Origin of the sequence: Bartonella sp. TS25HLJMH (genome assembly GCF_042193505.1) — a bacterium.
GTDB lineage: Bacteria > Pseudomonadota > Alphaproteobacteria > Rhizobiales > Rhizobiaceae > Bartonella > Bartonella grahamii.
This window is the reverse complement of sequence record NZ_JBHILV010000011.1, coordinates 1-57,489: the sequence shown is the minus strand read 5'-3', so window position 1 is coordinate 57,489 and position 57,489 is coordinate 1. Positions and strand designations below refer to the sequence as shown.

General features: G+C 37.9%; 31 protein-coding genes, 2 pseudogenes and 1 riboswitch. Of the genes and pseudogenes, 17 read left to right on the top strand and 16 right to left on the bottom strand.

Translation table 11 applies throughout. The features are described 5' to 3' along the window. The 6 genes and pseudogenes from ACFINF_RS06315 to ACFINF_RS06290 form a co-directional block, all read left to right on the top strand. Positions 1-6,139: autotransporter outer membrane beta-barrel domain-containing protein (locus ACFINF_RS06315; RefSeq protein WP_375620133.1), on the top strand; the 6,139-nt coding region annotated here is incomplete at its 5' end. A gap of 677 nt (positions 6,140-6,816) precedes the next feature. Then, positions 6,817-9,945: an autotransporter outer membrane beta-barrel domain-containing protein gene (locus ACFINF_RS06310; protein WP_375620132.1), complete on the top strand. Its 3,129-nt coding sequence runs from the start codon at positions 6,817-6,819 to the stop codon at positions 9,943-9,945. Positions 9,946-11,047: 1,102 nt separating this feature from the next. Next, positions 11,048-13,873 carry an autotransporter outer membrane beta-barrel domain-containing protein gene (locus ACFINF_RS06305; RefSeq protein ID WP_375620131.1) on the top strand — a complete coding sequence of 942 codons (2,826 nt, stop codon included), beginning with the start codon at positions 11,048-11,050 and terminating at the stop codon, positions 13,871-13,873. 445 nt (positions 13,874-14,318) lie between these two features. Continuing rightward, a pseudogene (locus ACFINF_RS06300) lies at positions 14,319-16,976 on the top strand (autotransporter outer membrane beta-barrel domain-containing protein); the annotation flags it as partial. A 215-nt stretch (positions 16,977-17,191) separates the two neighbouring features. Further along, on the top strand, positions 17,192-17,338 hold the full coding sequence (locus tag ACFINF_RS06295; protein WP_375620130.1) for a hypothetical protein: 147 nt from the start codon (positions 17,192-17,194) through the stop codon (positions 17,336-17,338). 330 nt (positions 17,339-17,668) lie between these two features. After that, a complete protein-coding gene (locus tag ACFINF_RS06290) occupies positions 17,669-20,821 on the top strand; it encodes an autotransporter outer membrane beta-barrel domain-containing protein (RefSeq protein WP_375620129.1) in 3,153 nt (1,050 codons plus the stop codon). A gap of 263 nt (positions 20,822-21,084) precedes the next feature. On the opposite strand, the gene ACFINF_RS06285 is transcribed toward ACFINF_RS06290, so the two are convergent. The 3 genes from ACFINF_RS06285 to ACFINF_RS06275 are packed head-to-tail and all read right to left on the bottom strand — an operon-like array spanning position 21,085 to position 23,854. Beyond that, entirely contained in the window at positions 21,085-22,056 is a 972-nt protein-coding gene (locus ACFINF_RS06285) for a WD40 repeat domain-containing protein (protein ID WP_375620128.1), read from the bottom strand. A 10-nt stretch (positions 22,057-22,066) separates the two neighbouring features. Further along, positions 22,067-23,089, bottom strand: coding sequence for a CobW family GTP-binding protein (locus ACFINF_RS06280; RefSeq protein WP_375620127.1), 1,023 nt, complete (start codon positions 23,087-23,089; stop codon positions 22,067-22,069). 21 nt (positions 23,090-23,110) lie between these two features. Next, a complete protein-coding gene (locus ACFINF_RS06275; protein ID WP_375620126.1) occupies positions 23,111-23,854 on the bottom strand; it encodes a creatininase family protein in 744 nt (247 codons plus the stop codon). Positions 23,855-25,468: 1,614 nt separating this feature from the next. On the opposite strand from ACFINF_RS06275, the gene ACFINF_RS06270 reads away from it, so the two are divergent. Beyond that, positions 25,469-25,825, top strand: coding sequence for a hypothetical protein (locus ACFINF_RS06270; protein WP_375620125.1), 357 nt, complete (start codon positions 25,469-25,471; stop codon positions 25,823-25,825). A gap of 710 nt (positions 25,826-26,535) precedes the next feature. Here the strand turns inward: ACFINF_RS06270 and ACFINF_RS06265 are convergent. After that, positions 26,536-27,870, bottom strand: a complete 1,335-nt coding sequence (locus ACFINF_RS06265) for an NAD(P)H-dependent oxidoreductase (protein WP_375620124.1) — start codon at positions 27,868-27,870, stop codon at positions 26,536-26,538. 163 nt (positions 27,871-28,033) lie between these two features. Between ACFINF_RS06265 and ACFINF_RS06260 the strand changes: the two genes are divergently transcribed. Then, positions 28,034-28,513, top strand: coding sequence for a MaoC family dehydratase (locus ACFINF_RS06260; RefSeq protein WP_375620123.1), 480 nt, complete (start codon positions 28,034-28,036; stop codon positions 28,511-28,513). 899 nt (positions 28,514-29,412) lie between these two features. On the opposite strand, the gene ACFINF_RS06255 is transcribed toward ACFINF_RS06260, so the two are convergent. From ACFINF_RS06255 to ACFINF_RS06245, 3 genes are read right to left on the bottom strand one after another with little or no spacing between them, the layout of a single operon-like run. Continuing rightward, complete coding sequence (locus tag ACFINF_RS06255; protein ID WP_375620122.1) at positions 29,413-30,072, bottom strand: methionine ABC transporter permease; 660 nt, start codon at positions 30,070-30,072, stop codon at positions 29,413-29,415. Then, a complete protein-coding gene (locus ACFINF_RS06250; protein WP_375620121.1) occupies positions 30,065-31,099 on the bottom strand; it encodes a methionine ABC transporter ATP-binding protein in 1,035 nt (344 codons plus the stop codon). Before ACFINF_RS06250 ends, ACFINF_RS06255 begins: the two co-directional genes overlap by 8 nt. 27 nt (positions 31,100-31,126) lie before the next feature. Then, entirely contained in the window at positions 31,127-31,945 is an 819-nt protein-coding gene (locus ACFINF_RS06245) for a MetQ/NlpA family ABC transporter substrate-binding protein (protein WP_375620120.1), read from the bottom strand. Between the two features lie 503 nt (positions 31,946-32,448). Between ACFINF_RS06245 and ACFINF_RS06240 the strand changes: the two genes are divergently transcribed. Beyond that, on the top strand, positions 32,449-33,096 hold the full coding sequence (locus ACFINF_RS06240; protein ID WP_375620119.1) for an SH3 domain-containing protein: 648 nt from the start codon (positions 32,449-32,451) through the stop codon (positions 33,094-33,096). Between the two features lie 283 nt (positions 33,097-33,379). Here the strand turns inward: ACFINF_RS06240 and ACFINF_RS06235 are convergent, their stop codons facing one another. From ACFINF_RS06235 to ACFINF_RS06220, 4 genes are all read right to left on the bottom strand, one after another. Next, positions 33,380-34,411, bottom strand: a complete 1,032-nt coding sequence (locus ACFINF_RS06235; protein WP_375620118.1) for an aspartate-semialdehyde dehydrogenase — start codon at positions 34,409-34,411, stop codon at positions 33,380-33,382. A gap of 1,262 nt (positions 34,412-35,673) precedes the next feature. Further along, complete coding sequence (locus ACFINF_RS06230; protein ID WP_375620117.1) at positions 35,674-36,054, bottom strand: helix-turn-helix domain-containing protein; 381 nt, start codon at positions 36,052-36,054, stop codon at positions 35,674-35,676. A 609-nt stretch (positions 36,055-36,663) separates the two neighbouring features. Further along, entirely contained in the window at positions 36,664-36,870 is a 207-nt protein-coding gene (locus ACFINF_RS06225; RefSeq protein ID WP_375620116.1) for a Trm112 family protein, read from the bottom strand. 13 nt (positions 36,871-36,883) lie between these two features. Next, the gene (locus ACFINF_RS06220) at positions 36,884-37,546 is read right to left on the bottom strand and encodes an LON peptidase substrate-binding domain-containing protein (protein WP_375620115.1); all 663 of its coding nucleotides are present in this window, start codon (positions 37,544-37,546) and stop codon (positions 36,884-36,886) included. Positions 37,547-37,992: 446 nt separating this feature from the next. After that, a riboswitch (glycine riboswitch) is annotated at positions 37,993-38,090 on the top strand. A gap of 136 nt (positions 38,091-38,226) precedes the next feature. Here ACFINF_RS06220 and gcvT point away from each other — a divergent pair. Genes gcvT through gcvP form a run of 3 tightly spaced genes read left to right on the top strand, consistent with a single transcriptional unit; the run spans position 38,227 to position 42,515 of the window. After that, entirely contained in the window at positions 38,227-39,339 is a 1,113-nt protein-coding gene (gene gcvT, locus ACFINF_RS06215; RefSeq protein WP_375620114.1) for a glycine cleavage system aminomethyltransferase GcvT, read from the top strand. 6 nt (positions 39,340-39,345) lie between these two features. Further along, positions 39,346-39,714 (top strand): glycine cleavage system protein GcvH, encoded by a 369-nt coding sequence (gene gcvH, locus ACFINF_RS06210; RefSeq protein ID WP_015856760.1) that lies wholly within the window; start codon positions 39,346-39,348, stop codon positions 39,712-39,714. 5 nt (positions 39,715-39,719) lie between these two features. Next, the gene (gene gcvP / locus ACFINF_RS06205) at positions 39,720-42,515 is read left to right on the top strand and encodes an aminomethyl-transferring glycine dehydrogenase (protein ID WP_375620139.1); all 2,796 of its coding nucleotides are present in this window, start codon (positions 39,720-39,722) and stop codon (positions 42,513-42,515) included. Positions 42,516-44,144: 1,629 nt separating this feature from the next. Here the strand turns inward: gcvP and alr are convergent. Beyond that, a complete protein-coding gene (gene alr / locus ACFINF_RS06200) occupies positions 44,145-45,260 on the bottom strand; it encodes an alanine racemase (RefSeq protein ID WP_375620113.1) in 1,116 nt (371 codons plus the stop codon). Positions 45,261-46,360: 1,100 nt separating this feature from the next. Between alr and ACFINF_RS06195 the strand changes: the two genes are divergently transcribed. Together ACFINF_RS06195 and ACFINF_RS06190 are read left to right on the top strand one after the other, a co-directional pair. Continuing rightward, positions 46,361-47,188 carry a ferredoxin--NADP reductase gene (locus tag ACFINF_RS06195; protein WP_375620112.1) on the top strand — a complete coding sequence of 276 codons (828 nt, stop codon included), beginning with the start codon at positions 46,361-46,363 and terminating at the stop codon, positions 47,186-47,188. Between the two features lie 18 nt (positions 47,189-47,206). After that, positions 47,207-47,655: pseudogene (locus ACFINF_RS06190) on the top strand (ferredoxin--NADP reductase); the annotation flags it as partial. Here ACFINF_RS06190 and eda read toward each other — a convergent pair. Further along, positions 47,634-48,299: a bifunctional 4-hydroxy-2-oxoglutarate aldolase/2-dehydro-3-deoxy-phosphogluconate aldolase gene (gene eda / locus ACFINF_RS06185; RefSeq protein ID WP_375620111.1), complete on the bottom strand. Its 666-nt coding sequence runs from the start codon at positions 48,297-48,299 to the stop codon at positions 47,634-47,636. The pseudogene ACFINF_RS06190 and the gene eda sit on opposite strands and share 22 nt — an antisense overlap. Before the next feature lie 115 nt (positions 48,300-48,414). Here eda and ACFINF_RS06180 point away from each other — a divergent pair, with 115 nt between their 5' ends. The 3 genes from ACFINF_RS06180 (at position 48,415) to ACFINF_RS06170 (ending at position 52,827) form a co-directional block, all read left to right on the top strand. After that, a complete protein-coding gene (locus ACFINF_RS06180) occupies positions 48,415-49,332 on the top strand; it encodes a rhodanese-related sulfurtransferase (RefSeq protein ID WP_375620110.1) in 918 nt (305 codons plus the stop codon). A 1,701-nt stretch (positions 49,333-51,033) separates the two neighbouring features. Further along, complete coding sequence (locus ACFINF_RS06175; protein WP_375620109.1) at positions 51,034-52,167, top strand: type III PLP-dependent enzyme; 1,134 nt, start codon at positions 51,034-51,036, stop codon at positions 52,165-52,167. A 75-nt stretch (positions 52,168-52,242) separates the two neighbouring features. After that, positions 52,243-52,827, top strand: coding sequence for a GNAT family N-acetyltransferase (locus ACFINF_RS06170; protein WP_375620108.1), 585 nt, complete (start codon positions 52,243-52,245; stop codon positions 52,825-52,827). A 1,163-nt stretch (positions 52,828-53,990) separates the two neighbouring features. On the opposite strand, the gene ACFINF_RS06165 is transcribed toward ACFINF_RS06170, so the two are convergent. From ACFINF_RS06165 to ACFINF_RS06155, 3 genes are all read right to left on the bottom strand, one after another. Continuing rightward, positions 53,991-55,562, bottom strand: coding sequence for a DHA2 family efflux MFS transporter permease subunit (locus ACFINF_RS06165; RefSeq protein WP_375620107.1), 1,572 nt, complete (start codon positions 55,560-55,562; stop codon positions 53,991-53,993). A gap of 22 nt (positions 55,563-55,584) precedes the next feature. Continuing rightward, positions 55,585-56,679, bottom strand: coding sequence for an HlyD family secretion protein (locus tag ACFINF_RS06160; RefSeq protein ID WP_375620106.1), 1,095 nt, complete (start codon positions 56,677-56,679; stop codon positions 55,585-55,587). Positions 56,680-56,834: 155 nt separating this feature from the next. Further along, on the bottom strand, positions 56,835-57,227 hold the full coding sequence (locus ACFINF_RS06155; protein WP_375620105.1) for a Fur family transcriptional regulator: 393 nt from the start codon (positions 57,225-57,227) through the stop codon (positions 56,835-56,837). Positions 57,228-57,489: the final 262 nt, after the last annotated feature.

Genomic DNA, 57,489 nt, shown 5'->3' with positions numbered 1-57,489 from the left:
AGGTGTTGGTGTTCCAGGTGTTGGTGTTCCAGGTGTTGGTGTTCCAGGTGTTGGTGTTCCAGGTGTTGGTGTTCCAGGTGTTGGTGTTCCAGCAGGTACGTCAGCTGCTGTCCCAGGTGGTATTGTCAATGCTACTTTAAGAAATGTTCCAGCTTCCTCTGCAGTCGGTGCTATTCCAGGTGGGCTAAGGCCTCAAAATAGTGTGCGCAGTAGAGTAACAAGAGCTGCAGATGTAGGAACTAGAGAACGTAATTCTGTAGGTTTTACTGATTCTGTGTTATATAAAGCTATCTCCTGCAATAAGTCTGGAGAATATGGAATAACAGGGGGGGGTATTGTGGTGACAGAGGATGGTCCTGCTGTATATGTGAATAATAATGCAAAGAAAGAGACAGACAAAACTGTTCTTAATTTGGATCGTGTATCTATTATGAATGTACGGGGGAAGAATCGTTCTCCCAGCCTTTTAGGAATAGGAGATATTAGTACATTAGTTCGCACTCCAAATAATTCTCTCAATATTAGTGGATATCGTCCTGTTGCGAGAGCGGGTCAAGAGGCTTCTCTTAATAAAATCAATGGAGTCATTAATAGAATCAATTGGGGGGTTGCTGTGTTGGTAAACAACACATATGAGACAGTTAATTTAATAAACTCAAAAATTAACAGTTTTTTTGTTGGACTTCAAGCTCAAGGTTACGGAACTATCTCTATGCTAGGTGGATCTATCAAAGGTGCTTATGTAGATGCTTTAGCTGTAGGTGGTGGACGAATTTCTTTAAATCGAGTAAATATTGATGCTCTTGGAGTTGGTTTGTGGAGTTTTGGAAAATCTGTTATACAGATGCAGTCTGGACAAATTATTATAGAAAATGGTGGGGTAGGGGTTATTGCGGAAGCAGGGGGACTTGTAGTATTAGATGGAACTACTATCAGAGTTTCTGAGGTAAACCCCAAGGCTTTCTTTAGCGAATATAGTGCTGGTTTTTTATCGTATGGAGGTAACATTTCTTTTAAAAATGGACAACTTGAAGGTTCCAATACCGTTGCGTTGTTGATAAATGATGCGTTTCCAAGCAATCTGTTTGATTATGCTAGTCTACAGACTGCTAATCCAGATAATGCAGCTGGTCAAGGTGCTCAAGCTGCTCCAGAAGAAGTGGTGCTGATGGGAGGAAAGGCGATAGTAGGTACGTCCAATACTAAAGCTGCTCTCATTGAAGAGACTTCTTCTGTTATAGAGCATTTTTTAGGGCCGGATTTATTTTCTGCAAAATCTGGTGGACCCTCTACAATTACCAAGTTCATGATTTCTGAGATTCAACAGTCAACTATTACAATGAGGGGTAAATCTTACGGTATATATTTTGATGGGGAAGAAGATTTTATAGAGGATAATAAGAAGAAATTGGAGAGGGAAAAAGATAAGAGAAATAGGTTACATGCAGTTCTTTTGAAAGGTACTCGTCTCGAAGTTCCAAATGGTGTGGCCATTTATGGTGATAATTTGGCGGGGAACGTTGTTATAAAAGACACATCAAATGTTTCAGGTGGTTTATTATTGAACGCTGAAAGTAAGTCCGATCTGTCTGTTTTTGTTCAAAACTCTTCAATTATAGGAGGTGCTCGTATTGAGAAGGGTTCTCATGCTAAGCTTTTCTTATCCAATGGATCGCAATGGCATGTAAAAAAGAATCTATATAGTAGTGTGAACAGTTCAGATCATACTTGTGTGGATTCATGCATTTCATCTATAAAACTTTCAGATAGTGATATTAAATTTCTTACTTCTTTCAGAAATGGAAATGCTGGGGATATTGAATATAGAACCCTTCGCATTGGAAGTGCAGATGCAAGTCGAAACGGTGTGGTTTACACAGCTTCGGGGACCTCAAAAATTCATTTCAATGTAAATTTAGCTTCGTCTGGTGCAAAAAATACTCAGGTATCTGATAGGCTTATAGTTAATGGTGACGTTGAAGGGAAAACTATAGTACATGTGAATGATACTTCAGGTGGAGAAGGACAAGCGGATTCAGCTAGACACAGTGTTTCGCTTATTCAGGTTTATGGGCAAGCACAACAAGATTCTTTCAGGCTGGATGGTTCTTATGTTACTCTGGGTACTCCTTATCAATATACTCTTCATGCTGTGCAAAAAATAGACGACTCTTTCAATCCTACATTGTTAGGATTGGGAAATAAATTTTGGGATTTCTCTTTAGAAATTGAGCGTGTTGTTTCTGTTGGAGAAGGTACAGAGGGTTCTCCATTATCGGAGCGGGTAGTAGTTCAGTCTCCACCTAGTTTATCGACGGGATCTGGTACAAATGAGTCTAGTACGGATTTAGGTCTTACATCTACTATGGTTTCTCAAGATACTTCTAATGATTTGGATTCTGAAGACCATATTTCATCTACTCCGTATTCGGAAACAGGGGATACATTATTGCTAACAACAGATGAAAATGGTGAAGCTATAAGTATTTCTCTTCTTGATAATTCAAGGGCGGAATATGGTGATGCTGGGTATAGTATAGTAGAAGAAGATGATGTGGAGTCAGCTGATGCATCTGTTGGGGATCTGATTCCAACTTTTGAAGCTTCAGGAAATACTCCATCTACTTCAGGAAGTGTTTTGACAACTGGGGAAACTATTGATGAAAGTGTAGATACTTCTCATACTGCTTCTCCTAATAGAACGGGTAGTCAGAATGAAGTAGGATATCCTACAGTACTCCGTAGTGATAATGATACAGTTGATGTGAATGATGTAGATGAAAGTGGACCTACTCCATCACCGAGAACAGAAGATAGATTAACAGGTGGAAATAGTGACACTTTAGGTATTTCTCTTCTTGATAGTTCAAGTGCGGAATCTGATGCTGTAGGGTATACTATAGTAGACGGAGAAGGTCATATTACAGAGGATAATAATACAACGGTTGAATTAGTTCCATCTCAGGCTGTTATGTCTTCTGCTACTCCTCAATCTTCTACGCTGGAGAGTTCTGTACTTGGAAGGTCTGACACAGGCGATTCTGATATGGAATTAGGTTCTTTGACTGGAACTTCTCCAGTTTCTGAAACTGAAGAACGGACTTCATCTTCTGCTGTTCAATCTTCTTCGTTGGGAACTGTCAAGACTGAAGTGCCTGCTGCTTCTGGAAAAACTAAAAAGCCTCAGTTTTCTTCTACCCTAGTTAATTCTACTAAATCTAAGAAAAGGAAGCCTACCTCTAAGAAGATGGATAGTAAACCTGTAGCGCGTGTTCTACTTTATAATAAAGGATCCGACACACTTAGATCTGAATCGCACAAGCCTATGGTGGCGACTGTATCAGCCAATGCTATAACGCAGGAAGGTGTTTCTTCTCAGTGTAGTAATACGGGGGAAAATGGTACGGAAAGATTGCAAGGTGCTTATTCGTGTAGTGATGGTAAGACATATACAATGAAAAATCTTACACTGAAGGCAAGTGAGGCAACTCAACATTCTATGCATGCAAAAAGTCAGAATACAATTATTAAACTAGAAGGGGCCACAATTAGTGGGGCAGATTCTTCTGATAGTAAAAATAATGTTAATTCTACTGTATCAAAGCTCGTAAGTGCTGTTCTTGCAGAAGACAAGGCAGAAGTTATTTTGGATAAGAAATCAAAAATCCAATCTTCTGTGATTGGGCTTGAAGCGCAAAGTGGCGGGAAGGTTACGATGAAGGATGGGACAGTCAATGCGCTTTATGTGGGCGCTTTGGCGGGTTCTGGATCCTCTGTTAATTTAAAGGATACGAAAATTAACGTAACAGGGGATTTGGCTGTGGCTGGTCTGGCGAGTAAGGCTGGTGAGGTGACGATGGACTCTGGAGCTATTACTTTGGCAAAGGGAGTGGCTGTGAGGTCAGAAGCTGGGGGAAGCGTTAAGTTAGACAAAGTGGACATTACTGTGAAAAAAACAGCAGAAAAATTAGATTCTGCAGATAATTTTGCACGTGCAGCTTTTCTGGTGAGTGATAATGCTTCTGTTGATTTTAAGAATGGAAATGTTGTTACTGATGCTCATGCTTTGTGGGTTAGAGCGGCTGATGGAGACATTAAGAAGGGTTCTTCTAGGCAAAGAAGATCTTCTGACGTTCGTCTCTCGATGAATCGCGCTAATATCGAATCTTCTATTGTTAGAGTGGAAGGAGATGGATCCTATGGTATATATTTTGATGGCACGGCTCAAAGACCAGCAGATGGACAGAATCAGGTCGCAAATGGGAATTCTGTTAGAAAAACAAGGAGTGTTGAGCGAAGCGCTGTATCCAAACAGGAGAAAACACCTATAGGCATAACAGGAGCAATTTCATTGAAGAAAACTGATTTTGAAGTTGCAAATGGTATAGCCATCTATGGTAATAATTCTGGTGGTTATGTTTCATTAGAAAATAAAACAACTCTTGCTGGTGACTTGTTGTTGAAGGCTGAGAATGATTCTAATATATCAGTTTCGGTTGATAACTCTGTTATTACAGGCGGTGTTCGCGTTGATAAAAGCTCTTATGCAAAATTAGACTTGGCTAATAGTTCACAGTGGGTTCTAAAAAGAAGTGCACAGAGGAATTTGGGGACTTCAGATTTAGGATGCGTGGATTCATGCATTTCTTCTGTGAGTCTTGTAAACAGTGCTATTGATTTTGCACCTTCGGAATCTGAAGGAAAATATCAGACTCTCCATATTGGAAATGGGAAAGGGACAGTTTATGCGGCACAGGGTAATGCTGTAATTTATCTCAATGCACGTTTAAATCCTCGTGATCCGAGTGATCAGCAAGTCACTGATAGGCTTGTCATTCATGGTGATATTTCTGGAAAAACAAAAATACATGTACGAGGTGATGCGGGCAATGTAGGAGATGGTCAAGCGAATGCCAAGATTGCTCATAGTGTTTCAGTTATTCAGGTCTATGGTCAAGCGAAGAAAGACTCTTTCCAACTCGATGGCAATTATGTTGCACTGAGCAACTCACCTTACAAATACACTCTTCGTGCTTATGCTCCAGAAGCGACTTCGAAACAGGAGCATGTTCAGCAGAAGTTTGTTAAGGATGGTGGAGAGTTTTGGAACTTCCGTCTAGAAAATCAGTATGTTAAGTCTATGAGATCTGCTGCCCTTCCTGAACAATTTGTAAGGTCTGTTGTTCCACAGGTTCCAACTTATCTCAGCTTGCCTAATAGCGTGTTCCATGCTGGTTTGATGGATATCAGTAATCAAAACAAGCAGTTAGAGACGTTGCGGATGACTTCTACAGGAATGGTAGAGGTTCGTGAGAATCCTGCTTTATATTTACGCGGCTATGGTGGAAGTTATCGTTATTCTTCAGATCTGTCCGCACTTGAATATGGTTATGACGGCGATCTTAGTTATAATGGTGTAGAGGCGGGTGTTCTGCTGCAAACTATTGAAAATACCGACAGTGCTATATCCTTTGGTGTTATGGGAACTTATGGAAAACTTTCTCTGCAGCCTTTGAATGTTGAGCACAGTCAGAAGAGTGCATTTGATAAATGGACTGCTACGGTATATGGTAGCATGCAGCATAATGTTGGCTTCTATGTCGATGGTCTTTTATCCTATGGTCTGTTCAAAGGTGATGTTCTCACTCTTGCACGAGGTAAGACGGCAACATTGAAAGGTAATCCTTTGAGTGTTTCCTTATCTGGTGGTCAGACAATTGCTACAGGATATAAGGGGTTTGTCTTTGATCCGCAGGTTCAGGTTGTGTATCAACATCTCCAGTTTAATAAAGCCCGTGATATCGACGATTTTGATATTGAAATGGGTAACCTTGATCAGTGGGTGGTACGTGTTGGTGGACGCTTAACCAAGACTCCTACAGGCTCTGAAGGCGTGAATGCTGTTGCTTTCTATGGTAAGCTTTATCTTGCTCATGGTTTTGAAGAAAAACAGTCTGTGCATTTCAAGGATGCTTTCAAGTTAGGGGCTTTCGGTTCTTCATTAGAGGCTGGATTAGGCTTTAATGCCAAATTGTTGCCACAGTTCTCTTTACATGCTGACGCTCTCTATCAACATAAGCTTAATAAAGCTGGTTTTTCTGGAATAAGTTTTTCTGGAGGAGTACGTTATCAGTTTTAATATAAGATACAGTATGTACTTTTTTAGAAAAGGCAGCACATTGTGCTGCCTTTTCTCTTTATAACAACTTATGTTGTTCTTAAAAGCTTCCCATCTTCTTGATTGAATAACAAAAGATATAGTGTGTTTTATACGTGAGGGCACTTTTCTACGCTAAAGCGAATTTTCTTAAAATTTATGCTGCTACTGATACGATAGAGTGCCTCGCTTTTATCGGCTTTTTAAGCGTTCAGCAGTCCAGTATGCGTTACATTATCCTTTTTTGTACTGTATTGATATTATCTAATATAATATTTGATGTTTTCTAAAGCTCGTTTTTGAGAGTTTGTTTTCTGCTGATTTAAATCATTGTTTCATTCATTTCCTTGTGGATTAATTTTTAAAGTTCACAAGGTTCGGTTGTGTTTTTAATTAATTACACGCACTGATTTTATTTTTTCTTTACACGAAATACAGAATGCATTATACACTTATAAAGTGTAATTTTTAATTATTCTCTTGTAGGTGGTTTTGGCGTAGAGCTTCTGCCAAATTTATTGAGATAATTAATTGCACAGTTCAGATGAGCATGAGGCATGTTCTTTTTGTTACACTTTTCGTATTTTGAGGTGTGCAATGGGATGTTTTGCAGGTGCTTTTATTTTTAATGAGAGGGGAAGAAAAGTTTCGAGGGAACTATGATTAAAGTTTTTAGAAATCATGTATGTTTATGTGCTTATACAACAGCTATCCTCTCTTTGTTCCAAAATGGAATAGAAGTTTATGCGGCTGCAGAGGAGGTTGGTAAACCTTATGTTATAAAGGTTATCCCAATTGTCTCTACTAATTCTTCTCCTCATCTTAGCGGGAGTAATAAGTATAAGCCTCCTCTTAGTGGAGAGAGTGGGCGGAATAATCATTATACTTCTCATCAGATCCAAGTTGGCGACAACGATGAGGGTATTCGTGGGGGGAGCGATTATCGTAAGCTGAGTGGAGTGGATGGAGCGAACAGACATCAGGAAAATGTAGATAACTCTGTTAAAGATGCAGACTCTGATGGAAGAGGTGTGAATCCTAGGTTTTATTACTACAGTGGGTTGTATTATATATGTGATAATTGTGGGGAGCCTAAAATTGATAATAAATCTTATAGGATTACAAATGAGAATGCTTCCAACTATCCTGATGATCCTACTGCTATAACGGTGAAAGGAATAGGCACAAAGGTTAGTGGGAAGAATGTAGAGGTTAGTAGTCAAGTTGCTGATAAAACTTTTCTAATGGGGGTGCATGTATTAGAGAATGGTAAGATTGTTTTGGAAGATCCGATTATCAAAAATACAGTTATAGCCCTTCGTGCGAGTAATGGAGTGATTGAGGTAAAAAATGGAAAGATTGAGGAAAGTCATGAGGGTGTTGATGCAGCAGAGAACTCGTTTGTTCTTTTAGAAGATACAGAAATTAAGACCTCTAATGGGAATGCAAGTCTTTTAAGTTATGATCATTCAGAAATTTGGATGTCAGGTGGATCAGTTGATTTTATGAACAGCCATGGGGTTTCTTCCACGTTAGGTGGGAAGATAAATCTCGAGAATGTTGAAATTACTGGGAAGGCGGACAAAGGCAAGGATCATGCGGTTGTGCATACGGATTTAGGGAGGACTGTTAATTTAGAGGGGGCCACTATTCGTGCTATGGATGTCCATGGCATATTATTAGAAAATACAGTTAATTCTATTCCTCTGCAGGAAGTTAAAGATTTATCAAATGAAGATTCTGATTCAGAGATTCCTGTGACTGAAGTTAATATGAAATCCTCTTCTGTTACTGTAAAGGGTAAGGGATCTTATGGTATCTATTTGCGGGGAGAGAAGCCATGGGGTGAAGGTGGGGATAAAAAAGAAGAAATTTCATCAGGGGAAGAAAAAGCGTTACCACGATTAGAAGTGGTTAATTTGGATAAAACAGAGTTTTCTGTTTCAGACGATGCGGCTCTTTATGGTAGAAACATTATTTCTGGTGCAGTGGGGTTGGTGCACAGCACTCTTCGTTCAGGGAATTTTTTATTAAAAGCTGAGGAAGGTGCTTCTATAACAGTTTTGGCTGATGCTTCTACTCTTGAAGGTCGCACACACGTTGATAAAAATTCTAATGCCGAACTTTATTTGGGAGGCCGTTCTAAATGGATTTTACAACAATCGTTGCAAAAAAATCAACATGAGGATGCACATGCTTCTTCTATTTCACTCGTTAGTCTTATGGGTGAGAGTTCTATTAATTTTAAAAGAGATGAATCTTCTTCTGTTGATGATTATCAAACCCTTCGTATTGGAAAGGGAAAGGGTGAAGTTTATAGAGCTCGGGACGGTGCCTTTATTTCCCTTAATAGCTATCTGAATAGTGGTGGTGCTCTTGATCATCAAAAGACAGATCGTGTTTTAATTCATGGTGATGTTTCGGGAAAAACAAAGCTCCAGGTGCGTGGAGTTTCAGGAAGTCCAGGAGGATACACGGGAAGGGGAGGAAATAATGAAGGTATTTCAATCATTCAGGTTTCTGGGAAAGCAGAGCAGGATTCTTTTCAGTTGGAAGGTGGTTATGTAGCACTAGATAAATTACCTTATCAGTATAAGCTTTATAGTTATGGTCCAGGGGCTCATTTAGGAAAAGCAAACATGGATCAAAGATTAGTTGAAGGGAACGGAGAATTTTGGGATTTTCGCCTTGAAAGCAGATCTATAGATCCTGATGTTAAACCTAAACCAGATCCTGCTCCGAAGCCTTTTCCTGACCCAATTCCAGGACCAGAACCTTCTCCGGCACCAGCTCCGGGGCCTCATCCTAAGCCGGGAGTTAGGGCTGTTGTTCCGCAGGTTCCGACTTATCTCCTTTTGCCTAATGCCTTACGTCATATTGGTTTGATGAATGTGAGCAATCAAAATAAGCGATTCGAAGCTTTACGAATTCCTTCTGGGGGCTTATTAGAAAGTCGTGAAAATCCTATCTTTTTTGTAAGCGGTTATGGCGGCAATCATCGTTATACTTCAAATCTTTCCGCGCTTGAATATGGTTATGGCGGCGAGCTTGATTATAATGCCATAGAGGCAGGTGTTTTGCTGAAAGCAATCGAAAATATGTATGGTTCCACTTCTTTTGGAATTATCGGGGCCTACGAGAGATTTTCTTTGCAACCTTTGAATGTTGAGAAGAGTCAAAAAAGTACATTTGACAAATGGTCAGTTACGGCATTCGGTGGTATGCAGTATGATGCGGGTTTTTACGTTGATGGTCTTGTGTCTTACGGTTTGTTTAAAGGTGATGTTCTAACAACTGCACGTGGCAAGACGGCAACATTAAAGGGAAATCCTTTAAGTGCTTCATTGACGGCTGGTAAAACATTTATGGTGGGGGAGGAGGATGGCATTGTTTTTGATCCGCAAGTTCAAGTTGTTTATCAATATCTTCAATTTAATAAAGTGCGTGATGTGGATGGCTTTGATATTGAGCTGGGAAAGCTTCATCAGTGGATAGGGCGTGTTGGAGGGCGTTTAACAAAGAGGCTGGTCGCAACTGATAAGGCTCAAGTTGTTTCTTTCTATGGCAAGCTTCATCTTGCTCACGGTTTTGAAGGAAAACAATTTGTGCATTTTAAAGATGCTTTTCAGCTAGGCTCTTTTGGTTCTTCGTTAGAAACTGGATTAGGTTTTAATGCCCAATTGTCTCAAAAATTTGCACTTTACGGCGATTTGGTTTATCAGCACAAGCTAACGAAAGCTGGTTTTTCTGGAACTAGTTTCTCTGGTGGTTTGCGTTATCATTTCTAGTTTTGTTGCTGTTTCTGATTAATCTTTGAAAAAGCCACAAGTTATGCTTGTGGCTTTTTCTCATTTTCTATTCATTTTGTGTTATAGCGTTTTTACGAGAGTATGACTTTGCATATCTTTAATGTGCTTTTGGGTTGGACTTCTTTCATTTTTTTGAAAAGTTTGTACGTTATCGTTTCAAAAACGCGTATTTCAGAGTGATTATTATATTATTTATAATATGCCGACTGATAAAGATATTTTTTAATTCAGGATGCGGAAATATTTTCAAGGCTTTTATGATGAATCCATAAAAAGCATTCCTTTGCACATTATATGTCAGCTTGGAAAGTGAAATAATCGTCTAAGAAAAGAGTCAATATAATTTTTGGGAATTATGTTAAGAGAAGAGGATTTACAATATTAGAAATGGCAAAGAAAAGAAGATACTCAAGCGCAATGAGGGCTATATCCGATGAACTTTATATTATATCTGCTGTCGTTGTGAAATGGGGAGGGAAAAATGAGAGATATCTGAGAAAACTGATGAATGAGAAACATAATGACGTATTGTTTTTCGAAAATGTGTTTTCTTAAAAGGAATGCGATAAATAACAGGATGAAGTCATATATAATATTTATTTTTTAAAGATCCGGCTCTGAATGCTTTTGAATGTTGTCAAGTTGAATTAAAAGGAGATAGTAAAAATAGGAACTAATTTTTACACGTTCCTACTCTTTATTAGGCTGTCTTGCCATGAAGATTGCCTAAAAAGGTATATGTAAACTCTTGTGTTTCAATTTTTGCATATGTTTTGTCTTCTTCAAAGTACATAATAATATCTATCGTAAGGATGTTGATTATACCCGTTCTGGGGGATTAGACAGCAGTTAAAGTAGGTGTTTTAATACGTGTCAACCGATTAAAGCTATTTTTGAATAACAACTTTAAAGGTGATTTTTCTGTCGTTATTTAGTTATATTTTTTTATTTCATATTTACATAAAACACAAAAAATATTAATAAAGTTCCTGTCTTTAAACCAAAGCGTATTAAATTTTCTGGTTAAACATTTTGATACGTTATGTATTGCTCTATAATGGGGCATAATCATGGTGTAGTTATGGTAAATCTATTTAAAAATCGTTTCTCCTTATGTACTTTTACAACAGCATTTCTTTTTTTTGCACATAATGCTGATGTTTTTGCTCACAATGCTGAATCTCAAGGTTTCTCTGGAAAAAAGCAGTCTTCATGTGATCAGAATGCAGCATTTTATCAGTGTGATGATGGAGAACAGAATGAAATTAATAATAAAGTTTATTCACTAACGGATAAAAATATTAATGGTGTTTATGGAGCCATAGAGGCGTCTAAGAAAGATACAATTATTCGTGGCAAGAATATAACTGTTAAGGGGATTTTGGATGAAAAGAATAATTCGGAAAAGAATTTTTGGAAATATGGAGTAAAGGCATCAGAAAAGGCGGGCGTCTTTCTGAATGATTCTAATTTGAGTGGCGTTTTAGTGGGGGTAGAAGCTCAAGGTGGTTTCATCGTAATGTCTGGTGGATCAATTGATGCAATCAAAGTGGGGGCTGTTGCAGAAGGAAAATCTCAAAGTAGAGTTGATTTAACGAATACGCAAATTAGCCTAGGGAGTGTTGGGGTTAAAGCAGGAGAAAAAGGGTATTTTATTTTAGAGGGTGTTTCTATTACCGGCAAGGGGAGTACTGGCAAGGATGATCAAGGGCTGGATGTAGGTCGTCAAGCAGCTTTTCACATATCTGAAGATGGTTATGTTCAGTTTATGAAAGGGTCTGTTGATGTTATTGATGTTCATGGGCTTTTATTGCAGGGAGATAAAGCTCCTCAGATTGATATTGGAGATTCCAATATTACAGTGAAAGGTAATGCATTTTATGGTATGCATTTTGAAGGTAAGGCAGAATCAGAAGGCTCGTTAGAGAAAAAATCATCGCGCGTTAATTTGGAAAAGACGCGTTTTGTAGTCCCAGATAGCATAGCTCTTTACAGCAGTAAATCTGGAAAGTCTTCTATATCTTTAAAGGAAACAAAGCTTTTTGGAGATTTGTTGCTGAAGGTTGATAGTAACTCTTCTATAAAGGTTGTTGCTGATGCTTCTGTACTTGTTGGTCAAACTCAGGTTGATAGTAGTTCTACAGTTGACCTTGAATTGAAAAATAATTCACAGTGGGCTTTATTGCAACCAAGACATAAAAAATTACAAGATCCTAATTATGGAGGTGTTTCATTTATTTCGTCGGTAAGTCTTTCTAATAGTTCCATTACTTTTAAAAAACCAAATTCCGGTACTGATAATGCATATCAAACGCTTTATATTGGGAAAGGAACAGGTCCTGTTTATCAGGGTTTTAGTGGTGCTTGGATTCATTTGAATGCATGTTTAAATCCTAGTGATACAAGTGATCATCAAGTAACGGATCGGCTTCTCATTCATGGTGACGTTAAGGGAAAAACTATAGTCCATATACAAGGGGTTGCGGGAGGTTTAGAAGAAAAAAATAAAAAAGCGCATAGTGTTTCAATTATTCAAGTTTATGGAGATGCATCGTATGACTCTTTTCAACTGAATGGACAGTATGTTGCCTTAGAGGGGGCCCCTTATAAATATGTACTTCGTTCTTATGGTCCAAGTACTACTGGAGAGGAGGAGCATGTTAAACAGCGATTTGCTTTGAATGGAGGCGCATTTTGGAATTTTCGTTTAGAAAATGAATATGTTCAAACATCTGATGTTTCTAAAAGTACTCCTATGGTTTCTAAACGTACACCTCCTGCACATGCTTCTTTTGAGGATGTTGTTCCAGAATCTTCTGTGGATGTTGTTCCAGAATCTTCTGTGGATGTTGTTCCAGCGTCTTCTGGTGATGTTGTTTCAGTGTCTTCTGCGGATAGTCTTTCTAAAATTGAAAATGTTTCTCCGTCTCGACGAGGTGTAAGATCTGTTGTTCCTCAGGTACCAACTTATCTGCTTTTGCCAAATAGTTTGTTCCATGCAGGTTTGGTAGATATTAGCAATCAAAACAAACAGTTGGAGATAGTACGGACTAATCTTAGTGGAATGTTGGAAATTCGTGAAAATCCTGCTTCATTTTTGCGTGGCTATGGTGGGAGTTATCGTTATGTTTCAGATTTATCTGCGCTTGAATATGGTTATGGAGGGGATCTAGGGTACTATGCGCTAGAGACAGGTGTTTTGCTACAAACTGTTGAAAATGTTGACAGTATTATATCCTTTGGGGTTATGGGATCTTATGGAAAGCTTTCTCTACAGCCTCGAGATGTTGCACAAAGCCAAAAAAGTACATTTGATAAATGGACTGCTACAGTTTATGGTAGTATGCAGCATGATGTAGGATTCTATGTTGATGGTCTTTTATCCTATGGTCTGTTTAAGGGAGATGTTCTGACAACTGCACGGGGTAAGACTGCAATATTGAAGGGTAACCCTTTAAGTGTTTCCTTAATGGGTGGTCAGAAAATTGCCACAGGATATGAAGGTGTTGTTTTTGATCCACAGGTTCAGGTTGTTTATCAACATCTTCAATTTAATGCGGCTCGTGATATTGATAATTTTAATATTGAGATGGGTAAACTGGATCAATTGATGGTGCGTATGGGGGGGCGTTTGATGAAGACCCTGACTGCGTCTGAAAAAGATCGTGATGTTTCTTTCTATGGAAAGATTCATTTTGCCCATGATTTTGGCAAAGAAAGAACTGTGCGCTTTAAAGATTCTTTCCAGTTAGGGGCTTTTGGTTCTTCTCTAGAGGCTGGATTAGGTCTTAATGCTCACTTGTCTCAAAAATTTGCGCTTCATGCTGATTTGGTTTATCAGCATAAGTTGAGCAAAGGTGGTTTTTCTGGGATCAGTTTTTCTGGTGGGTTGCGCTATCGTTTTTAGAATGATCATCTTGGGGTAAGTTGTTTAAAAAGCCACAAGCATAGCTTGTGGTTTTTTATTATTTGTTTGCAATTTTTAAAATAAGCTTTTTTAAAAAATGTTTTTTGCATGAGCAAGTTTGTTTCTTTTTAGAAACGAGATAAGGCTTTCTGGTTTGCAGTTCTTGCTTCTTATGCTGTTTTTCTTCCTTTAGTGTATTTTTATTAAATTCTCTTGAAATTACCGCTTTGGGGTGGATTTTTTATTTTTATCTATATTTTACGCGTTTTTTTATAAATCATACAATTTTAAATTGTGATATTTTGGGATTCTGGCTTTACATAAAACATTTAGTGGATACATAAAATACAAAACATATTTTAAATTATCACGCGTAACCAAAGTTATTAAACAGAATACGTGTTTTTTTGTTTTTAGAGAAGGGGAAGAAAGTTTGTAGAAAATTATGCTTAAAAAGCATCTCTCTTTATGTCGTTTTACAACGGTTATTTTTTTCTTTGTATACAATGTTGATGCAGGTGAGATTCCTGCTGAGAAGAAGCCATATTCATCTAACGAAAGTGCCTCATTTTATCGTTGTAATAATGGTAAAATGCATGAAATTTCCCAGAAAACTTATCAACTTACGGGTGCAAGTTCTGATGCTGCCATAGAGGCATCAGGGGAAGATACAGTTATTGAGGGAGAGGCTATAATCATTAACGGTGTTTCGAATGCAAATGGCCATTCAGAAACAAATGCTTGGACAACAGCTGTAAAGTCCTCAAATGGGGGAGGCGTTGCTCTATTTTATTCTATGTTAAATGATGTGTCGATAGGGGCTGATGTTAATGATGAGGGAGCTTTTGAGATGCAGGATGGGGTGATTAAAGCAACCAGAATAGGGATCAGTGTTGCTGGTAAAGGGTCGTTTGTTGCTTTGACCAAGACAGAGATTAAGACATCTTCTGATGCGATAGGTCTTTTGAGTTATAATGGTGCAAAAATTTATATGAAAGGAGGGAAAATTAACTTTGCTGATGGTATTGGTGTTCAAACAGGAGGAGAAGGAGAAATTAATTTAGATGGTGTTTCTATTACCGGGAGGGGGAAACAGGGGATAAATACAGATAATCATCGTGAAGCTTCTGCTTTTAGTATGCTTCAGGGGAAAGGCTCTCTTAATTTCCAGAAGGGAAACGTTGATGTTAACAATGCTCATGGCATTGTATTGCAGGGGAATGATAATAATGATGCTCATATCAAATATTTCAATATTTTTGTGGAAGGGAATGCATTTAATGGCATGCGCTTTTTTTGGGAAGCTGTCTTAAATGATAAAAAAACAATTATACCTGGAAAAGGGTCTGTCCATTTGACAAAGACAACCGTTATGGCTCCAGAAAGTACGGCTATTTATAGCCGCCAATTCGAAACTTCTGTTAAACTCTCACAATATTCAAAAATTTCTGGAGATTCACTCCTTAAAGCTGTTGAGCATTCCAATGTAAAGATTGAGGCTGATGCTTCTACTCTTGTAGGAGTTGCACATGTTGATGAAAGTTCTACAGCTAAGATAGAGTTTAAAAATGGTTCAAAGTGGATTTTATCGCGACCAAAAGTTGACAAATTGCACAACTCCGATGCTTCTGGTTCTAAGTTAGGGGACTATTCCTTCATTTCATCGGTCAATCTTACGGATAGTTCTCTTATTTTTGAAGAACTAAAATCCAAAACGACAGATGGTTATCAGACACTTCTTATCGGAAAAGGGGCAGGGACTGTCTATCGTGCACAAGGCGATGCGCGTCTTTATCTTAATGCATATTTGGATAAAGGAGGTGCTCTGCAAGAGCAAAAAACGGATAGGCTTTTAATCAATGGTGATCTTGAAGGAAAAACGACAGTCCATGTGTATAGTGTTCCTGGAAGCTCAGGGGCATTGACGGGAGATGGTGGTAATGATCAGGGGATTTCCATTATTCAGGTTTATGGAAAAGCCGCTGAAGATTCTTTTCAGTTAAAAGGGGGTATGCCACACTTGAAGCCTCTCCCTATCAGTATCATTTTATGAGTTATGGTCTAGGCTCTGCTTTAGGGGCGGCAGATTCCAATCAAAGAGTGCTTAAAAATACTGGAACATTTTGGGATTTTCGCCTCGAAAGTCAATTTGTTGATTCTACTTCTCTCAATTCCACTAAAGTTTTTCCTGTTCTTAATTTGGTTGTCCCTCCTTCTTCTGATGATATTCCTTCTTTTCCTAAAATTCATCCTAATATGACTGGAGGTGAGGATGGTTCTATTGATTCTAACTCTCAGCAAAAACCTCAGGAGCCAAGTCTTTCTTCTCCTGTAGATTCTCCTGATAGGGACTTTCATCTTACTACCACACCTAATGTACCTGATGTTGTTGTGCTTGAGATCCCCAATCCTCCTTCCTCTCTTGCACCTGTTGTTCCCGCTATTGCTGAATCTAAACCAGTTTCCCCAGTTTCATCTGGTTCACCTGTTCCGCCATCTGTTTTTGAGCCTTCTTCTCATTTTGAACCAAATGTGAGAGTCATTGTTCCACAGGTTCTGACTTATATTCTTGTTCCAAATACCTTATTTTATGCTGGATTGATGGATATCAGTAATCAAAACAAGCAGTTGCAAGCGTTGCGAACTGTTTCTGGTCGGTTGTTGAAAAATGATGAAAATTCCGCTTTGTTTTTGCGCGATTACGGTGGACATCATCATTATACTTCAAATTTATCTGCACTTAAATATGGTGATTATGGCGGTGAGCTTGATTATAATGCACTAGAGGCAAGTATTTTACTCAAGAAAATCGAAAGTACATATAGTACGACATCCTTTGGGATTATGGGAAATTATGGCAAGCTTTCTTTGCAGCCTCGAAAGGTTAAACAAAGTCAAAAAAGTACATTTGATAAATGGTCTATTACAGCATATAGCAGCATGCAGCATGATACAGGCTTTTATATAGATGTCCTTTTTTCCTATGGTTTATTTAAGAGGGATGTTCTCACGCAAGCAAGAGGCAAGATAACAACATTGAAGAGGAACACTTTTGAGTGCTTCATTGATTGCGGGTAAGTCATTTATGACAGGACATAAAGGGGATAGTTCGTTTCTGCCTTTCTCTATTTTTGCATAAGCCTTTTTTTCATGACCCAAGGTCATGTCGTTAATTTAAATGTGTTCAGATTATTCTGAGCACTCATATTGGTTACAATTACAATTATAGTTAGGGGTTATTTTTGATCCGCAGGTTTAGGTTATTTATCAAAATGTGCGGTTTGATAAGGCGTTTGATATTGAAATGGAAAACTTGATTTGTGGGTGATGCGTGTTGGTGGGTCTTTAGGAAAGATGCTTTCTGTCTCTGAAGAGGGGATTGTTGTTTCTTTCAATGGCAAGCTTCATCTTGCCAATAGTTTTGGAGGAAAACAACGTGTACAGTTTGGAGATGAATTCCAATGAGGGGCTTTTGATTTTTCTCTAGAAACTGGAGTTGGGTTAAATACTCAGTTGTCTTCACATTTTGCATTGTATGGAGATGTAACTTATCAACATCGTCTTAGCCAATTAGCAAAGATGGTTTTTCAGAGACTATTTTTTCAGGCGGGTTACAATATCATTTTTAGCTATACATAAACTATATAGTAATTTATATATAAGTGTATATTGTTATATTAAGTATTTAAAGTAGATCTTTAGTTTTATATTTATTATATTTAAGAAGTTTGTTAGTCTAAATATAGATATTATTCTTAAATGAATAAAATATGGGAATAGGAGTCGGGAAGAGTTATGGCTTATGTATTTAAAAAACATGTATTTTTGTGTAACTTTACAACAGCTATTCTTTATTTTTTGCAGGTTACTTATGTTAGTGCTGCAGGCTCTTCAGGTGATGCAGGAGAGGCATTTTATAAATGCGATGATAGAAAAATACACTTTCTCGCAGATAAAGTTTATTACTTAAAGAATTCTCAGGAGGCTTCGCCTATTGCAGCTATATATGTAGAAAAAGCTGGCACTGTTGTTAATGCCTCTCAGATAACAGTTTATGGCGATAATTCAGATAAAATATCTGCCTATGGGGCGTATGTAAGAAATGGTGGAAAACTTAATCTAACAGCTGCAGATTTTAAGGATATACCTGCTCTTCGTGCTCAAAATGCAGTTATTAGCATGACGGTAGGGGAAATTAAGGGTGCTTCACATGCTATTTATGCATGGGGGAAAGAAACGGATATTGCTTTAGTGAGTGTGAATATCGATATTGAGCCAGATAATTTGAAGGAAAAAGGGATCGGTATTATGAGTGGTTTTGATGCAATGGTTAGAATGTCAGAAGGTACCGTTAATTTTAATCAGATTGGCTCATTTTCAACTCGGTTTGGAGGGGGCTATATTCTTGATACTATGTGTATTACGGGGAAAGGAAGGAGCGAGGAAGCTAGAACAGATGGTGATGGCGCTATGGGGGCGGTGCCTGAAGCTTTTGAGGTTTTTCAAGGGGGGGATGTTCATTTGAAAAACGGTTTTATTCATCTTAACAATATGCATGGATTCGTGATTAAAAATTTCTCAGGTTATGTAGACGATAAGGGCAAATTAATTCAAAAATATGTTTCGCCAGATGTCTTTAAGAATACAAGTATTAAGATAGAAAAAAATGATATTTCTGTGAAAGGGGATGGAGTACATGGTCTGTATTTTAATGTTTTAGCTCCAGAAGAGCTTGCTAAGATGACTAGGCAACGAGATAATGAAAAAGTTTTAGAAACCAAAACAGTTCTCACGGGGAAGGCATTTGTTTATTTGTCACAGGCAAATATGACAGTTCCAGATGCTATTGCGATTTATGCGAAGGGGGATAGAGGCTATAGGGCTGAAGGTATTCTTGAATTATCGGATGGAACAAAAATCTCTGGTGATTTGTTGCTAAAAGCTGAAAATAATGCTTCTCTATTGGTGAAAGCAAACGCTTCCTCTCTTACAGGAGGTACACGTGTTGAGGATAGATCGGTTATTGATTTAGAGTTAATTCGTTATTCAAAATGGTATCTTACTAAAAGTAAATACAACGGTTTACAAGAATCTGTTTCATCGCTTTCTTCTCTAAGTCTTTCCAATAGCACATTGATCTTTGATGAAGATAGTGGTTATCAAACGCTACGCATTGGAAAAAAAGCAGATATAGGTGCAGGAGATAAAATTCTCGCATCAAAAGATAAAAAAGTCTATAGTGCTGAGGGAAACGCTCAGATTAGGTTGAATGCATTTTTGAATGATGAGGGTTTGTTTGATCCCCAAAAGACGGATCGCATATTGATCTATGGGGATGTTTCTGGAACGACATTCATTCATGTGCAAAATTTTCCAAAATATGCAAGTAAAGAAGTCTATGAGGGAAGAGATCAAAGCATTTCACTCATTCAAGTTGCTGGAACAGCGCAGGCAGGTTCTTTTCGACTCGCCAATGGTTATGATGGTTATACTACGGTGAAAGGTTTTCCTTATCAATATCGTATTCGTGGTTATGGTCCAGGTTCGCCCTTTGGAGAAGCAGATGCTACGAAAAGATTAGTGGAAGGTGAGGGGGATTTTTGGGATTTCCGACTCGAAGGGATCTATATTTCTTCTAGAATAGGTTCTTATAATGGTCCATTTGGTAAACCTTCTTCGTTTTCATTATCTCATCCTGTCGATCCTCCACGCCCCAATCAACTTTCTACGTCGTTTATGTCTGACCCTCCTTCTTCTTCTACATCTTCTGATCCTGTTGATCCTACCACCCCTTCGCCCCCCGATCCACTTCCTACGTTGTTGATGTCTGACTTGCCTTCTGTTTCGGCATCTCCTTCATCTACAGATTCTATTTCTCCTGCTTCTGCCTCTGTTGAACCAAAGCCTTCTACATCTTCTGATCCTGTTGATCCTTCGTCTAATCTTCCTATGTCGCTTAATGTTCAGTCTAATCTCCAAATTAGAGCTGTTGTTCCTCAATTGCCAACTTATCTTCTTTTGCCAAATACCTTATTTCATGCTGGTTTAGTGGATATGGCCACGCAAAATAAGACGGTAGAGACAATGCGGAATGCTTTTCATTCCTCTTGGAAGGATGATGAAAAGCCAGCCTTTTTTCTGCATGCTTATGGTGGTAGTCATCATTATGCTTCCAATTTATCTGCTTTTGAATATGGCTATGGAGCAGAACTCGATTATAGTGCATTGGAAGCAGGTGTTTTGTTAAACGAGACTGAGAGTTTATACAGTCGTACATTCTTTGGGGCTTTGGGGAACTATGGAAACCTCTCTCTAAACCCACAGGATGTTGAACAAAGCAAAAAAAGCGCATTTGATAAATGGTCTGTTGGAGCCTATGGAAGTTTACAGCATGATACGGGTTTTTATATCGATGGAGTATTATCGTATGGACTTTTTAAGGGAGATGTTTTGACACTAGCACGGGGCAAGGTTGTAGCGTTAAAGGGTAAACAGTTTAGCGGTTCTTTAACAAGTGGCAGAACGTTTGCAACAGGGTATAAAGGTGTTATTTTTGATCCGCAGATTCAGGTTGTTTATCAGCATCTTCAGTTTAATCCGGTACATGATGTTGATAATATTGATGTTGATTTAGGAAAATTTCATCAATGGGTGGGGCGTGTTGGTGGGCGTTTAAGCAAGACACTTAATGTTTCTGAAGAGGGACGTGTCGTTTCTTTTTATAGTAAGCTTTCTTATTTGCATAGTTTTGAAGATAAGCAATTTGTTTCTTTTAAAAACGATTTCCAATTAGGTTTTTTTGGTTCTTCTTTGGAAGCAGGGCTTGGTTTTAATGCGCGTCTTTCTTCAAAACTTTCTCTTTATGGAGATATAAATTATCAGCATAAACTGACAAAAGCAGGGTTTTCTGGAGCAAGTTTCTCTGCTGGTTTGCGCCACCTTTTTTGACAAAGTATGATATGTCCTTTTATAAAAAAGGCAGTAGAAAATGCTGCCTTTTACTTTATTAAAATCTTCTCTTATCTTTTCTAAATGGTTCTTTTGTCTTGATGAAAAAGGTCCACAATATATGATTTCTTTGGTTTGTGATTGAAAACGCCTCGTAAGTGTGTTTATTTTTTAGAGAGGAAGATGGGTTTCATGCGCAATTGCTTCTGGGGGATTGCGTAGGCAATTTTTATCAGCGATGGTTGCGCTTGTTGGTGCTTGGTTTAATCAGTGATATTGATTATACCACATTCACCATTTTCGCTACCAAAGGTGAGGTTGTACCCTGTCTGATCCCAGTTGAGTGCTGAGATAGCACTTTTCCCATAACCTTTTAGAAGGACTTCTTTTCCATCATGAAAATGTGCACACAAAATCATTCCATCATTGAAGCCTATTGCTACAATTTCTTTGCGTGGGTGGCATGCAACGGTGCTAACAAGCGCATTTGCTCGTGTTCCTAGTTCTAGTGGTGTTTTTCCCATGGGGCCATCTTTTGTATGAAAGGGCCAGACAATGGCTGCTGATGCACCGGATGTTGCTAACCATTTTCCCTTCACGCTCCAAGACCAGCTTTTGACTTTGCTTGGGTAGCCACTCATGCGGAGATGCTGATTATCAGTGAGACGCCAGCCATGGAGGGCGTTTTCTTGCATGGTAGAAATGACATAGCGGTTGTCTGGCGAGAAGGTGACGCCACAATGAGCTCCTTTCCATACCAATGTGGTGGGAGATATTTGCGTTGATAACCAATGAAGAGTAACTCCATTGTAATGGGCAACGGCAAGTCGTAGACCTTTTGGGGCAAAAGCGAGGCATTCTACACTGCGTTCATGTGTAAGCTCTTGTCGTTCTTTTCCAACATGCACAAATGCGAAACGTGAGGAGGAAAAAGCAAAAGCTTTTTGTGGACCAAAAGCAACGTTGTTTATCCATTTGCGTTCTTTTTGGCTTAGTACTTCTGTATGTCCCGCTGCGGTTGTTTGACAGACTTTTCCATCTTCTCCACCTGTGATGATCGCGGTATTGTCATGGGAAAAATGGCTTGAAATTATTCCTTTGTGAACTTCAAAGATTTGTGGGGTTGGATTAAACAAAACAATGAAACCTTCTACGGAAACAAAAGCTGGTTTATTGCCTATAAAACCGCAAGAAAGGCAGTAACTTTTGAGATCATAATGGGTAATGTTTGGCATTATCACTCACTTATGCGCAATTTTCAAAACCAGTTTTTAATTTTTCAGCATCAAGAGAGCGTCCTATAAAAACAAGGCGACTTTCTCGTTTTTCATCTTCACGCCATGGACGTTGATGTTGTCCCTCAAGAAGCATGTGTATACCTTGAATGACATAACGATCATCGTCTCTTTGAAAGGCGATAATGCCTTTGAGACGTAAGATATCAGGTCCCTGTTGCTGCGTAATCTGTTGGATCCAAGGGAAGAACTTTTCTGGTTGTAGAGCACCTGTTTTTAAACTTACAGAGGTTATTGTAATATCATGAATGGTGGATTTGTGGTGATGTGCATGATCATGATTACAATCGGGACCACAGACATGGTCTGCGTGCTGATGGTCAAGAAAATGGGGATCATTATCTAAAGTGCGTTGGAGATCAAAGAACCCTCGATTGAGGAGTTTATCAAGAGGGATGTTAGCGCGCTCTGTTGCGTAAATTATGGCTCTGGGATTAATTGCAAGAATGAGCGATTGCGCATGTGCACGTTCTTCTTCGCTGACAAGATCAATTTTATTTAAGAGAACAATATCAGAAAACGCAATTTGTTCTTCAACTTCACGACTTTTTTTCAGTTGAGAGGGCAAATGCTTTGCATCAACGATCGCTATGACACTGTCGAGAGCTGTTTTTTCATGGACCGTATCATCCATGAAAAAGGTCTGTGCTACGGGAACGGGATCTGCAAGCCCTGTTGTTTCTATAATGATCGCATCAAATCGATGAGAACGTTGCATCAAACTTTCCAGAATGCGAATGAGATCACCACGCACGGTGCAACAAACACAGCCATTATTCATTTCATAAATTTCTTCATCTGATTCAATGATCAGGTCATTATCAATACCAATTTCACCAAATTCATTGACAATGACGGCATAACGGTTGCCATGATTTTCACTGAGAATGCGGTTGAGAAGGGTGGTTTTTCCTGCACCAAGATAGCCTGTGAGAACCGTAACAGGAAGTTTTTTGGGGTGTGTCGTTTCCATGGAGAGACCTTTTATTGTTCTTTATTGCCATGTGTTTATGTTAAATCGATTGATATCATCAAGTAAATCACGAAGCTGAGACAGAACATGAAAAAATATTGCTTCACCGGCTTGTGGTGTTGCTTTGCTTGCGTTTCCTGCCGCACCTTGCGTATTTAGATCTCGCATTGTCCAGCCAAAGGCATGAGGACCATAAGCGCGTAAATAACGATAATTGGCAATCATATCCGCTTGTTTATTATGAAAATTTTTTGCCTTTTCCATATGAACTTTTTCCGGTTCTAAATAGAGCATTAAAGAGGTTTCGATAAAACCTCCATGGATATCAAGATGCTGTTGAAAAGGCTCCATGAGACCTTGTGGCAAACCAAAACGGCTCCAACTTGTTGCTACCGCAAGCATTGAAAAACGCCTCCGTAATTCGGTGATAACAATGCTCATTAAGGGTGAATTGCCTCCGTGAGCATTGAGAAGAAGAAGACGGTTGATCCCTTTGTGATAACAGTTTTCACCAATCTTTATCCATCGCTTAATCGCATCAGAAAAGGTAAGGGTTTGTGTGCCTGTAACATCTATATGTTCTATGGAATAGCCAATCTTTTCAACCGGTAAAAGTGCGATATGAAATTGCTCTTTTGTTTGTAAAGTGAGGGCTTTTGCAAAAGCTTCAGCAATGATCCAGTCGGTTTCGAAGGGAAGGTGCTCTCCGTGATATTCGTGTGCGCCCAAAGGTAAAAGAGCGAGAAAAGGCGTGTTAGATACCATAAATTATTGCCCAAAAGAGAAGTTAACACAGAAAAAATGATCAAAGGTGCTGTCACTATTTAATCTATCTATAAGAGAAACGCAAATAGGCGTCTTTTTACATCACATATGGATGCTATAAAAATGAGAGCTTTGTCAAACAATTGTGAAGATTTTATTGAGTAAAGCCAACTCAATTTTTTTGTAATACGAGGCTATCTTTCTAAAGATAGCTATCTTTGGTAAGACTTTCTGATGCATATTCTCATTTTTAATAAGTAAATATTTATATATATTAAATAATTCACATCATGTAATGAAAAATAATTTTTTCATCGTTTATTGAAAACGCAATTTTTTCTGTAAGTTGCAGATTTTTATTTTTACTATTGCGCGAGGATAACCAAAGTATTTCTATTGTTGCAATCAGGAGTTATAACTTCTTAATTTAAGTATCCGTATATTAAAAAAGAATAGAAATGTTTGTTGATTGACTTTATTTTGGATAGTGTCTTAACAGACTTTAGTGTTCATAAGAAAAAATGAATATAAAGGAAAAAATTCACGTAAGATGAACTTGCAATCTCAGAGATCTCGATGAGTTTATAAGATGATTAAAAAAGAAACACCGTTGGATACATGATAAACAGAATGCCATTGTGTTGCACATTGATAAGCTTGTTTGAAAGAAACCTTTCCCAAGGTATCCAAGCCTATTTTGCGACACTGTTCGTGAATGGTATAACGGTAAAGCCTCATAATATAAAATCTATATATTATATTTATATTTTTACAGTAAAAATGGATACCACCATTCACTTTGCCAGTTTTAAATAATGTGTTAACAGCGCTTGATAGTTAAAATATCTCATAAGTGATATTTTCTTTTCTTCAAGTGTGCTTACACATACATCGTTTTATTTTGTGCTTTGAAAGCGAAGAATTTTGATTAATTCAATATAAACAGAGTTAAAATTAAGAGAATCCTATAATAGCGAGCTCTCTCATTCAATATCAGTTTTCATGGCGTTATTTTTTCAATGCGCTTACTTAAGTTAGTATTTCAAAAATGCAATTTTTTAGTAAGTTTCTCTACCACTTCTCTTTCAAGCATTTGATTAATTATTTATTTTGCACAAATTGCAGACAGTTATGTGAATATTGCCCAAACTTTATTTCAAAGAGAATTATTTTATTAACGTCTTTTCTATTTGAAAATAGAAATCTTAATTGATTTTTACATTTTTAACTGTTTTATAGAAAAATAATACACTATTTTAAGTTTTATTTATTAGGATAGATTTGTTTTAGATCGAGTTTTTTCGCTATCAATTTTATTTTAAAGTTTATTGATGAGTGATATAATAAAAATCCATTAAGTACTATTTCATTTTTATTTTATTGAAATAATAGAATAATTATAATTATATTGACAGTTTTTAAAGTTATATTTCTTTAAAAGTTAATTACATTTTAAATTATTTACAAAATTTTAAATGAATAAATTATTTTTTATCTTTTGTTGTTTTTCTGTATTTACATACAATACATAATGTGTTATATATAATATAAGTTTTTTATATATGTGAATATTCTTTCATTTTTTCAGTGAAGAAAAGAGGAGCAAAGAAAGCTATGTTTAAAATATTTAAAAATCGTGTATGTTCATTTACTTTTACACTATTTATTCTCTTTTTTGTACAAACTATAGAGGGAAATGCAAGTTTTGTAAAAAATCAATTTCAAGAGAGAGCGGCAGTTACTATTTCTACACTAGAAAAAAATGTAGCTATTAAAGCTGTGGATAGAGCTGTTATTCAAGGCGTTGAGGCACAAGATGGCATTGCTTTGGGGAAAGCTGAAAAAACTGCTGCCTTTTCAGGTGCAGCCTTTTGGGGGGGAATAGGTATTTTATCACTTCTTGCTTCTTTATGTGTTGGGGATGTATTAGGTGCTGTTGTATCTCTTTGGGGAATATTTACTACACTTTAGCAGAAAGATCATCGACAAAGTCGATGATTTTTCTGTTCGCTTCATGATTTTGAAAAAATAAATATTTGAACTTATTTATACTGTATTGGATAATAAAATCACTACTCTTAATACTAAATGTAGCTTTTATTAACATTATTAAAGTTCAAGATCCTACATTTGTGTTTTTTTTACAAATTAGTGTAACCTGATTTTTTTACAGTTTATGGTTATTCCCTAGTAATAAGGTTATTATACTCACTCCCTTTATCAGTCTTTTAATATTGTCTACCTTTTCTCATATGAAGATTATTCATCAAAAGCATATCTTATCCTTTTTAATTTTTTTATGTTAAATCCATCAAAAGTATTTTTTACGTATCACAAATTGCGTTCGTGTATGGATAAAATTATTAAAAAAAAAGAGTAAAAATTCTTCTCATGAATTATCTCTAAGGTTCAAGGGCTGTTGTAGTATTGGCAAATAAATGATGGTGCTGGTTTGTATCTTTATAGAGTAAAGATAGTAATACACAATGAATCTTATGCCATCTTATGGAGTGGTTTATACTGTCGCATTTACGGGATATATTGTGAGAGGGAAGTGGTGATGTGCATCGTTGGAAAATGCTTTTATTAAAACATAAACCTGTATTTGCGATAGAAGTGTATTCTGGGTTATTCTGTTGCGTAAGGGAAGGATACTGTTAAGTAAGGTAATTCAGGAGTATTTATAGCTTAGCGGAAGAAGGGCCATGAAGTAAAAGGTCTTGTTTAGCACGAAGACGCGCAATCCATTGATCTTCACGAATAGCAGTATTATGTATTGTAATGAGTTCGTTTTTTTTAATTGCAGCTGTTACTGTTGCTTTTTCTAAAAGACCACAAGGAATGGCGTGGTGAGCGTGTGCTTCTGCGATGTTCATTATCCAAGCGCGATAAGTATAAAGACCGATAAAGTCTAGCTGATCGCCTGGATGTAAATCTTTTTTAGCGACAGCACAGACTTCTACTACGGGATGGCTAAGAGGAACCATATCTTTTTTGCCATAAAGCATAACGCGTGCGCAGGTGAGGGGAACTTCCATTGCTGTTAAATGATAGGGGCGGTGAAAGGTGAAATAAGGCCCCTGGCCAATTTTTAAATCTTCCATACGTTCGCGTAAACGTGGGTGTGCTATTTCTGCAATGACAAAGACACCTGGGGAAACACCTTGGCCTGTTGAATAATCTACAATACCATATTGCTGCAAAATGCCTCCATCTTGTTTTGGGATAAGCACTTTGTTTAAATCTTGCAGCGCTGCTCGTGGTCCATGCATTCCTGGGCAATCGGGGAGAAGCCCAGTGGCATTGGCAATTGCTGCCATTTCAACCATCGTTTTGGAACCATCAATAAACTCAACCAACATGCGCACATTCATATTACGCCGGAATGCTTCTTCTTCGTAAGCATCAGGTGTAGCATCAAAGTGCAGAGGATTATTTTTTCCTTTACCCGCTGCAACAATCTTATGTCCAAGGGCTGAAACAAATTCTATGAGTTCCATACAAGAAGTTGGTTCATCTCCGGCACCAAGTGTATAAATGAGCCCTCGTTTTTCTGCTTCATATTTGAGATAAGCGCCAATTGTAACATCTGCTTCAACATTCATCATGACAAGATGTTTGTTATTCTCAAGCGCTTTGATACCAATTTCTGCTCCTGCTTCGGGATAGCCTGTTGCATCAACGATAATATCAATTTGTTCATGACGTAAAACAAGGTTAATATCATCTGTTGCTGCAATCAAATTTTTTTCAATGCTTTTCGTGAGAGCATAAGTATTTTCAACTTCACAGACATGTCCATCCTCGCCATAGGCTATTTTAGCGGCATCAAAAATACGTGACGGCGTCCTAGTGGCTACTGCAGCGACTGTTATACCATCCATATGCGCAATACTTGATAATAAATCTGTGCCCATTTCACCACAACCAATCAGTCCGATACGGATGGGGGGATGCTTTTCTGCACGTTGTTTCAAATCATGCGCTAAACCTGTTAGGTTCACATTGCTTGCCATTCTTTTTTCCCATTTGAAAACTATTCTGCTAAAGAACTTTTCTCATTCATAAGGTGCATTTGTTTTTAAGACAATTAATCTTTTATTCTTGATGCTCTAATCAATGGATTTTATAAAAGCAAGAGGGGTGGTTGCTTTTATCAAACAAAATAGGAATAGCGTTATGCAGCAAAAAATAACAGTACAAGATGTCACCAGTTTTATTGGGAAAGAAGTGGGATTATCGGGGTGGCGTCTTGTTACACAGGATATGATTAATCAGTTTGCATGTGCTACAGATGATCATCAATGGATACACGTTGATGAAGAAAAGGCTAAAAAGACACCTTTTGGGGGCACAATTGCTCATGGTTTTTTAACATTATCGCTTTTGTCTACGCTCGCTTATGAGGCTCTTCCAGAGTTGGAAGGGAGCACAATGGGGATTAATTATGGTTTCGATAAAGTACGCTTCATGAGTCCTGTGAAAACAGGGGTACGGGTACGTGCGCGTTTTGTGTTAGATGATGCAGAAATTCGCCCTTCTGGTCGAGTGGTCTTCCATTATGGGGTTACGGTGGAAATTGAACAGTTAAAAAAACCAGCTCTTACGGCTCAATGGCTTATTGTGGCAGTGATGGGAGAAAAATCTTCCAATATCTAGATTAGTTTGAGTGCTTTATTTTATAAAATTTTTGTACAATTCTATTAGAAGTTTCTTCAATGATAATAGTAATAATAATCTATGGGATGATGGATATGGTGGGCTATCATAGCGTTTAGCCATAGCAGATTGCTATCTTTCCTAGATCGTTTTGAAGAGGAGTTTCCTAATGAAAATAGTGCATTGCCTCACGCTTTTGTTTATAGCATTCTTTAATGGGATCACAGCCCTCACATAAAACAGAATGCTTCAAATGGAATATACTTGCGTTGCCAATTCATGGGCTTATTTTAAAGAAATATCTCTCAACGCTCGTCATACCCATTTCGCAATAGCGCCCTGTGAATAGTATAACGATAAAGCCATTGAGCACTCCCATATCTTTATGCTTGTGAAGAAGAAAACCGGTATTATCGTATTATATGCTAGCACCCAATGTTAAGACAGGTTTTGGCGCTTGAGATAATTCATAAGAGGTACGCCTTCATTGCTTGTATAGTTTTTACTCACATGGCTCTTCCTGCTTGTAACATGCAAGCGAGAGGTTTCGATATGGAACAGATTTGGAATGAGAGAACCTTACGGTATTTAGAGCTCTCATTCAATATGTTGTCTAAGGTTCGGAAAGGTCGTGACCAATGTCTTAATTTAACATGATAATTTATCATTTTTATGTTAAGAGAGGGGCTCAAATATTGTAAGATCTCTCATTTCATTCCCTTTTATATTAAAGCCATTAAAACTATTTTCTTTCATGTTACAAACGGATGGGGAGAGATAAAAACTGTTTAAGAAAAAAGTTCCTAATCCCTTATGATCGTTTCCGATAGCCAAGGGTTGTTGCGCTTGGATAAGTGGCAAAGAGGATGATGGTACTGGTATGTGAAATTCTAAGTCTTTTAATGCTTTGTTTTATCAAGTTTTTGTACGATTTTATCAGAAGTCCATTGGGTTATAATATTGAGCATGATCAAAAGAATGATGACAATGGTCATGATGAAAGTATTATAGCGTTGATAGCCATAGCGGATTGCCATATCCCCTAAACCGCCTCCACCAAGATATCCAGCAAGTGAGGTGGCTCCTATGAGAGAAATGATCATGACTGTAAAACCTGTAATCAGGCTAGGGAGAGCTTCAGGAATAAGAACATGTCTGATAATTTGAAGACGGCTTGCACCCATAGAGCGGATTGCTTCAATGAGACCGTTTTCAACGGTTTTAAAAGAGAGTTCCGCCATGCGTGCATAAAAAGGGATAGCTGAAATGGTCAGTATAAAAATTACAGCAGGCATTCCTATCCCTCTTCCTACAACGATACGCGTAACGGGAAGAAGATAAAATGCAAGAATAATAAAGGGAATGGCACGAATACTGTCAATGATCATGCTTAAAGGGCGATTGATGAGAGATGAGGAAAAAATCCCTCCGCGCGCTGTTGTGTGAATAAGAAGACCAAGGGGAAGTCCTATAATAAATGCCATAAAAGAAGCACTAAGTGTCATCAATATTGTATCAATAACAGCTTGGGGAAGCTCATGAGACAAAACATTAAACATAGCCTAAGACCTCACAATATCGTCCTTTTTTCGTTAACCATTGAACAGCTTTTTCTAAAGCTTCTTTATCTTCTCCAGGAAGAGCCAAGAAGAGTCGCCCGATGGTTTCATCCTGAACTGTATCAATGCCACCATGCAAAATACGTGCTTTTAAACCACTCTCATTTTCTAGAAGATGAAGAAAAGGCTGCTGGGCAATTTCACCGGCAATATTGATTTCAATGACAGCTTCTCGCCCGATTGGTTTGAGATTTTTCGCAAATTTTTCAGGAAGTTGCGGGGTGACAAGCTTGAGCATGGCTATGGTTGTATCGTCTTGCGGTGACGTAAAGATGTCTTTCACACGTCCTTCTTCTACAATGTTCCCCTGATTAAGCACAACAACGCGATGCGCTATGGTGCGCACAACTTCCATTTCATGGGTGATGAGCACAATCGTGAGATTGAGGTGTTTATTAATATCAGCAAGGAGCTCTAGAATAGATTGTGTTGTTTCAGGGTCAAGAGCAGAGGTGGCTTCATCTGATAACAATATTTTAGGATTAGCAGCGAGCGCACGAGCAATGCCAACGCGTTGTTTTTGCCCCCCTGATAATTGTGCCGGATAGCAATATTCTTTTCCATATAATCCAACTAATTCAATTAGTTCAAGAGCACGTTTGTGGCGTTGTTTTTTGCTTACACCACTTAATTTAAGCGGCAATGCAATGTTATCAAGAATATTTTGTGATGAAAGAAGGTTGAAATGTTGAAAAATCATCCCAATTCGTTGACGGTAAGGCGCCCATTCTATCTCCGATAGATTTGAAATATCAACACCTTCAAAAAAAATGGACCCTGCATCAATCTTCTCTAACCCATTTAAACAGCGGATAAGTGTTGATTTTCCTGCTCCACTACGACCGATAATACCAAGAATTTCACCGGCATGGATATCGAGAGATAAGTTATTAATCACCGGAACACCAGCCGTTTTGTTAAAACAACGGCTGATGTTTTTTAAGGAGATAAGAGTAGGTTTTTCCATTCACAATTACTCGGATATTTGGCACAATTACCAAGAAGTTTGGGCGGTTTTGCCAAAAATCTCTTTGATTTTTGCACGGATAAGATCGTTGTTGTAAGCGGCAACTAATTTTTTAACCCATGGCTCATCTTTTTCGCTCGTGCGTACAACGATGATATTATCATAAGGATTATTTTTTGCGCTCTCCCATGCGACGACATCTTTTTCGAAGTTTAATCCAGAAACAATAGCCCAGTTTGTATTTATAATTGCAAGATCAAAATCGTCAATAGCTCGCCCTAACATACCAGCATCGAGCTCACGAATTTGCAGGTTTTTAGGATTTTCGATAATATCAAGTGGAGATGCAAGAATATTATGAGGATCTTTTAACTTAATGAGACCTAAAGAATTGAGAAGAAGTAAGGCTCTTCCACCATTAGATGGGTCGTTCGGAATACCAACATGTGCACCCTCACGTAGATCTTTTAAGTCTTTGATTTTGTGCGAGTAAACACCGATTGGAGCAATAAATGTATAGCCGACAATTGAAAGTTTATAGCCACGTTGTTTCATTTGTTCATTAAGATAAGGGGCGTGCTGAAAAGCATTCGCATCGATCTCTCCTGCGTTAACAGCGTCATTAGGCAAAGCGTAATCAGAAAAATAAACGAGTTCAATATCTAAACCGGCTTTTTTAGCCTGTTCAGCTGCAGTTTTCCAAATAATCGCATCCCGCCCTTCCATAATACCAAGTTTGATTTTCGATTTGTCTGTAGCCATGACGCAAGCAGTAGATAAAAAAAGTGCAACGAGAGAGAGGAATAATCCTATAATCTGACTACGAGAAAAAAAATTTAATGTCATGTGCTTTTAACTTTCTTGTCCAAGAGATTTTTTGAGGGAAGTTTCAATATACTCTGTATTTTTTTTTGGAAGATTTAAAGTTATACAAGCTTTAGAGAATATTCAATCACTTTTATTTTTAAAATAGCATTATTTTTCCTTCTATTTTTAGTATTTTTGGGGCTTATCATCATTCATTCTCTGTAATTCAGGCAATCAATTCTTCTATTGCAATCATTTGTTGAGGGAACCAATAACACTTTAAAAACTTCTTTAAGGGACGATTGGTTGAAGAACCAGACAATCAGATGATGCTTTAGCTGTAAATTTATGAGGAACATACTGCGCAATCAAGATCAAAAGGCCGTGTTCGTGTAGAGGGGGAATAAAGAGAAATTTTGTTGCAATGTTGTGGGGTCTTTTGGGCGGGAAATAAAAGTTGCTGATCATTGGATTTAAACGCGGCAAATTTTTGCAAAGGCGAAATTTTGCCTTTCACATATTTTGAGAGAGGAAGAAAAATAATGTTAAGAAAAAAATTTTTATCAACAACAATGATTTTATGGGCTTTGGGAGCGTCGGGGGTGGCTGTGACTGCTTTTCACGCGGAAGCTGGAACCATTGCAGGAACAGTTGCTCGTGTTGCATCAGGTCAGGTATCTTTACGCACAGGTCCTGCGACAGCTTATAAAGTGATCACAATGGTTCCAATGGGAGCAAAAGTGCAAATTTATGGCTGTCTATCCAATAAAACTTGGTGTTCTCTTGGTTATCACGGAAAGGTTGGTTGGGCATCTGCACGTTATGTCAATGTCAATAATGTTCCTACCATCGCTTTTACAAAGATGCCAGTAAAGCTAAATGCTATGATAAAATCGCCAAAAGTAAAAAAAGAAAAAGTAAAACAGGTTGTTTCTGATTTTAAAGCTCTTCCAGCGATTCAAAAAACACGGAAAAACATACAAAAACTCTACAGAAAAGATGTGATTATCGATTCTACAGGTGTCAAAAAAAGAGATGAACGGACAATTTTAAATCCTTCGCCCCAAGCACAAGGAGTTTCTGTAAAGCACGTAAATGCTTATAATCCCTTCTTTCCTGATAATGTCAATTACAAAAATTTTGAACGTAATGAAACGCGTTACCGTGTTGTGACTTATCCTGCTCGATAAGGGTAAAGTTAATTTCACAATCGGAATAACAAATAGGATCAGCAGCATAAGCATTTTTTGCTTCATGCTGCTGATCCTATTGTACCGTAAAATGGCATTAAGGCGGCGATGATTAACTTAAGGTGGCGAGGTATTTATGGATATTCAGAGTAAAATTTATCAATACCCCGAATTACAGTCCTTTAGGATGGTGATATGAATCCCCAGCAGGGGAAGATTCTGCTGAAGAGAAGCCGGACTTTTGACAGACCGGCTAGGGCTCTTCATCCTTTCGGACAGGGCGTTAATTTACGGACTTAGGCTTTATCAAATTACGAGAAATGAGCAATTCAGCAATTTGAACTGCGTTCAATGCTGCTCCTTTTCTTAAATTATCGGCGACAACCCAGAAAGCTAAACCATTTTCAACGGTGATATCTTCACGAATGCGGCTAATAAAGGTGTCATCTTCTCCGGTACATTCATAAGGTGTGGTATAGCCACCATCTTCGTGTTTATCGATAAGCTGACAACCGGGAGCATCGCGGAGAAGCGCTTGTGCTTCAGATACGCTTAGTGGTTTTTCAAATTCAACATGGACAGCTTCGGCATGACCGATAAAGACAGGGACCCGAACAGCAGTGGCTGTTAACTTAATCTTCGGATCGAGAATTTTCTTCGTCTCAGCAGTCATTTTCCATTCTTCTTTTGTATAACCATCTTCCATGAAAACATCGATATGAGGAATGACATTAAAGGCAATGCGTTTAGTGAATTTTTTTGATGTAATTGGGTCAGCAACAAAAACTGCACGTGATTGTTCGAAAAGTTCGTCCATTCCTTCTTTACCAGCTCCAGAAACCGACTGATATGTAGAGACAACAACACGTTTAATGATTGCAGCATCATGGAGAGGTTTTAGAGCTAAGACCAGTTGAATTGTTGAACAATTAGGATTTGCTATAATATTACGTTTAGAAAAGGTATTTATAGCTTCGGCATTGACTTCAGGAACTATCAACGGAACATTGGAATCATAGCGCCACGTGGAGGAATTATCGATGACGACACAGCCAGCGGCAGCGATTTTAGGAGCATATTCTTTGGAAATGCTTCCTCCCGCAGACATCAGACAAAAATCTATGTCAGAAAAATCGTAAGTATCCAGTGCTTTTACTTTTAAAGTTTTATCTCCATAAGAAACCTCTTGTCCTAATGAGCGTCGTGATGCTAGAGGGACAATTTCATGCGCAGGAAAACCACGTTCTTCTAAAATTGTAAGCATTTCACGACCAACATTTCCGGTTGCGCCGACAATTGCAACTTTAAAACTCATTTTCTATATACTCCTCATATCTCTCCACGTTTATTCCCCGTGCTATACTCAGGAGAGAGTGAGTTGGTCAAGGAACATCATTAAATTATATTTTTGATTTTCAACAACTCAATTTTGTACACATCAATCATCATCAGCAGCACAATAAATTGTTTTATTTCAAATGATACGTCTTTTTAATCTTTCAGAATTGAAAAATTGAATATTGTACGCTAAACTGTTATCTCTTTTAGAGAGCACTTTAATTAAGTGAATTCCTTATCTTCTGTCAATTGTTTACCTTCACACTTTTGAATTTTTTAAGGATGTTATTACGTATTGCGTTGGGGGAATCTTTTAATACCTTATCTGTTAAGTGTTGAATTATTTGATCTTCTCCCTATGCCTTTAAAAGCGAAGCTTCTTATTCAGTCTGTAAACAGGCAGATTCTAGCGGTTACTTTTAGCGGCTTCCCATTTTTCACTTGAAACTTAAGGCTCAACAAGCAAGTCTAAAAATATTTAAAAAGACATTTGGCGCTTAAAAAACATTTGAATGTTTCAAGTAGGTATGCATGCTTCATATTCTCATACCTTAAATGATAAAATTTATAGCACAACAGGATAAAATTAAGTATCCATTATATAAATAAATTCTTATGAAAGTTATACATATAGTTTTTTCGTGTCTTATTTTTACTTTAATCCTGTTATACTATAAAATATCGTTATTTGAAGTATGGTGGTATAAGATCTTTAAGCTTTCTTGATATATTTAAGTGTTTTTTTAAGTGTATGGGAATATTCTTAGGCTTGTTTGGCAAGCCTTTTGTTTCAAGTGAATCATATGAGTGGAAAGCCGTTGAACACCCCCCATATTTATGTTTAATAAAAGAGCAAGTTAGCACCATCATACATTTTTCCAGTACCCAATGTGGCTACGTCCTTGGTATGTGAGATAATTTAATAAGAGATATGCCTTTTTGTACATTTTTATTCATACGCAAACTCTGCTTGTAATGTACAAATAAGTGATTTTGATTGATTCAATATAGAACAAGTTTGAAATGAAAGAATTTTATGATATTCGAGACACTTATTCAATATACATAACGTTAGATTATCATTATAAATCAAAGCGCTATTTCTAAGTTAAACTCGTTAGAATTCGGACTATTTACAGACCAGATTAGATTTAAGAATTTTCGTTCTCATGAGGTGTGGGGAGACAGTCAAAATTCTTTTCAATGTTATTAAGGACGTTGATTGTCCTTTCAGTGAATTTATGAAAATAAGGGGTCGTTTTTTTCACCAGAAATCAACTGTAAAATAGCCCTTTGTTTTTTGCGGGTCAGCATTCTGAAACTTTTCAAAAGTAAATATTCTGCTTTGCTTTCTATTCTGTCATCACAATGATAGAGGGGATCTTCTTTTTTTGTGTTATCAGCATAAAAGAAGGAAACGGAAACATCTAATATATTAGCAATTTCTTGTAAACGTCTTGCACTTACGCGATTTAAGCCTTTTTCATATTTTTGAATTTGTTGAAACGTTACGCCCAAATGACTCCCTAATTGTTTTTGAGAAAAACCCATGACGTTTCTTCTGAAGCGAATTTTTTTACCTAAAGAAATATCGTAAAAATGCAGATTTTTGTCTTTCACTTGATACCCCCACTGGGTGCGAGCGCCCTCGCATTAGTATTCCGGGGTCTGGAAGTGCTGACATCGAATCAGCCTCTTGCTTTTAGTGCTGAGAGCACTTGGACATAACAAGAGCCCCCGGAAATTCCGGGATATCCGCAAAGCGAATTTATTCTGCGTTCGATGTTAGGGCTTCCAGGCCCTATTGATCGCTGCGTATACGACCAAAAACACAAGTTCATTCATAGGGTAATTTCTTTAAATCGTCAACCAGAGTGACAGCAGTTTGTTTGGTTGTTTTTTGCAAAGTTTACATGCAACTGTTGCAATGCATCCCTTTATTTTGATGGAATTTAGGACAATTTCTTAGTGATCATTATGGGGTATATTTAAAATTGTAACTATATGACTTTATCCATTTATTGTGTATAAAAACGGAAGCTTTTTTTCGCATTCAGAAGCAAAAGACTTTTTAGAGTAAGTATAACATTAGGAGTTGGTAAAGAGAATGCTGGTACTGGCGTGTGATGGATTAGCACTAATATTAAAAAGGTTGTATGAGCAAAAGAGAGCTTTTTATAGAGCAGTGATTGATAACAGCTTTCTCCAGAAAAAATGAACGAAATTTTCTTATTTTTTATACGCTACGTTTTCATTGTTTTGCAAAGGGCGCGCTTCTGAGGCAAGCATAATGGGAACGCCATCACGAATAGGATAGGCAAGTTTGGCTTTGAGAGAAATAAGCTCTTGTGTTTTTCGGTTGAAAGAGAGAGTGCCTTTCGTTATTGGACAGACGAGCAATTCGAGCATTTTTGGATCTGGGGTCATTTTTTTCATGTTTTAACGTTTATTAGTTTAAACGGTAATCTGTACCTGTTTGTTTCATGAGTGAGCGTTCTGTTAACGCAAGAAGAGTTTGGGCACGGCTTTCGATATCTGGAGCTTCAAGGAGAGCTTGTTTTTCTGCTGGTGTAAAGGGGATAAGAGCTGAAAAAGCATTAACCAATATAGGTGTAGGGGCTTCTATGATACTGCTCCAATTATATTCCATTTCATGTATGGTTAGATATTTTTCTACAACGTCGAGTAAGCTTTCTCGGTTAATGCGTTCTTCAACATCAAATTCTTGCAAGTCTTTTATGTTTGATTGGATGAGAGCTGTTCGATAGGATTTTGTGTTAGTCAATTCTTGTTCTAAGGTGAAGCGGCAAACACCTTGTAAGATAATAAACAGTTGTCCATTTCCTGTTTCACTGTAGTTTGTAATGCGCCCTATACAGCCTGTTTTATAAAGTTGTGTAGAGAAGCGGTTTGTATCCGATGAAAGTGGTTGAATAATGCCTAATAGACGATCGGTTACCATAACGTTTTCAATCATTTCAAGTGATTCTGGTTCAAAAATGTTGAGTGATAAAAAACCACCGGGTAGTAAGAGTGCACCTTCTAAAGGAAAAAGGGCAATTTGCTTTGGAAGATCATTTTCGCAATTGTAAGAGATATTACCAGCTTTCATGAGTATTTTGTCACCTTTGTTCGGTAGTTTAGTCTGTAAATAGTCGCAATTTATGACACTATTGAGAAAGCAGAAAACCCACTTCTTGTGCATTAAAATCATATTTATAAAATATTTGAAGCCCTTATTCTCAAAAAGAATATGAAACCCTATCTTTAAGGTTGAACTTGCGCGAGAAAGAATATTGCTTTGCGATCTTTTTAGTGTGTGACGTTTTGCATGATTTTCAAGAGGTATTTTTGTCTATAGCTTTTGATTTTTGTATTAAATTTCCTAAAATGTGTTGCTTGCAATTTTTGTAAGGTTCAAAGGGATACTATTATAAATCTTTTGAAGCAGCTTATGCAAGTTTTAAAATGAGAACATTTTCATCACTTTACTAATGACAGTGTGATAAAGATAGGTTATAGGTTAGAACATGCTGGAAAGAGCGTTATTGTTTCTTTCATTCTTTTGCGGGAGAGTGCAGATTGCGAATTTTCGCATTGCCGCCGAAGGGGAAATAGCCCATAATCTCTCAGGCTTTAAGGACCGTAAAAGGAAGAAGGCAGATCTGGAAAGTCGGGAGAGCCCGCGCCGAAGGTGTAAGCGAAAAATCTTTTCGCGAGTCTCTCAGGTTGATGACAGAGGGGGCAGAGACGGCCATATTCTGTGGGCGTTAGCGCAGCTTTGGAGTTATTATGGGCACAGCACAAGAAACATCTTTTTTAAAAACACTTCCTTTATATGATCTGCATGAAAAAGCAGGAGCAAAATTTGGTGCTTTTGCGGGCTGGAACATGCCTTTAACTTATCCTCTTGGCGTTTTAAAAGAGCATCTTCATACGCGTGCACATGCAGGGCTTTTTGATATTTCTCATATGAAATTGATTGCTGTTGAAGGGACACAAGTCGTGGAATTTTTGTCCTATGCTTTTCCCATTGATGCAGCAGCCTTAAAGATTGGGCACTCACGGTATAATTACTTGCTTAATGAGCAAGCTGGTATTCTTGATGATCTTATCATTACACGTTTGGAAGAGGACCGTTTTATGTTGGTCGCCAATGCTGGGAATGCACAGGCTGATTTTGTAGAATTGGAAAAGCGTGCGGTTGATTTTGAATGTCAAGTGATTGCTCTTGAAAGGGTATTGCTTGCTCTTCAAGGTCCTGAAGCGGCAGCTGTTCTTGCTGATGCCGATTTACCAGGGAATGAATTGTTCTTTATGCAAGGATTCGAACCACAACAGGATTGGTTTATAACGCGTTCTGGTTATACGGGAGAGGATGGTTTTGAAATTGCTTTGCCTATAGGGCATGCGCATATGTTGGCTGAAAAATTGCTGAGTGATTCTCGTGTTGAGTGGATTGGACTTGCAGCACGCGATAGCTTGCGGTTAGAAGCAGGGTTGTGTTTGCATGGAAATGACATTACCCCTGATACGACACCTATTGATGCGGCTCTAACATGGGCTGTTCCTAAAAGTGTTCGAGAAAAAGCACAATTTTATGGCGCGAAGGCTTTTCTTGAAGCGCTGCAAAAAGGACCTGCTCGTTGTCGTGTTGGATTAAAACCCCAAACGCGCCAACCTATTCGTGCTGGTGCGGTGCTTCTTGATGATCAAGGTAATGAGATTGGAGTTGTAACATCAGGTGGTTTTGGTCCTTCTTTTGATGGTCCTGTCGCGATGGGTTATGTTCCTGTTGATTGTAAAGTTGAAGGGACACAAGTCTTTACAGAACTGCGAGGCAAAAAGATTGTATTATCAGTTCATTCACTTCCCTTTGTTGAACAACGTTATTTTAAAGGATGATTTTTTATGTCTAAAACTTATTTTACACAAGACCATGAATGGCTTAGCGTTGAAGGAAAAGTGGTGACTGTTGGGGTTACGCATTATGCGCAAGAGCAATTAGGAGATTTGGTTTTTGTTGATTTACCACAAAGTGGGACAAAACTTTCCAAAGGAGAGGCAGCTGCTGTTGTGGAATCGGTGAAAGCCGCTTCAGATGTTTATGCTCCTCTTGATGGTGAAGTGGTCGAAATAAATGAAGCATTGGCTGATCATCCTGAATTGGTAAATCAGAAAGCCGAAACAGAAGGCTGGTTATGGAAAATGACATTGCAGGATGAGACACAACTGGAAGGGTTGTTGGATAAAGATGCTTATAAGGCTTTGATTGGATGAGTATCATGATCGAGCGTTCTTTTTCTTCTCGACATATTGGGTTGCGTCCTGATGAAACACAAAAAATGCTTGATGTTTTAGAGCTTGATTGTGTTGATACACTCATTTCTCAAGCTGTTCCACATTCTATCCATTTGGGACGTTCACTTAATTTACCAAAGGCTGCTAGTGAAGGACAAGCCTTGGAAGAACTCTCCAAGATGATGCAGCGTAATTGTGTGCACAAAAGTTTTATTGGGCAAGGATATCATGGAACTCATGTCCCCCCAGTTATTTTACGAAATCTGTTTGAAAATCCTGCTTGGTATACTGCTTATACGCCGTATCAAGCAGAAATTAGCCAAGGTCGTTTAGAACTTTTGTTTTATTTTCAGACATTGGTGAGTGAACTCACAGGTTTGCCTGTTGCTGCTGCTTCCCTTCTTGATGAAGCAACCGCTTTAGCTGAAGCCAATGCCCTCGCTTTTCGCTTTTCTCGTGAGAAAAAAACAAAAATTTCTCTTCAGAGTCTTTTACATCCTCAGACTTTAAGTGTTGCGCAAACGCGTGCTGAAACACAAGGTATTTGTATCAGCCAAGAGAGGAAAATTTGTTCTAATACAGCGGCAATTGTTTTATCTTGGCCAGATACAAAAGGTGCTTTTCATGATTACAGTGAGATCATAAAAGAGGCAAAGGAAAAGGGAGCTTTAGTTATCGTTGTGGCTGATCCTTTAGCACTTACTCTTATGGAGCCACCTGCTCAATGGGGGGCAGATATCGTTGTTGGCTCTATGCAGCGTTATGGCGTTCCAATGGGCTTTGGTGGTCCACATGCTGGTTACCTTGCAGTGAGTGATGCGTTAACGCGTTTTATTCCAGGGCGTATTGTTGGTCAATCCGTGGATACGAGAGGGCGTGTTGGTTTTCGTTTAGCTTTGCAAACACGTGAACAACATATTCGGCGCGATAAAGCGACGTCAAATATTTGTACAGCTCAGGCTTTGTTGGCTAATATGGCAACCGCTTATGCTGTTTGGCATGGGCCGAAAGGTTTACAAGAAATTGCGCAGCGAATTCATCATTTAACATGTCGTTTTGTTGCTGGTTTAAAGGCTGCAGGTGTTTTTTGTGAAGGAGAATCTTTTTTTGATTGTGTAAGCATTGGTGTGAAGGGAAAAGCGAAAGAGATCGCGCATCAAGCCAAAATGAGAGGACGCCTTATTCGTGTTCTCGATGATGACACCATTGCAATCAATTTTGATGAATTATCGACAGAAGAAGATGCTTGTGCTTTAGCGCAGCTTTTTGGGGCACAATTAGGTGATCAGGTTTCTCCACAGCTCTTTGGCAAAAAGCGGGATGCTGCTTTTCTTTCCCAGCCTTTTTTTCATGCGGTTCATTCAGAGACAGATATGATGCGCTTTTTGCGTCGTTTGGCGGATAAGGATTTGGCGCTGGATCGAGCTATGATTCCTCTTGGCTCTTGTACAATGAAGCTTAATGCGGCGGCTGAATTGATGCCTGTGAGTTGGGCTAGTATGGCCAATATACACCCCTTTGTTTCACAAGAGGATGCAGCGGGTTATTTAGAGATGATCGATCAGTTAAATGCGTGGTTGTGCGAAATTACAGGATTTGCGCAAGTTTCTTTTCAGCCAAATTCTGGTGCTCAAGGTGAATATGCGGGGCTTTTGGCTATCCAACGATATTACCAATCACGGGCAGAACATCAACGTACAGTTTGTCTTATTCCTGCATCTGCGCATGGTACTAATCCAGCTTCGGCACATATGGCAGGTATGGAAGTCGTTGTGGTAAAATGTTTAAGCGATGGTGATGTTGATGTAGATGATCTCAAAATAAAAGCGCAATTGCATAAGGATAAATTGGCTGCTCTCATGATTACTTATCCTTCAACACATGGTGTTTATGAGGAAAGCATTAAGGAAATTTGTTCTATTATTCATGAAAATGGCGGACAAGTTTATTTCGATGGCGCTAATCTCAATGCACTTGTGGGGCTTTCTCGTCCTGCAGATATTGGCGCTGATGTTTGTCATATGAATCTTCATAAAACATTTGCCATTCCCCATGGAGGTGGTGGTCCTGGTATGGGACCAATTGGAGTTGCAGCGCATCTCAAACCATTCTTACCAGGGCATGAACAGGATGGGACAACACATGCGGTTTCGGCAGCTCCTTATGGAAGTGCGTCTATTCTTGCGATTACATGGATGTATATCCGAATGATGGGAGCTGATGGCTTAAAATATGCAACACAAATAGCCATTTTAAATGCCAATTATATTGCTGCACGTCTTTCACCCGCTTATTCCATTCTTTATCGGGGCAAGCATGGACGTGTTGCTCATGAATGTATTGTGGATACACGTGTGTTGAAAGAGCAGTATGGGGTGAGTGTTGATGATATTGCAAAACGTCTTATTGATTATGGATTCCATGCGCCCACGATGTCGTTCCCTGTTCCGGGAACTTTGATGATTGAGCCAACGGAATCAGAACCAAAAGCAGAAATTGATCGTTTCTGTGATGCTTTACTCTCTATTGCTGAAGAAGCAAAGAAAGTTGGTTGTGGGGTTTGGCCAAAAGACAATAATCCATTGGTGAATGCCCCTCATACAGTGGCAGATACTTTAGATGATGCTTGGGCACGACCCTATTCGCGACAAGAAGCTGCTTTTCCCAACAGTTCCCTTGATCCAGCCAGTAAATATTGGCCTCCTGTATCGCGTATTGATAATGTTGCGGGAGACAGAATGCTCATTTGTTCGTGCCCGCCATTGGGAAATACCTATTAAATAACAAATATGTATTTACTTTGTTTATTTACATAAACAAAAAAGCCCACACATTCTGTGTGGGTTTTTTACTTATTGATCATGTTATTATAGAGTTATTTGTCTATTTTCTAGAATTTTGCATAGTTTTTTTATACCATGAGAACAATCGGAAAAGTCGACAAAAAAGCTGTGTTTTGTGGGCAATAGGCATGCTCTTCTTTGCTTTCTACCGTATGACATGGTTTTAGTGACTAGGCGCATCGGTTTAGCCAGCTAATTCACGTAAACGAGAGTGAAACCTACGGGGGTAGGGTCCAGTCTGTTGCATGTGTTGTGACATACGACTCTCACTAAGGTGACTACGATCGGTTGCAGAAAGAATAAAATCAATTTTAGTGCTTCTGATGATAAAGACACGCGAAACTCTGTTATTGCATCTTTTTAAGTCAAGAATTGTCTAAATATTTCTCTTTAATCTGCTTTTTATAAATATGATGCAAAAATATGTAAGAACACCTGTCAGAATGAGTAAATGCAAAGCCAAATGTATTATGGTTGTTTTTTTACAGGGTGTCTTATAAAAAGTCGGCGCATCTTTTCAATTCATTGTAGGTTAGTTTGTGACTTTACGGCGTTGTTTTTCTAAGAGCCGGTGTGCTTTAGCTGTTGCCTCTAAATCAACATCAAAACTTAACGCAGCGACATGTTTTAAGTCAGAGATTGAGACAAAAAAGAGCTTTATGAGTAGTTCAAGCTTTTGTAGGCTAGATGATGGCGAGGGGATTGCGTATTTCTGTTGACGTAATATTTGAAACTGGAAGATAATCTAATTTCAGAGAAATATAAAGCTTTAAAGGTGAAACTAAAACCTCAGTTTGTCATCTCCTTTTAATTCAGCTTTACAGCTTTCAGCAGCATCTAAAGCAATGTTTTTTATAATGGCGATTACACATTGCTCCATGCTTTTATTGATTATGTTCTTTAATGGGGGCACAACCCTTATGTAAAACAGAACACTCCAAAAAGAATATGCTTTGGTTTTTAATCCACGTGTTTGTTTTAAAGAGACATTTCGCTCCCAATCCCATTTCGCGACGGTGCTTGTGAATGGTACAACGATAAATCTATAGAGAGCCCCCCAATCTTTATGCTCTATGAAGGAAGAAGTTTGCACCATCATACACTTTGCCAACCGCCTAATGCTATAGCCCGTGGCACTTGAGATGGTTTATAAGAGGTATGATTCTTTTCTTAAATCATTTTTATCTACACATGGTCCAGTTTGTAGTATATAAGCGAGTGATTTTGATTGCTCCACTATGAACAAAGCTGAAAATAACAGAAACTTACGAGACTGGATGTTTTGTTTGATGTATAGGGAATTAATATTTTGGTTTAATTGGGCAATTAATTTTAAAAACTTTGCAGTAGATTCTTTTTTATCAATTTATGGGGAAAAGGCTAAGCTTTTGTATTTTTGGTGAAAGCTACTTCCATAAAACAGTTCATCAACTTGTCTATTTTGAGATTTCTGTGCATGTGCGGTCTCTATGATCATTCTATGTGATTGATTGTTGTAAAATCTTTCGTAAAAAACCTCTATTTTTAAAATGATGATTTTTATCAATTTATTTCTTTAAAGAGTTTTTATATGTAAATGTATTTATAGCGGGAGCCAAGAGATGTTAGAATTTCATTGGGAAGCGTATTGGCATCTATAGATACTTTTTCAAGTGTTTGATGGGGTCCAATGAGTTCTATCCAGTCACCTGTTTGAGGTTTTTGATCAAGATCGGTCGTATCTACAATAATGGAATCCATAGAAACCCGCCCAACCATGGGAAGTTTGTACCCGTTGAAATAAACTGTTCCTTTATTCGAAAGAGCACGGAGCCAGCCGTCTGCGTAGCCTATAGAAATGGTTGAAAGAGTGCTTGGTCTGTTGGTTATAAAGCTTTCTCCATAACCAACAGGTGTGCCTATATCAACAACGCGGTTTTGAATGACTTGGGCCTCAAGTTTTAAAACAGGTTTCAGGGGTGACGGGTATTTCCCCCGCGGATCAACTCCGTAAAGTGCAATGCCTGGACGAACAAGATCAAAATAAAAATCTGATCCTAGAAAGATACCTCCAGAATTGGCAAAGGAAACTTTGCAAGCAGGTAATTGCGCAAGGACAGTTTTGAAAGTAGCCAATTGGGCATAATTGGATGGGTGGGTATCATCTTCTCCGTTAGAAAGATGACTGAGAATATATTTTATTTCTGCTTTTTCGAAAATTGTAGGGTGTTTGATGAGTTTTTGTAATTCTTTTTGATCCAGTCCTAATCGGTTCATATGGGTATCGATTTGAACAATTGCTGGAAATTTTTTATCTTTTTTTTGACAAATTTTTTGCCAATTTTCAATGGCATTCCAAGAGTTTAGAACAGGAACAATACCAGATTGTGCGACAAACTCTTCTGCTAAGTGTGGAAGTCCATTCAGAAGGGCAATCGTGACATTTGATGGTAAAATGCTTTTTAATTGGAGTGCTTCTATGATTTGGGCGACAAAAAAAGTGCGACAACCAGCTTGATAAAGGGCAGGAGCAATTTTGTGAGCTCCTAATCCATAGGCATTTGCCTTTACAACTGCTGAACATTCCGTTGGAGCTACACGTTTGGCTAAAGTGATATAATTGGAAACAATGGCACTGACATCGATGGTTGCTACAGCTACATAGAGTGATGTATTGATTTCATCATTAACGGATTTTTTCATTTTAAAAGCTTATCTGTGTTCGTGAAATACGGAATTTTTTGGTTATTTCATTGAGGTTCTTTACGATATTAGGGAAAGACACTATTTTCTATGGTCAAAATCATAAGGAGCTTATACTGAATTATGCGCCCTTAAAGTCGTTTTTTATGTAAAATGCTACTCTGGATATAAGAGATATTTTAGTTTTATTTGTGTTGTTAGCAACACGGTATCTTCTAATAATTTGTAAAACATAGACTTTTGTTTTTTACTTATTTTCCCTAGTTGAGGCATATAAAAAAATAAAACATAGTTTATTGTATTGTATCATTTTGAAGAGTGCAAGATTAGGCTGTTGTTGCTGGTGCGATTGTTTTGATTAAACATGCATTGGTTGCTTATTCAGAGGAGGTAAAATGATTAAATTAACCACTCTAAATCAATGCATTACAAGTTTTCTATCATGGGGGGAAGATCACTTATCTGTGCAATTTTGGATGTCTCTCATGCACTTAAAGTTATTTTTGTTAAATGGAAAACAGTGTGTAAACACTTTCTGATACATTAAAAACTGTTGATTTAGAAAACCCGTTGATTTGGATATTGTTGGTTTTCAAGATGGATTGGGTATCCAATATTTACTTTCTATCGTTTGATTGGTTTTAAGTGAAATCAATTTTATCGCTTATAGAGCGCGTTAGACTCTTTTATTTATGGATATTTATGGAAAACGCAGTGTAAAAAGGTCAGTAACGAAAACAATAGATGGAATGTCGGAAATCTTGTTGGAGATTCGTGCAGTTATCGTTCAATCAACAAAAATTTTATCTCTCTTATTTGAAGGTTTTGGGTCATAAGTTTTGTTAAGCGAGAGAGTGTTATAGCGTTACAATGGAAATATGCTTTATGTGTTAAAGGGGAAAAGAGTACCGTGATTGTTTAATATGCAATGTTTTTATTTTTCTTTGAATGTGATTTGTATTCGTATTTTCCTCATTCGTTTAATAAAGTGTTAATCTTGAGATTTTTGTTTTAAGAAAATTGTTGGCAGATGGTTATGCAAGTACTATATCACGTCAAGGATTCGAAATTTAACGTTCAATAAAGATATGGGGAAGAGTATGAATACGTCTGCTACCAATGTTCCGTCAAACATCAGCAGCGTTGCAAATTTTCCGATTCCTGAGAATGTGTTCGCCCTTACTGTCCAAGAGGTTTGTCACTATACAGATCGGTTATTTAAATTCCGTTTGAATCGCCCGGACAGTTTTCGTTTTCGTTCGGGTGAGTTTGTTATGATCGGTTTGCCAAATGCAGAAAAGCCGGTTTATCGCGCTTATTCGATTGCAAGTCCCTTTTGGGATGAACAGCTTGAGTTTTTTTCGATAAAAGTTCCAGGGGGACCTTTAACCGAGCATCTCCAAAAAATTAAAATTGGTGATATAGTTCTCATGCGTAAAAAATCTACAGGAACACTGGTTCTTGATGCTCTTATTCCTGGAAAACGGCTTTATCTTCTTTCAACTGGGACGGGGGTTGCTCCTTTTGCAAGCCTTATTCGTGATCCTGAAACTTATGAAAAATTTTCAGAAGTTGTCCTTATTCAAACAACGCGTGAGCAGAGTGAGTTAGTTTATGCAAAAGATCTTGTTTCCTCTTTGCAACAAGATCCTCTCATTGGGGCATATGCACAACAGTTGAAATTTTATCCTATGACTACTCGTGAGCCTTCTGAGCATATGGGGCGTATTACGACTGTTATGGAGAGCGGGTGCTTTTTTGAAACAACCGGCCTTCCTAAAATTCATCCTGATGAAGATCGGGTGATGATTTGTGGTTCCATGGCAATGTTAAAAGATTGTGCAAGGATGTGTGAAAGTTTTGGTCTTGTTGAAGGGGCCAATAATGCTCCTGCTACTTATGTTGTAGAGCGCGCTTTTGTGGGATAATGAGTGGGGAAGTTGATGCTTTATCTTCTTTCAAACCGGTACGGTTTTTTTCCTTTTGCAAGCTTTATTCGTGATCCTGATACTTATGAAAAATTTTCAGAAGTTGTCCTTACTTTAAACAACGCGTGAGCAGAGTGAGTTAGTTTATGCAAAAGATCTTGTTTCCTCTTTGCAACAAGATCCACTCATTGGGGCACATGCATAACAGCTGAAATTTTATTTTATGACCACTCGTGAGCTTTCTGAGCATATGGGGCGTGCTACGACTGTTATAGAGAGTGGATGCTTTTTTGAAACAAGCGGCTTTGAAACAATAGCACTCTCCTAAATTCATCTCGATGAAGATCGGGTGATGATTTGTGGTTTTATGACAATGTTAAAGATTGCGCAAGGATGTGTGAAAGCTTTGATTTTGTTGAAGGGGCTGATGTTCTTGCATTTTACATTATATTGTAGAAAGAGCTTTTTTCGAGGGAGAGGGAAGTTGCGATGCAGTATATGCTAATGCAGTAATCGAATCCCAATCATTTATTGCAATGAGTTGTTGGGGTGCTATCCAAGAACCGCCAACGCAGAAGACGTTAGGCAGTTGGAGCCATTGTGTTGCACTTTTTTGTGTAATACCGCCTGTTGGGCAAAATCGGATATCAGAGAAGGGAGATGCTAAAGCTTCGATGAAGGAAATACCTCCAGCGGCTTCAGCTGGGAAAAATTTGAGATATGAATAGCCTTTGTTTAATGCTTGTATGAGTTCACTTGGGGTCATTGCAGCGGGAAGAAGGGGAATTTCACTATTTTTTGCACAATTGATTAATTCATTTGATAATCCGGGGCTTACAATAAATTTGGCTCCAGCTTGTTCGGCTTTTTCGTAATGTGTTGTGTTGAGAATTGTTCCGGCTCCAACAATTGCTTCAGGGACTTCTTGTGTAATTTTCTGAATTGCTTTGAGGGCATTTTGTGTTCGCAAGGTGATCTCAATTGTTTTTAATCCGCCTTTGACAAGAGCGCGTGTTAAGGGTACGGCACTTTGTAGATTGTCAATGAGCAAAACAGGTATAACAGTTTGTCCTTGGAGATATAGTAAAAGCTTTTCTCTTTTTTGGCACATGATATTTTTTCTTCTTGGAGATGATATTATTTGTATCGTTTGATAAAGCACAATATGTTAAAGAGTATATGAATAAATCTTGAAATTGAATGAAACGCGCGTTATGGCAAAACACATGGAAAAGAATTTTAAAGTTGCTGCACTTTATTGCTTTGCAGATTTGAAGCATTATCATCAATTACAAAAACCTTTGCAGGATTTATGTCAAGCAAAGGATATCAAAGGCACTCTGCTTTTAGCACAAGAGGGAATTAATGGAACGGTTGCTGGTTCTTGTGCTGCGATTGAGGCATTGGTGGATTTTATTACGGCTGAGCCAGTGTTTCAAACGCCGGAGATTAAATATTCATGGGCATCAAAAATGCCTTTTCATCGCATGAAAGTGCGGTTGAAAAAAGAGATTGTGACAATGGGGGTTGAAGGTGTTGATCCGCTAAAAGTTGTTGGTACTTATGTGGATCCTGAAGATTGGAATGCTCTTATTCAAGATGAAGAGACAATTTTGATTGATACACGTAATGATTATGAATATGCAATTGGAAGTTTTCAAGGAGCGATTGATCCGCAGATTAAAACATTTCGCGAATTTCCTGAATGGGTGCGTCAACATGAAGCTGATTTAAAGAAGAAAAAGAAAATTGCTATGTTTTGTACAGGTGGTATTCGGTGTGAAAAATCAACAGCTTATGTTCGTGAACTTGGTTATGAGCAGGTGTACCATCTAAAAGGAGGTATTCTAAAATATTTAGAAAAAATTCCAAAAGAAGAAAGTTTATGGTGGGGTGAGTGTTTTGTTTTTGATGAGCGTGTTTCTGTTCAACATGGTCTTGAAGAATGTGGACGCGAATTATGTCGCGCCTGTCGTTCCCCTATCAATGCTGAAAGCAAATTATCGCCTCATTATGAGGAAGGTGTTTCCTGTGATGCTTGTTATAACACGCGTAGTGAAGCCGATAGAGAGCGCTTTCGTGAGCGCCATAGGCAGTTTCAATTGTTGAAGTTGCGTGCAATTGATTCTCATCAAGGGACATAAGGATAGCGCAGTGTAGGGCTGTAAATTTTAGCGTTTTTCTCTTAAATTTAAGAGAAAAGAGTGTTTTGATATTAGTAGAAAAATATTTTATAAGACCGGATATTATTCGGTCTTTTTGTCTATGTTAAATTATTTGATTTATAAATAATCATGATAGATCGTTTGCTCTCCTTACATTTTATAGGATTGAGTTTTTAAATACTTTTCATTTTAAAATAGAAACTCTCTTTACCAACAGTGCAGGGGAGGGAGATTTATAGCTTAAGAGAAAAGCGTATGAATAAGATGTGATTAATAAAAGGAGATGAAAAAGCAGATGCTAGGTGGCAAAAATAAAATGATAATAGGAGTTTATGATTCCAGAATTTAATATAATACATTAATTTATAATGATAATTTATTTTGATTTGAATAAAAGAGTTAAATATTGTGAACTTCATTGCTTTCAGATTAGATGAGAACGAATCACGTAAAACTCATTCACTTGTACGTTACAAATGGGAGAAACGTATGGACAAAAATCATTTTAGATAAGGTGTTATGAAACATTTCAATGTAGGAGTTTTTGCAATATTGGGAGTTGGCAGATAGAATGGGGGTACAGGTTTGTAATTTCATAAGTATAAAGAGGGTGAGATGTCGTTAATCTATACTACACAAGCTATATTATACGGGGAATTTTCATGATATCTTGCTTAAGCGATGCTGTGAAATGAATGTGGAAACAGGGATGTTTTTTAGGCTGTAAATAAGAAAGATAATGGTATTGGTTGGAGGAAAGACATCGTTATCTTTAAAGATAATGGTGCTTCAGTTGTTACTTCCCCAGTTTTCAATGTTGGTCATCCTTGCATTTTAAAGGATATATAAGAGGTTCCTCTTTTTTCAATTGTTTTTTATTTGTGATGCGCAAAAGAATGATCTTAATTGATTCATTGTAAGAGGGTTGAAATAAGAGAATTTTATGATGAGATTTTTGTTTAAGGGCAAAATAATAAATTATCATTATAAATTAATGTGTTGAGTAATTTATTTTGCGTTATTTTCTATGGGCCATATTAGGAGATAGAATAGGGCAAAGAAACGAGGGGCTTTAAAGGCAAGATAGTGATTTATGTTGCACGGATAATGTAAGGGGTGTCATCTCATGAAAGCGGATAGATAGCTTTGTCTGGTGGAGGAGAGGGTTGTTTTTTCGCATCATTTTATCTTTAAGAATTAAAAAATGTTTAAAATTAAAAAAATGATTGAAATGAGCAAGAATTCGTTTTATAGGATGCATTGCCCAAAGTCGCACGTGCCTGTGGGTGTCCGCTGGTTCTCAAATGGTGAGATTAACCGGTACGGTACCTGGAACTAACCGCTCCAGTCATTCTTACAGCCAATTGCAAGAATGAGGACATCTTGAAGCAACGACGGTGCGGGCCTTTCTGGTGTCTTCCAGTTTTAAATGCTGGGATAACTATAGAGGCACACCTCATTGCCTTCAGTGCGGAAGTGGTTTTCTCAACTCCAATCAAAAAGGCAGGTAAAATAGAATAACGCGGCTTCGCGCTGTTCTTTCGCTGCATGCAATGCTAATTTCTGGTTTTTTGTAATCAGAATGGGGATGGTTGTTGTGTGTTTTTTGTCCTTTAGCTTTTGGCAGCTTTGGCTGTCCAAGCATAGAGTGGGGGAGCTTTCCCTCAAGGAGAATTGCAGATGGCAACGCAACGTATTCGCGATTTTCTTGCAACACATCGTTCTGAAGGTCCATGCTTAATTGTTGACCTTGATGTTGTTCGTGACAACTATTTAAATTTTGAAAAAGCTCTGCCGCAGTCTCGTATTTTTTACGCAATAAAGGCAAATCCAGCACCTGAAATCTTGCGTTTGCTGAATTCTTTAGGATCTTCTTTTGATGCAGCTTCTGTTGCAGAAATTGAAATGGCTTTAAAAGCAGGAGCAACGTCAGAGCGTATTTCTTTTGGGAATACGATTAAAAAAGAACGTGATATTGCACGAGCATATGCATTGGGTGTTTCACTTTATGCAGTTGATTGTGTTGAAGAAGTGGAAAAAATTGCGCGTGTTGCTCCAGGAGCACGTGTTTTTTGCCGTGTTCTTACTGATGGAAAAGGTGCAGAGTGGCCATTGTCACGCAAATTCGGTTGTGTCCCTGCTATGGCGGTTGATGTTTTAAGACGGGCACACCAATTAGGTTTACAAGCCTATGGTGTTTCTTTTCATGTTGGGTCTCAGCAGGTTGATCTGAGTGCGTGGGATCGTGCTTTATCGGATGCTGCTACAGTTTTTAAGCGTTTGGAACAAGAAGGCATTTCGCTGAGGTTGGTGAATATGGGGGGCGGTTTTCCAACGCGTTATTTGAAAGATGTCCCTACAGAACAAGCTTATGGTACAGCAGTTTTTGATTCATTGAAAAAGCATTTTGGTAATCGTATCCCTGAGACGATTATTGAGCCTGGGCGAGCGATGGTTGGCAATGCTGGTGTTATTCGTACAGAAGTGGTTCTGATATCCAAAAAAGCTGATAATGATAATGTACGATGGGTTTATCTTGATATTGGAAAATTTAATGGTCTTGCTGAGACTATGGATGAAGCCATTCGTTATCCTATTGAGACACCTCATGATGATAAGGTTATGGAGCCTTGTATTTTGGCTGGACCAACATGCGATTCGGCAGATGTTCTCTATGAAAAAACACCTTATCCGCTTCCTCTATCCTTAACGATAGGAGATGAAATATTGATTCATGGAACGGGTGCTTACACAACAACTTACGCATCGGTTGCTTTTAATGGTTTTGAGCCTTTACGATCATATGTGATTTGAGGTTTCCTTTTAACTATAGGTTTTTTAGACTTTTTGCTATGCTCGTCATGGCGCTATAAGAGGGCGGTTCTTGAGATGAACATGATGAATTTTCAAACAAAAGATGGGGCATGTTTTACACTTTTATTGGAGCAAGAAGCAGATAAGCCTTATCGAGAAAATTTGCTTGATTCAACGATGGGGTATGGACGTAAACGTAAATCATCAGAGGCTTTACGTCGTGGTCGGTTAGCTGCTCAAGGACTTTCTTTTGTGGTTAAAAATGCGCTTGGAGAGCTTGTGGGAAGTGTCCGTCTTTGGCATGTGTCTTTTTCTAAAGGAAAAAATAAAACACAACATGCTTTACTTTTGGGCCCCTTGGCTGTCGCATCTGAATGTGCTGGTATGGGAATAGGATCAATTTTAGTCCGCCATGCAATTGAAACAGCAAAAAAATTAGGATATGGCGCCATTTTGCTGGTAGGGGATTTTGAGTTTTATCAACGTTTTGGCTTTTCAAATAGTTTAACAGAAAATTTGGCAATGCCTGGTCCTTATGAAAAGCATCGCTTTCAAGCGTTGGAACTGATACCACATTATCTTGCTGGGTGTTATGGCACTTTAGTTCCTAGTGGAGAACGAGAAGTTTCAAATCGTTTTCAGCATCATAAAGTGGCTTGAAGATAGTGTTTATTTTGTTTTTCAACAGTTGGCATTGAGGAGAGCATACTGTTTTGACGAGTGCCAAAGTATTTAGTGGTACAAAGTTTTGGGGAGTGGTATTGCGATTTTATTATATGACTTTTTCTTTATGGGGCTGATTTCTTATTTTTGATAATTTCAGTTAAGTGAGTAGGAATATATTTCAAGCTCATTTTTTGGAATAGCGTCCTATTTTATAATATTAAAGGAACCAGATTTTTGAGTGGTCTTGTATTCTTTTAAAGCAGGTATCATCATGCAGTTTTTCAGTTTTCAATATCGTTGGTAGACCTTGCATCAAAACGGTTGGATATTTTACTTTTTTCTTAAACAGTTTTATCTCTTTGCTTTTTATGTACAAGGGAATAGTCGTGATTGGTTCAATAGAGAGACATTTCGAGAAAATTTATACAACTTTAGCGCTTGTTGAAAGAGAAAGGGCTTAAGAAAGAAAAGTATGCAGCAGTAGAATCAAAATTGTAAGTATCAGCTTTTTTAAAAGAGTGTAAAAAAATAAAATTACATGTTCAAAGGCAGCTTTTTTGAAACAAAATATATCATCACTTTTTTGCTATAAAGGTTAATCGTTTTGTAATTGGCATAAAAGTATCTCATACAAAATGATTTTCTCATGTAAAATTTTTCATTTAGAATCAAAAAACGTTATCCTACATATTATAAGGGAAATAGGGGCGTGAATAAAAACCACAAGAATCATCAATCTTTTATAAATATTCGTGTGAGAATCAAAGAGTGAAGGGCAAAGAATCTTACAGCATAGTTTTTATGAGGATAGTAGCGTAAAAAGGGGGATAAATAGATGACAGATTTAATGACAGACGCAAATATTGTGTTAATGTTTTTGCCCTATGGTCATAAATCAAAAATTTTATAGAAATAGCTGCTTTATCTTTATGGTGTAGAGCACTTTAGATAAGTTCTTTGTTTATATCATCTAAGATAATTTTTGTATGCGAGAAGTTATTTTTAAATGCATAAAGAGCTCGCATTGAAAAGAATTTTTATCAGAAGAATCATTTAGAATCAGAAGTTAATTTATACTGTCTCGTGAGAAGAGATAAGGTGCATAAGAAGCGAGGAAAGTGATAAGGATGAAAAATATTTCTCAATTTTAATTAAGTTTAGTGACTTGGTGGTGAATCCATGAGAGGTGGTATTTTTTTAAGAAAAATGGTCATAAAAGTCAAAGTACCAAAGATAATGGTTATGATAAAGAAAATATCACTAAAAGCCATAATCGTTGCTTGTATGCGTACCATACCAAACAATTGAGAAAGAGCAAGAGTATACGAATCAAAGGTTTCTGTTTTGAAAAATAAAGTAAGCTTTGAAAGCATTTCAGTTGCTTGTCTGTTTGCGTGGTTAAGCGTTTCAGCTATTCGTTCATAATGGAAGTCTGTGCGTTTTGTCATGAGAGTGCTGATAATGGCAAGCCCTACAGCACCACCTAGATTCCGTGTGAGATTAAAGAGTCCAGAAGCATTTTGCATTCGTTCTGGCGGGAGTGTTCCCAAGGCAATATTATTAACAGGAACCATACATAACATTACAGAAGCACCACGGAAAACTTGTGGCCAAAAGAGCTGCCAAAAATCCCAGTTATCTGTGATAGAGCTCGCCATCCAAGTGCCTATTGCAAAACCCAAAAGTCCTATTGCCATCATTAAACGTGCATCGATTCGTGCTGAAAGAAATCCAGCAAGCGGAGCAGTTAATAACATGGCGAATCCTGAAAGAAACAATGTTTCTCCAATCATGAGGGCATCATAATGGCGGATTTGGCTTAAATAGACAGGATAAAGGTATGTGAGTCCATAAAGACCTATTCCCAGTGCAAAGGAAAAAATGGATGCAGCTGAAAAATTAAAATTAGAAAAAGTAGAGAGATCTACAATGGGTTCTTTTGCTGTAAAAGCACGCCAGAAGAATAAGGCTGCAGCAAGAATCATGATAATAAAAAAATCCCGAATCAGCCTATCATTCAGCCAATCATGACGTGCTCCTTCTTCTAGAACATACTCTAAAGTTCCCAAGAAAGTAGCCATAGAAATGAGGCCTAACCAATCAAATTTCTTCATTAAAGAGGGATCAGCTTTATCAAAATCAATTAATTTCCAAGCGAGAATTGAGATGATAATCCCGAAGGGTACATTGATGAGAAAGAGCCAATGCCATGATGAGAGATGACAAATGTAGCCTCCCACGGTTGGACCAATGGTAGGGGCTAATGTTGCGACCAGTCCGACGATAGGAGTAACAATAGGACGTTTGGAAGGAGGAAAAAGAACATAGGAGGCAACAAAAACACTAGGGATAATTCCACCACCAATAAAACCTTGTAGCGCGCGATACACAATCATCTCTCCAATAGATGTTGCCGTTGCACAAAGAACAGAAGTAATCGTAAAACCGATAGCTGATAAGGTAAAGAAAACACGTGTTGAAAGTAATCGTCCTAAAAATCCAGAAAGCGGCAACATGATGACTTCAGCGATGAGGTAGGAGGTTTGAACCCATGAAATTTCTTCAGAGCTTGCTGCAAGACCTGCTTGAATTTCAGCTAAAGAAGAGGAAACGATTTGGATATCTAAGATTGCCATAAACATGCCAAAAGACATAGCAATAAAAACTACAATTTTATGCAATCCGATGCGTTCGTGAGACTGTATAGGCTCTGGTATGGAAGATGTCATCGTAAGATCTTCTACTTTTTTGTTATAAGAGACTTTTATCTTGTGGCTTTGTACGTGTATCAACTTTCACTGAAACACTCATTCCTGCTCGGATATGTCCGTTTTTTAAGACTTCTTCTGGAATAGAAATACGTACGGGAATGCGCTGGACAATCTTTGTAAAGTTACCAGTAGCATTTTGTGGAGGCAAAAGAGAAAAAACAGCGCCTGTTGCGGGTGAAATAGAAAGCACTTTTCCTGTAAAAAACTCCTTTTTGAAGGCATCAATAGCAATATAAGCCTTTTGTCCTGGGTGAATATTTTGCAACTGTGTTTCTTTATAGTTTGCTTCAATATAAAGTGCATGTATGGGGACTAACGCCGCAAGACGTTGGCCATTTACAACAAAATCTCCTGTTTTTGCTGTTAAATTTCCTATAACTCCATCAAATGGTGCTCGTATAATAGTCGAATCAAGATCACGTTGTGCTTTTTCACGCGTGAGCTCTAAACTCTTTGTTTGGCTTTCCGTTTCACTTCGTTGCGCTTCTAGCACTCGGATATTTGCACGTGCTGCAGCTATTTGTGCATCCGCTCTGTTAACATTCGCAATGGCTTGTTCATAAGCTGATTTGGCATCATCGACATCGGATTGAGGAGCATAACGATTTTTTTTCAGTTCTGTTACACGTTTTAAGCTGAGTTGTGCATTGGTTGCTATGGCTGAAGCGGCTTCTTTTTGTGCTTTTGCATCATCTAAAGCACTATGAGCGGCTGTGATTTGTGCATCAATGCGTAGAAGTGTTTTTTTCTGTGTGTTAAGATGCGCTTCTGTTTGATCCAAGGCTATTTGATAATCACCATTGTCTAGGTAAAATAAAACATCGTCCTTTTTTACAACTTGGTTGGCTTTAATGGCAATTTTTGCAATATATCCATTTAATTTAGTCGCAATAGCTGCTATATCTCCTTGCACATAGGCATCTTCAGTGGCGAGCATATAACGCCATTGCGTTATCCACTTATAGCTAAACCAAAGCACAAAAAGTGCAAAGACAATAAGAAGAGCCTTGATTGCTTTCTTTTGTTGCGTTTTATTGAAATTTTTGGTTGAAAAAATTGTCTCAGCTACGGACATGATTTTATACTTTCAATATTTATGTTCCACTGAGTATAATAAACCCATCACTATAGACTAGGGTGATATACATGCAAGGACGATAAGAGCTTTTCAGGCAATAAGATAATTTTTGAAACATAATGCTAAAAATATGAACTTGCAAGTTCAAGGTCTTATTTTGTTATGCATTTTTTACAAAGACCTCGTACTTCTAGGGTGCTTTTGTGGGCTTGGAAGTCAACAGCTTGAACCATCTGTTTTAAACTCGATACAATCGTTTGATTTTGTATTTCATTGACTGTGCCACAGTTTTCGCAAATTATGAACGTTGTAAGTTCATGTTGACAGTTTTCAGGGTGTAAACAGACCATAAAGGCATTTACACTTTCAAGACGATGAATACACTTTAACTGTACGAGTTTTTCTAACGCACGATAAACTTGGAGAGGTGCACGAAAACCTTCTTCGCGTAATTGATTGAGAATCGCATAAGCACTTAAAGGCCCTTTTGCATTTTTTAAAGTGTTTAAAACCAATGTCTGGTTACGCGTCAGTTTAGATGACATTGACATCTTCCTTTTACTCTCATGGCAAAGCATAAAGTGTGTAAGAGGTTTATGCAATGGTGATTATAGTATGTACTCTATCTTTAGTCTTTTACATGACATCATTGTGATATGTAAGAAAAATTGCAATCGTTGTGAGGGGAGGGGTATTATAATCTGAAAGCCGCTGTTATCTAGCAAGGAACTTTTATTTTTATTTTAGTGTAATGTATTGAAATACAACCAGTTGTTTACGATATTTTATTTTTGAAAAAAGTAAAAA

What these genes read in the sequence shown, in the direction of transcription:
- ACFINF_RS06310 (WP_375620132.1), top strand. Translation starts at nt 6,817, where the DNA reads ATGATTAAAGTTTTTAGAAATCATGTATGTTTATGTGCTTATACAACA.
- ACFINF_RS06305 (WP_375620131.1), top strand. Translation starts at nt 11,048, where the DNA reads ATGGTAAATCTATTTAAAAATCGTTTCTCCTTATGTACTTTTACAACA.
- ACFINF_RS06290 (WP_375620129.1), top strand. Translation starts at nt 17,669, where the DNA reads ATGGCTTATGTATTTAAAAAACATGTATTTTTGTGTAACTTTACAACA.
- ACFINF_RS06285 (WP_375620128.1), bottom strand. Translation starts at nt 22,056, where the DNA reads ATGCCAAACATTACCCATTATGATCTCAAAAGTTACTGCCTTTCTTGC.
- ACFINF_RS06280 (WP_375620127.1), bottom strand. Translation starts at nt 23,089, where the DNA reads ATGGAAACGACACACCCCAAAAAACTTCCTGTTACGGTTCTCACAGGC.
- ACFINF_RS06275 (WP_375620126.1), bottom strand. Translation starts at nt 23,854, where the DNA reads ATGGTATCTAACACGCCTTTTCTCGCTCTTTTACCTTTGGGCGCACAC.
- ACFINF_RS06270 (WP_375620125.1), top strand. Translation starts at nt 25,469, where the DNA reads ATGTTTAAAATATTTAAAAATCGTGTATGTTCATTTACTTTTACACTA.
- ACFINF_RS06265 (WP_375620124.1), bottom strand. Translation starts at nt 27,870, where the DNA reads ATGGCAAGCAATGTGAACCTAACAGGTTTAGCGCATGATTTGAAACAA.
- ACFINF_RS06260 (WP_375620123.1), top strand. Translation starts at nt 28,034, where the DNA reads ATGCAGCAAAAAATAACAGTACAAGATGTCACCAGTTTTATTGGGAAA.
- ACFINF_RS06255 (WP_375620122.1), bottom strand. Translation starts at nt 30,072, where the DNA reads ATGTTTAATGTTTTGTCTCATGAGCTTCCCCAAGCTGTTATTGATACA.
- ACFINF_RS06250 (WP_375620121.1), bottom strand. Translation starts at nt 31,099, where the DNA reads ATGGAAAAACCTACTCTTATCTCCTTAAAAAACATCAGCCGTTGTTTT.
- ACFINF_RS06245 (WP_375620120.1), bottom strand. Translation starts at nt 31,945, where the DNA reads ATGACATTAAATTTTTTTTCTCGTAGTCAGATTATAGGATTATTCCTC.
- ACFINF_RS06240 (WP_375620119.1), top strand. Translation starts at nt 32,449, where the DNA reads ATGTTAAGAAAAAAATTTTTATCAACAACAATGATTTTATGGGCTTTG.
- ACFINF_RS06235 (WP_375620118.1), bottom strand. Translation starts at nt 34,411, where the DNA reads ATGAGTTTTAAAGTTGCAATTGTCGGCGCAACCGGAAATGTTGGTCGT.
- ACFINF_RS06225 (WP_375620116.1), bottom strand. Translation starts at nt 36,870, where the DNA reads ATGAAAAAAATGACCCCAGATCCAAAAATGCTCGAATTGCTCGTCTGT.
- ACFINF_RS06220 (WP_375620115.1), bottom strand. Translation starts at nt 37,546, where the DNA reads ATGAAAGCTGGTAATATCTCTTACAATTGCGAAAATGATCTTCCAAAG.
- gcvT (WP_375620114.1), top strand. Translation starts at nt 38,227, where the DNA reads ATGGGCACAGCACAAGAAACATCTTTTTTAAAAACACTTCCTTTATAT.
- gcvH (WP_015856760.1), top strand. Translation starts at nt 39,346, where the DNA reads ATGTCTAAAACTTATTTTACACAAGACCATGAATGGCTTAGCGTTGAA.
- gcvP (WP_375620139.1), top strand. Translation starts at nt 39,720, where the DNA reads ATGATCGAGCGTTCTTTTTCTTCTCGACATATTGGGTTGCGTCCTGAT.
- alr (WP_375620113.1), bottom strand. Translation starts at nt 45,260, where the DNA reads ATGAAAAAATCCGTTAATGATGAAATCAATACATCACTCTATGTAGCT.
- ACFINF_RS06195 (WP_375620112.1), top strand. Translation starts at nt 46,361, where the DNA reads ATGAATACGTCTGCTACCAATGTTCCGTCAAACATCAGCAGCGTTGCA.
- eda (WP_375620111.1), bottom strand. Translation starts at nt 48,299, where the DNA reads ATGTGCCAAAAAAGAGAAAAGCTTTTACTATATCTCCAAGGACAAACT.
- ACFINF_RS06180 (WP_375620110.1), top strand. Translation starts at nt 48,415, where the DNA reads ATGGAAAAGAATTTTAAAGTTGCTGCACTTTATTGCTTTGCAGATTTG.
- ACFINF_RS06175 (WP_375620109.1), top strand. Translation starts at nt 51,034, where the DNA reads ATGGCAACGCAACGTATTCGCGATTTTCTTGCAACACATCGTTCTGAA.
- ACFINF_RS06170 (WP_375620108.1), top strand. Translation starts at nt 52,243, where the DNA reads ATGAACATGATGAATTTTCAAACAAAAGATGGGGCATGTTTTACACTT.
- ACFINF_RS06165 (WP_375620107.1), bottom strand. Translation starts at nt 55,562, where the DNA reads ATGACATCTTCCATACCAGAGCCTATACAGTCTCACGAACGCATCGGA.
- ACFINF_RS06160 (WP_375620106.1), bottom strand. Translation starts at nt 56,679, where the DNA reads ATGTCCGTAGCTGAGACAATTTTTTCAACCAAAAATTTCAATAAAACG.
- ACFINF_RS06155 (WP_375620105.1), bottom strand. Translation starts at nt 57,227, where the DNA reads ATGTCATCTAAACTGACGCGTAACCAGACATTGGTTTTAAACACTTTA.